The organism is Polaromonas sp., from assembly GCF_016185115.1.
Lineage (GTDB): Bacteria > Pseudomonadota > Gammaproteobacteria > Burkholderiales > Burkholderiaceae_C > Polaromonas.
In genome coordinates this window covers 1-57,671 of record NZ_JACPOF010000015.1, presented here as the reverse complement: position 1 = coordinate 57,671, position 57,671 = coordinate 1, and the positions used below count along the sequence as shown (strand labels likewise).

The 57,671-nt window shown below is 53.9% G+C and carries 52 protein-coding genes (1 of these 52 running past the window's edge); all 52 read right to left on the bottom strand.

Features of this window, described 5'->3' with window-relative positions; all coding sequences use genetic code 11:
• Window positions 1–76: the beginning of an acetylglutamate kinase gene (argB, locus tag HYX42_RS06750; RefSeq protein ID WP_293401180.1), read on the bottom strand. The gene continues 821 nt to the left of window position 1, outside the view; the window shows 76 of its 897 coding nt (coding positions 1–76); its start codon is at window positions 74–76; the stop codon falls past the left edge of the window.
• 53 nt (window positions 77–129) lie between these two features.
• On the bottom strand, window positions 130–1,089 hold the full coding sequence (locus tag HYX42_RS06745; protein WP_293401178.1) for an SDR family oxidoreductase: 960 nt from the start codon (window positions 1,087–1,089) through the stop codon (window positions 130–132).
• Window positions 1,086–2,240, bottom strand: coding sequence for a glycosyltransferase family 4 protein (locus HYX42_RS06740; protein WP_293401176.1), 1,155 nt, complete (start codon window positions 2,238–2,240; stop codon window positions 1,086–1,088). Before HYX42_RS06740 ends, HYX42_RS06745 begins: the two co-directional genes overlap by 4 nt.
• Window positions 2,241–2,286: 46 nt before the next feature.
• Complete coding sequence (gene tviB / locus HYX42_RS06735) at window positions 2,287–3,564, bottom strand: Vi polysaccharide biosynthesis UDP-N-acetylglucosamine C-6 dehydrogenase TviB (protein ID WP_293401174.1); 1,278 nt, start codon at window positions 3,562–3,564, stop codon at window positions 2,287–2,289.
• 13 nt (window positions 3,565–3,577) lie between these two features.
• Window positions 3,578–4,624, bottom strand: coding sequence for an NAD-dependent epimerase/dehydratase family protein (locus tag HYX42_RS06730; protein WP_293401172.1), 1,047 nt, complete (start codon window positions 4,622–4,624; stop codon window positions 3,578–3,580).
• A 10-nt stretch (window positions 4,625–4,634) separates the two neighbouring features.
• Window positions 4,635–6,602: an asparagine synthase (glutamine-hydrolyzing) gene (gene asnB / locus HYX42_RS06725; protein ID WP_293401170.1), complete on the bottom strand. Its 1,968-nt coding sequence runs from the start codon at window positions 6,600–6,602 to the stop codon at window positions 4,635–4,637.
• A 99-nt stretch (window positions 6,603–6,701) separates the two neighbouring features.
• Window positions 6,702–8,477 (bottom strand): hypothetical protein, encoded by a 1,776-nt coding sequence (locus tag HYX42_RS06720; protein WP_293401168.1) that lies wholly within the window; start codon window positions 8,475–8,477, stop codon window positions 6,702–6,704.
• Window positions 8,478–8,498: 21 nt separating this feature from the next.
• Window positions 8,499–9,419, bottom strand: coding sequence for an NAD(P)-dependent oxidoreductase (locus tag HYX42_RS06715; protein ID WP_293401166.1), 921 nt, complete (start codon window positions 9,417–9,419; stop codon window positions 8,499–8,501).
• A gap of 45 nt (window positions 9,420–9,464) precedes the next feature.
• A complete protein-coding gene (locus tag HYX42_RS06710) occupies window positions 9,465–10,550 on the bottom strand; it encodes a glycosyltransferase family 4 protein (RefSeq protein ID WP_293401164.1) in 1,086 nt (361 codons plus the stop codon).
• On the bottom strand, window positions 10,547–11,422 hold the full coding sequence (locus tag HYX42_RS06705) for an FkbM family methyltransferase (RefSeq protein WP_293401162.1): 876 nt from the start codon (window positions 11,420–11,422) through the stop codon (window positions 10,547–10,549). The genes HYX42_RS06710 and HYX42_RS06705 overlap by 4 nt, the downstream gene beginning before the upstream one ends.
• 26 nt (window positions 11,423–11,448) lie before the next feature.
• Entirely contained in the window at window positions 11,449–12,591 is a 1,143-nt protein-coding gene (locus HYX42_RS06700) for a glycosyltransferase family A protein (protein ID WP_293401160.1), read from the bottom strand.
• Between the two features lie 21 nt (window positions 12,592–12,612).
• On the bottom strand, window positions 12,613–13,236 hold the full coding sequence (locus HYX42_RS06695; protein ID WP_293401158.1) for an acyltransferase: 624 nt from the start codon (window positions 13,234–13,236) through the stop codon (window positions 12,613–12,615).
• Window positions 13,233–14,780, bottom strand: a complete 1,548-nt coding sequence (locus HYX42_RS06690) for an oligosaccharide flippase family protein (protein ID WP_293401156.1) — start codon at window positions 14,778–14,780, stop codon at window positions 13,233–13,235. Before HYX42_RS06690 ends, HYX42_RS06695 begins: the two co-directional genes overlap by 4 nt.
• The gene (locus HYX42_RS06685; RefSeq protein WP_293401154.1) at window positions 14,747–15,658 is read right to left on the bottom strand and encodes an NAD(P)-dependent oxidoreductase; all 912 of its coding nucleotides are present in this window, start codon (window positions 15,656–15,658) and stop codon (window positions 14,747–14,749) included. Before HYX42_RS06685 ends, HYX42_RS06690 begins: the two co-directional genes overlap by 34 nt.
• Window positions 15,658–16,881, bottom strand: coding sequence for a class I SAM-dependent methyltransferase (locus HYX42_RS06680; RefSeq protein WP_293401152.1), 1,224 nt, complete (start codon window positions 16,879–16,881; stop codon window positions 15,658–15,660). Before HYX42_RS06680 ends, HYX42_RS06685 begins: the two co-directional genes overlap by 1 nt.
• Entirely contained in the window at window positions 16,878–17,429 is a 552-nt protein-coding gene (gene rfbC / locus HYX42_RS06675) for a dTDP-4-dehydrorhamnose 3,5-epimerase (RefSeq protein WP_293401150.1), read from the bottom strand. Before rfbC ends, HYX42_RS06680 begins: the two co-directional genes overlap by 4 nt.
• A 1-nt stretch (window position 17,430) precedes the next feature.
• Window positions 17,431–18,507 (bottom strand): CDP-glucose 4,6-dehydratase, encoded by a 1,077-nt coding sequence (gene rfbG / locus HYX42_RS06670; protein WP_293401148.1) that lies wholly within the window; start codon window positions 18,505–18,507, stop codon window positions 17,431–17,433.
• 87 nt (window positions 18,508–18,594) lie between these two features.
• Window positions 18,595–19,731, bottom strand: a complete 1,137-nt coding sequence (locus HYX42_RS06665) for a glycosyltransferase (RefSeq protein WP_293401146.1) — start codon at window positions 19,729–19,731, stop codon at window positions 18,595–18,597.
• Window positions 19,732–19,819: 88 nt separating this feature from the next.
• Window positions 19,820–21,598 (bottom strand): ATP-binding cassette domain-containing protein, encoded by a 1,779-nt coding sequence (locus HYX42_RS06660; protein WP_293401144.1) that lies wholly within the window; start codon window positions 21,596–21,598, stop codon window positions 19,820–19,822.
• A gap of 240 nt (window positions 21,599–21,838) precedes the next feature.
• Window positions 21,839–23,218, bottom strand: a complete 1,380-nt coding sequence (locus HYX42_RS06655) for a hypothetical protein (RefSeq protein ID WP_293401142.1) — start codon at window positions 23,216–23,218, stop codon at window positions 21,839–21,841.
• 353 nt (window positions 23,219–23,571) lie between these two features.
• Window positions 23,572–24,426 (bottom strand): glycosyltransferase family A protein, encoded by an 855-nt coding sequence (locus HYX42_RS06650; RefSeq protein WP_293401140.1) that lies wholly within the window; start codon window positions 24,424–24,426, stop codon window positions 23,572–23,574.
• An 11-nt stretch (window positions 24,427–24,437) separates the two neighbouring features.
• Window positions 24,438–25,202 carry a CmcI family methyltransferase gene (locus HYX42_RS06645; RefSeq protein ID WP_293401138.1) on the bottom strand — a complete coding sequence of 255 codons (765 nt, stop codon included), beginning with the start codon at window positions 25,200–25,202 and terminating at the stop codon, window positions 24,438–24,440.
• Between the two features lie 160 nt (window positions 25,203–25,362).
• Entirely contained in the window at window positions 25,363–26,133 is a 771-nt protein-coding gene (gene rfbF, locus HYX42_RS06640) for a glucose-1-phosphate cytidylyltransferase (RefSeq protein ID WP_293401136.1), read from the bottom strand.
• Window positions 26,130–27,623 carry a hypothetical protein gene (locus HYX42_RS06635; protein ID WP_293401134.1) on the bottom strand — a complete coding sequence of 498 codons (1,494 nt, stop codon included), beginning with the start codon at window positions 27,621–27,623 and terminating at the stop codon, window positions 26,130–26,132. Before HYX42_RS06635 ends, rfbF begins: the two co-directional genes overlap by 4 nt.
• An 87-nt stretch (window positions 27,624–27,710) precedes the next feature.
• Complete coding sequence (locus tag HYX42_RS06630; RefSeq protein ID WP_293401132.1) at window positions 27,711–28,454, bottom strand: acylneuraminate cytidylyltransferase family protein; 744 nt, start codon at window positions 28,452–28,454, stop codon at window positions 27,711–27,713.
• Window positions 28,455–28,557: 103 nt separating this feature from the next.
• A complete protein-coding gene (locus HYX42_RS06625) occupies window positions 28,558–29,196 on the bottom strand; it encodes a class I SAM-dependent methyltransferase (protein ID WP_293401130.1) in 639 nt (212 codons plus the stop codon).
• A 98-nt stretch (window positions 29,197–29,294) separates the two neighbouring features.
• The gene (locus HYX42_RS06620) at window positions 29,295–30,281 is read right to left on the bottom strand and encodes an NAD(P)-dependent oxidoreductase (protein ID WP_293401128.1); all 987 of its coding nucleotides are present in this window, start codon (window positions 30,279–30,281) and stop codon (window positions 29,295–29,297) included.
• 8 nt (window positions 30,282–30,289) lie between these two features.
• On the bottom strand, window positions 30,290–31,450 hold the full coding sequence (gene neuC, locus HYX42_RS06615) for a UDP-N-acetylglucosamine 2-epimerase (protein WP_293401126.1): 1,161 nt from the start codon (window positions 31,448–31,450) through the stop codon (window positions 30,290–30,292).
• The gene (locus tag HYX42_RS06610; protein WP_293401124.1) at window positions 31,447–32,481 is read right to left on the bottom strand and encodes an N-acetylneuraminate synthase family protein; all 1,035 of its coding nucleotides are present in this window, start codon (window positions 32,479–32,481) and stop codon (window positions 31,447–31,449) included. Before HYX42_RS06610 ends, neuC begins: the two co-directional genes overlap by 4 nt.
• The gene (locus HYX42_RS06605) at window positions 32,481–33,632 is read right to left on the bottom strand and encodes an NAD-dependent epimerase/dehydratase family protein (RefSeq protein WP_293401122.1); all 1,152 of its coding nucleotides are present in this window, start codon (window positions 33,630–33,632) and stop codon (window positions 32,481–32,483) included. Before HYX42_RS06605 ends, HYX42_RS06610 begins: the two co-directional genes overlap by 1 nt.
• Complete coding sequence (locus HYX42_RS06600; protein WP_293401120.1) at window positions 33,620–34,747, bottom strand: SDR family NAD(P)-dependent oxidoreductase; 1,128 nt, start codon at window positions 34,745–34,747, stop codon at window positions 33,620–33,622. Before HYX42_RS06600 ends, HYX42_RS06605 begins: the two co-directional genes overlap by 13 nt.
• 15 nt (window positions 34,748–34,762) lie before the next feature.
• Window positions 34,763–35,719, bottom strand: coding sequence for a Gfo/Idh/MocA family oxidoreductase (locus HYX42_RS06595; RefSeq protein WP_293401118.1), 957 nt, complete (start codon window positions 35,717–35,719; stop codon window positions 34,763–34,765).
• An 8-nt stretch (window positions 35,720–35,727) separates the two neighbouring features.
• A complete protein-coding gene (locus HYX42_RS06590) occupies window positions 35,728–36,693 on the bottom strand; it encodes a hypothetical protein (RefSeq protein ID WP_293401117.1) in 966 nt (321 codons plus the stop codon).
• Window positions 36,694–36,827: 134 nt separating this feature from the next.
• Window positions 36,828–38,000, bottom strand: a complete 1,173-nt coding sequence (locus HYX42_RS06585) for a glycosyltransferase (protein WP_293401115.1) — start codon at window positions 37,998–38,000, stop codon at window positions 36,828–36,830.
• Window positions 38,001–38,040: 40 nt separating this feature from the next.
• Window positions 38,041–39,621 carry a biotin/lipoyl-containing protein gene (locus HYX42_RS06580; RefSeq protein ID WP_293401113.1) on the bottom strand — a complete coding sequence of 527 codons (1,581 nt, stop codon included), beginning with the start codon at window positions 39,619–39,621 and terminating at the stop codon, window positions 38,041–38,043.
• Complete coding sequence (locus HYX42_RS06575) at window positions 39,614–40,663, bottom strand: transketolase C-terminal domain-containing protein (protein WP_293401111.1); 1,050 nt, start codon at window positions 40,661–40,663, stop codon at window positions 39,614–39,616. Before HYX42_RS06575 ends, HYX42_RS06580 begins: the two co-directional genes overlap by 8 nt.
• Entirely contained in the window at window positions 40,660–41,601 is a 942-nt protein-coding gene (locus tag HYX42_RS06570; RefSeq protein ID WP_293401109.1) for a thiamine pyrophosphate-dependent dehydrogenase E1 component subunit alpha, read from the bottom strand. The genes HYX42_RS06575 and HYX42_RS06570 overlap by 4 nt, the downstream gene beginning before the upstream one ends.
• Window positions 41,598–42,386, bottom strand: a complete 789-nt coding sequence (locus HYX42_RS06565; RefSeq protein WP_293401107.1) for a TylF/MycF/NovP-related O-methyltransferase — start codon at window positions 42,384–42,386, stop codon at window positions 41,598–41,600. Before HYX42_RS06565 ends, HYX42_RS06570 begins: the two co-directional genes overlap by 4 nt.
• A gap of 250 nt (window positions 42,387–42,636) precedes the next feature.
• Complete coding sequence (locus HYX42_RS06560; protein WP_293401105.1) at window positions 42,637–43,920, bottom strand: hypothetical protein; 1,284 nt, start codon at window positions 43,918–43,920, stop codon at window positions 42,637–42,639.
• A gap of 97 nt (window positions 43,921–44,017) precedes the next feature.
• On the bottom strand, window positions 44,018–44,599 hold the full coding sequence (locus tag HYX42_RS06555; protein ID WP_293401103.1) for an acyltransferase: 582 nt from the start codon (window positions 44,597–44,599) through the stop codon (window positions 44,018–44,020).
• Window positions 44,590–45,666: a hypothetical protein gene (locus HYX42_RS06550; RefSeq protein WP_293401101.1), complete on the bottom strand. Its 1,077-nt coding sequence runs from the start codon at window positions 45,664–45,666 to the stop codon at window positions 44,590–44,592. The genes HYX42_RS06555 and HYX42_RS06550 overlap by 10 nt, the downstream gene beginning before the upstream one ends.
• A gap of 61 nt (window positions 45,667–45,727) precedes the next feature.
• Window positions 45,728–46,444, bottom strand: coding sequence for a hypothetical protein (locus HYX42_RS06545; RefSeq protein WP_293401099.1), 717 nt, complete (start codon window positions 46,442–46,444; stop codon window positions 45,728–45,730).
• Window positions 46,444–47,607 carry a methyltransferase domain-containing protein gene (locus HYX42_RS06540; protein WP_293401097.1) on the bottom strand — a complete coding sequence of 388 codons (1,164 nt, stop codon included), beginning with the start codon at window positions 47,605–47,607 and terminating at the stop codon, window positions 46,444–46,446. Before HYX42_RS06540 ends, HYX42_RS06545 begins: the two co-directional genes overlap by 1 nt.
• Before the next feature lies 1 nt (window position 47,608).
• Window positions 47,609–48,688, bottom strand: a complete 1,080-nt coding sequence (locus HYX42_RS06535) for an ATP-grasp domain-containing protein (RefSeq protein WP_293401095.1) — start codon at window positions 48,686–48,688, stop codon at window positions 47,609–47,611.
• A complete protein-coding gene (locus HYX42_RS06530) occupies window positions 48,678–49,379 on the bottom strand; it encodes a metallophosphoesterase family protein (protein ID WP_293401093.1) in 702 nt (233 codons plus the stop codon). The genes HYX42_RS06535 and HYX42_RS06530 overlap by 11 nt, the downstream gene beginning before the upstream one ends.
• Window positions 49,376–50,398, bottom strand: coding sequence for a bifunctional 2-polyprenyl-6-hydroxyphenol methylase/3-demethylubiquinol 3-O-methyltransferase UbiG (locus tag HYX42_RS06525; RefSeq protein ID WP_293401091.1), 1,023 nt, complete (start codon window positions 50,396–50,398; stop codon window positions 49,376–49,378). The genes HYX42_RS06530 and HYX42_RS06525 overlap by 4 nt, the downstream gene beginning before the upstream one ends.
• On the bottom strand, window positions 50,395–52,284 hold the full coding sequence (gene asnB / locus HYX42_RS06520; RefSeq protein ID WP_293401089.1) for an asparagine synthase (glutamine-hydrolyzing): 1,890 nt from the start codon (window positions 52,282–52,284) through the stop codon (window positions 50,395–50,397). Before asnB (HYX42_RS06520) ends, HYX42_RS06525 begins: the two co-directional genes overlap by 4 nt.
• The gene (locus tag HYX42_RS06515) at window positions 52,284–53,468 is read right to left on the bottom strand and encodes a DegT/DnrJ/EryC1/StrS aminotransferase family protein (RefSeq protein WP_293401087.1); all 1,185 of its coding nucleotides are present in this window, start codon (window positions 53,466–53,468) and stop codon (window positions 52,284–52,286) included. The genes asnB (HYX42_RS06520) and HYX42_RS06515 overlap by 1 nt, the downstream gene beginning before the upstream one ends.
• Entirely contained in the window at window positions 53,465–54,466 is a 1,002-nt protein-coding gene (locus HYX42_RS06510) for an NAD-dependent epimerase/dehydratase family protein (protein WP_293401085.1), read from the bottom strand. Before HYX42_RS06510 ends, HYX42_RS06515 begins: the two co-directional genes overlap by 4 nt.
• Before the next feature lie 97 nt (window positions 54,467–54,563).
• On the bottom strand, window positions 54,564–55,661 hold the full coding sequence (locus HYX42_RS06505; protein ID WP_293402408.1) for a DegT/DnrJ/EryC1/StrS aminotransferase family protein: 1,098 nt from the start codon (window positions 55,659–55,661) through the stop codon (window positions 54,564–54,566).
• Window positions 55,661–56,242 carry an acyltransferase gene (locus HYX42_RS06500; RefSeq protein ID WP_293401083.1) on the bottom strand — a complete coding sequence of 194 codons (582 nt, stop codon included), beginning with the start codon at window positions 56,240–56,242 and terminating at the stop codon, window positions 55,661–55,663. The genes HYX42_RS06505 and HYX42_RS06500 overlap by 1 nt, the downstream gene beginning before the upstream one ends.
• Window positions 56,243–56,248: 6 nt before the next feature.
• Window positions 56,249–57,307, bottom strand: a complete 1,059-nt coding sequence (locus HYX42_RS06495; RefSeq protein ID WP_293401081.1) for a Gfo/Idh/MocA family oxidoreductase — start codon at window positions 57,305–57,307, stop codon at window positions 56,249–56,251.
• Between the last annotated feature and the right edge of the window lie 364 nt (window positions 57,308–57,671).

Here is a 57,671-nt window from a genome sequence, read left to right as displayed (position 1 = left end):
GGATATAAGGCAGGGCCTGCGCCAGGATTTCCGCCTTGTCGCGCGGGCCTATGTGGGAGAGGTCGGGTTCGGTCATGGTGGTGAATTGAAAAGGTTGAATCAGGTTTCCTGAACATTGTGCCGGAAGGCTCAATCCCCGCGGTCAGGCAGGTGACGGGCAGCCATGACCAGGCCCGCATCCACAGAAACGGGAGGCGTCCAGCCAAGCAATACCCTGTTTTTGCTGATATCCGCCTGCAGCGAGCCACACAAACGCTGCGCGACATCTCCCTTGCCGATCAGCCCGGCCGCTACCTTGAGAAAAATCGCAGGAACGGGCACCAGAAAGGCCCGCGTGCCAAGAGCGCTTGCAGTTCGCCGGAGAAGGTCAGGCGTCGACAGGTCTTCTCCGTCGCTGGCCAGAAACACCTGCCCGGATGCCGCAGGATGGTCCATGCAGACGGCAATCAGATCAACAAGGTTATCCAGCGCAACCATGCTGCGCCTGTTACGGATGGCCCCAAGCGGCAGGGGTACACCTTTCTTAAGCCAGCGCATCATGGACAGAAAGTTGGCACCGACGCCAGGGCCATAGACCAGCACGGGACGGATGATGACCACCTCCATGCCCGTGGCTGCAGAAAGTGCCAGCAATCCGGTTTCAGCCTCGTATTTGGAAATCCCGTAGGCATCCTGCGGCGCGGGCGTGTCGTCTGCAGTAAACGGCTTCCCGGGGGATGTCGTTTCGCCGTTGACCTTGATGGAGCTCACGAAGACAAAACGCCGCACGCCCGCTGCGGCCGCCTGCCGGGCGAGTGCCAGGGTACCTTCGACATTGACGCGTCTGAACTCAGCCAGCGGATCCAGTACCTTGTCCTGCATGACGTGTACCCGCGCCGCGAGATGAACCACGGTATCGATGCCGTGCAGGGCTCCTGTCCAGTCGGTGTCCGGACCGAGACTCCCAACCTGAACAGAATCAACGCCCGGAGTCGCGGGTTGAACAGAGCGAAAAGCGGCACGTACGTCACGGCCGGCCGCACGCAGGGCAATCGTCAAATGACGGCCAACAAAACCCGAAGCGCCCGTGATCAGCACAGTACGATTCATGGTGCGCACATTTCCCGGTATACGGCGAGTGTTTGACCTGCCACATAAGCTTCGGAGAATTCCTCTTCAACCATCCGGCGGCCTTTTTTCCCCATGCTTGCCCTGAGTGCGGAATCGGCCAGCAAACGCTCGATAGCCAGCGCCAGCGCAGTCGCGTCGCGCAAAGGCACCAGCAAGCCGTTTTCCCCATGACGCACAATTTCACGGCAACCCGGCGCGTCGGTGGCGACCAGCGGCAGGCCGCAGGCTGCTGCTTCAAGCAGCACCTTGGGCAAGCCTTCCCTGTACGAAGGCAGGCAGACGATATGCGCCTGGGCAAAAGCACCCGGCATGTCCTCACACCGGCCCCAACACTCGGCCACACCACTGTCATGCCAAAGCTTGAGCTGCTCATCCGGGATGGACGCCGGATTGTCAGGATCGCCATCGCCCACCAGTACAAAACGTGCATGAACCCCGCGGTCGCGCAGCTGCCTGGCAGCCTCCACAAACTCCCCGACGCCCTTGTCCCACAGCATGCGCGAAGCCAGCATCACGACGGGAATGCCGTCCGGCTCGGGCGCAGGATGGAAACGCTGCGTATCCACACCAGAGCCCCGTATCAGCCGCACACGCGAAGCCTGCACCAGGCCCCCGGATACCATCAGGTTAACGTCGTCCGGATTTTGAAGAATCAGCACATTGCGCCCGGCGTTGAGCAACACGCGGAAAACACGCGACACGACAGCCCTGAGCCATCCGGCAGAACGGCTGCTGGAGGTAAAAAGAAAGCCCATGCCCGCCATCGCATTCACGACGGCCGGCCTGCGGAGCAACAGAGCTGCAACTGATCCGTAAAGCACTGGCTTGAGTGCCACGTGGTGAACTATGTCAGGACGCTCTTGCCAGTAGATCCGGACGATCTCCATCACTGCGGCCAGTTCCTGCAGGGGATTGCGGCTACGCCGGCTCAGGCTCAGGGGGACGACCCGGAAACCTTCGGCGGCTATCTGCTCGCCACGCCGATCAACGCGCGTGGCAACCACGACCTCATAACCTGCCGCCAGCGCAGCACGTGCGGGCGGCAAGCGGTGGGAACAGAAGTACCAGTCTTCCGTGACAAAAAACAGCAGCTTCCTGCGCCTGCCCGATTTTGTTTCAGGGCCGCTCATGACTCGGTAGTCCCGTATGCAGCGGGGGGAATGAAGCCTGACAACTTTACAGGCGCAGATCGACGGCGTCGGCTGCCAGCACGTATTTCAGGTCATACAGCACGTGCACAGACTTGCCCAAGGCGTGAATGCCTTCGGCACCCATGGCGCGGAACTCGTTGTGCGCAACAGCCAGAATGATGCCGTCATAGGTACCCGGTTGCGGCTTCTCGATGGGCGTGATGCCGTATTCATGCACAGACTCTTCTGCAGAAATCCATGGATCGTAGATATCCACCTGGCAGTTGTACTCCCCGAGTTCTGCAACGATATCGACCACACGGGTATTGCGCAGGTCCGGGCAGTTCTCCTTGAAGGCCAGGCCCATGACCAATATACGGGCACCATCAACCTGGATTCGTTTCCTGGTCATCGCCTTGACGAGCTGTGCCACGGCATAACCGCCCATGGCGTCGTTGAGCCGCCTGCCAGCCAGGATGATTTCCGGGTGATAGCCGAGCGCTTGTGCCTTGTGGGTCAGGTAGTAGGGATCGACGCCTATGCAATGGCCACCGACCAGACCCGGGCGGAATGGCAGGAAATTCCATTTGGTTCCGGCCGCCTTGAGCACGGCTTCGGTATCAATGCCCATCTTGTTGAAGATCATGGCCAGCTCATTGATGAGCGCTATGTTCAGGTCACGCTGGGTGTTTTCAATCACCTTGGCAGCCTCGGCGACCTTGATGCTGGGTGCCTTGTGGGTGCCTGCGACGATGATCTCGTTGTACAGCGCGTCGACCACCTCGGCAATCTCCGGCGTTGAACCAGAGGTGACCTTCCTGATGGTGGTCACGCGGTGTTCCTTGTCTCCGGGGTTGATGCGCTCGGGGCTGTAGCCCGCATAGAAATCGCGGTTGAACTTGAGGCCGGAGAATTTTTCGAGCACCGGCACACAGTCTTCTTCGGTAGCGCCGGGATAAACAGTCGATTCGTAAATCACGATATCTCCGGCCTTGAGCACCTTGCCTATCGTTTCGCTGGCCTTGATGAGGGGGGTCAGGTCGGGACGTTTATGCTCGTCGATGGGCGTGGGCACGGTCACGATGAAGACATTGCACTTGCGCAGTTGCTCGGGGTCCGTCGAAAACGACAGGTGGACGGCCGCACTCAGTTCCTCGGGTTCGGTTTCTAGCGTATGGTCCTCGCCCGACTGAAGCTCGGCGATACGCCTGGCATTGATGTCAAAACCGACGACAGGACGCTTTTTGCCAAATTCCACGGCCAGCGGCAACCCGACGTAGCCAAGACCAACGATGGCGAGTTTTAGTTTGGAGTTTTCGTTCATAAAGAGGACGGTATCAGGATGAAGGTGCAAGAGATGGCAGGTCACGGACATACCAGTCCATGGCGTCTTTCATGCCGAGAGAAATGGTGTGGCTGGGTTCATACCCCAGCAGTGACCTGGCCTTGTCGATCGCAGCAAGCGAATGGCGGACATCCCCCGCGCGAAAGTCCCGGTATTTTGGTTCATCCACTTGCAACCCGGGCAAATGCCGCTGGAGTTCGGACCTGATGAGCCGGTGCAAGTCATTGAGGGTGGTGCGATCACCCACCGCAACGTTGTAAACCTGGTTCAATGCATCGGCATTATCCGTTGTCGCAGCGAGCAGGTTGGCCTGGACAGCGTTGGCCACAAAGCAGAAGTCGCGGCTGGTTTCACCGTCCCCATTGATAAACACCGGTTCACCCTTGTGCATGGCCGCAATCCATTTGGGAATAACCGCAGCGTAAGCCCCATCAGGATTCTGATGTGGACCAAAAATATTGAAGTAGCGCAGGCCTATGGTGTTGAGGCCGTAACAGCGGGCAAACACCTCGGCATAGAGCTCATTGACCAGCTTGGTCACAGCGTAAGGCGAGAGCGGTTTTCCGATGCGGTCCTCTATTTTTGGCAAGGCCGGATGATCCCCATAGGTCGAACTGGATGCGGCGTAGACAAAACGCTGTATGCCGGCATCTCTCGTGGCGACCAGCATGTTGAGGAACCCGTCAATATTGGCGCGATTTGTCCGGATCGGATCCTCCAGAGATCTGGGCACGGACCCCAAAGCGGCCTGGTGCAATACGGCCTGTGCACCCTTGACGGCTTCGTGGCAGGTAGCCACGTCACATATATCGCCCTCCATGAACCGGAAGTTCTTCCAGCGTTCGGCTCCCACTGCAGCTTCAATCTGCTTGAGATTTTCACGCCGCCCGGTCGCAAAATTGTCCAGCCCAACCACCTCCTGGTCGAGCATTAGCAGGGCCTCGAGCAGGTTACAGCCAATGAAGCCGGCCACACCAGTGACAAGCCAGCGGCGCGGAACGGCTGCAAGGCTGAGTTTGAGGGATTCGTATGCAGTCATGTCGGGGTGGTCAAGACGAGGGGGTTGTGAGGTTCTGTGATTCGAGCCACATCTGGAACATCAGGACATTCCAGAGTTGATACTGCCAGTTACGCTGGCCGGAAAGGTGCTCCCGCCATTTTTGGCGAATAGGGGAAGGATGAAAGTATCCCTCCTTTTCAAGGCGTGCCTCATCGAGCAAAGCCTCCGCCCATTCACGTAAAGGCCCACGAAGCCAGGCATCAATAGGCACGCCAAACCCTTTTTTAGGCCGTTCTATCAGAGCTTTGGGTACATGACGGTACAAAACCTGGCGCAATGCCCACTTGGTCTGTCCGTCCTTCAGCTTCATGTCCTGAGGCAGGCGCCAGGCAAACTCAACCACCCGGTGGTCAAGAAACGGCACGCGCGTCTCCAGAGAAACACCCATCGCAGCCCTGTCCACCTTGGTGAGGATATCGTCCGGAAGATAGGTCAGCATGTCCAGGGCCATCATCCTCTGGACATCATCCAGCCCGGCCAGGTCAGGTGCATTGCCACGTAGCAGGGTTGGCGGCTCATCCCCATTGATCACCACAGAAGCCGGGTCCTGCCATTGCGAAACAAGCCCCAGGTACAGGTCGTCAACCGAGCGACTGGCTAGCACCCCTGCACCCTTATGCAGCTTGTCACCGGTTTGAGAAAGGCGCACCGATTTGGGGAGGATCGGCGACGCCACTTCCGCAATCCGGTTCCAGGCATCGGGCGAAACGCTGGTCAGGGTTTTGGCCATCAGGCTGCGCAATGGCAGCGGCACGAGGGACAGCCTGCGCCAGAGTTTACTGGTCAGCTGGTAGCGGTTATAGCCGCAAAACAGCTCATCACCCGCATCGCCAGACAGGGAGACTGTCACATGTTGCCGTGCAAGTCCGGCGACCAGATGTGTGGGTATCTGGGAAGAGTCTGCAAAGGGCTCGTCATAAAGCATGGGCAGACGGCCAATCACGTCCATTGCCTGTTGTGCACTCACGTACATCTCGGTGTGATCCGTTCCCAGATGTCTAGCCACCCGCATGGCGTCTTCCGCCTCGTTATAACCGGCCTCGTGAAAGCCGATGGTGAAGGTCTTGACAGGGCGACTCGACTGCGACTGCATCAAGGCCACCACGGTGGAAGAATCAATTCCGCCAGAAAGGAAGGCGCCGAGCGGCACATCAGCCACCATCTGGCGGCCCACCGCATCTGCCAGCAATCTCTCCAACCCAGCCACCATTTCGTCGGGCGAACCCGTCAGAGGTTCCTTCACACCGGTGCGCGCCAGTTCGGCCCCTGACCAGTAGGGCTGAACAGACGGAGTGCTGTGTTGGCGCGAGACCTCCAGGAGGCATCCGGGATTAAGTTTCATGACGCCCTGATAAATGGAATACGGGGCGGGGACATAGGCATAACGCATGAACAGGCTCAATGCCCCGCGATCAATCGTCGCGCGGAAAGCCGGGTGCGCACGAAGCGACTTGAGCTCCGAACCAAACAGGAAGGTGTCGCCCTGCCAGCCGTAATAAAGGGGTTTTTCACCCAGCCGGTCTCTTCCCAGGGTCAGCTTTTCGGACTGGCAGTCCCACACGGCAAAAGCGAACATGCCCACAGCCATTCGAACTGTTGCCTCAATGCCCAGCACGTCAAATCCAGCCAGCAAGGTTTCGGTGTCCGAATGACCGCGCCACTGCAGTTCGCGGGAGCAGGAATCTTCAAGGTGGCGCCGGATATCGAGGTGATTGTAAATTTCACCATTAAAGGCAATTACAAACCGCCCGCCTGGCGACCTCATGGGCTGACTGCCAGCTTCCGATAGATCAAGAATCGACAGGCGACGATGCCCGAGCCCTACACCGGCCGGAGTGTCATGCCAGTAACCACTGGCATCAGGCCCCCGATAGGCGATCGCGTCAGCCATGCTTTTAAGCTGGCTATCCGCGAACTCAGGTTGCGCTAGCGAAAGAAAGCCTGCCAATCCACACATTGAATTTCCAGCGGCCGAAAGGCCGTGTATGTTGCTGCGCCAGAAACAGCACCTGTTGCCTGCCGTGAAGGCATTTCAGGGGCTACCAACCGCCTAATCTCAATTTGCCGCCCTTGATGCCTCAGCCGCATTGTCGGCCGCGTCAGGCCCCTCGACCCAGAAAGGCCTCATTTTTGCAAGTTGAAGAATGCCAGCCATGCCGATACTCACGAAGATCATCGCAAATGGAAACCGCATGCGATACAGCGTCCCGACGTTGGCGACAGTCAGCCCCAACAACAGACAAAGGCCAAATGCGAATGTCATTGGCAACAAAAGGAACACATTCCAGCGACGATAATTAAAAGCCCAGTAGATCAGACCCAGGTAGGCTATGTAGCAATAGAACATTTCTACAGCAGAAATGTAGATTTCTATAGGGCTGGAATTGCGCTTTTCAACAGACAGCCACTTCGAAGGGAATGGCGCAAAAAACGCAATCTGCAAGGCGCGCGGAATATAACGGATCAAATCCTCGTTCTTGCAGAAATCGATACCTTTGTCGATGTTGCTGGCTGCAGTGGTTCCACCTGAACTTGTAAAGCCGGCCCGCGCCACAGCAATCTTCAGAAAACCGCGATCAACCAGATTCTGGAAGAATGCATCGTCTCGTATAAACATCATGGCACGGCATTGCTGCACAGCCTTGATACGCGCCGCCTCTGCCTCAGCTTCAAGAAATGCAGCATAGGCCGGCGATGCGACATAAGCCTTGTATTTCTTGACCTCAGGTGACTCCTCATATGCTTGGTACTTTTTGACCTCCTCGACGTATGCCTGATACTTTTTGTAGGCTACTTTATAAACCACATACTTGGCAGGATATTCAGGCTCTGTCGGTTTGGGCGGAATGGGTTCCACAACGGGTTCCGGCGCAGCAATTTCCACCGGCTTGGGCGGCGGGGCCACAAACACCCGCAGGGCATCCGCACTTCTCACATCCCTGTTGGAAGTCCACCTGAAATCCGGCAAGCCCATCCGTGCGTTCACATCGCTGGCCGGGAACGGCTGCATCCGTACATCCACGATGCTGATGGACATGAAGTAGGCGCAGGCATTGATCACGACAAGGATAAACACCGACCCAATGTTTTTTCGAAACCTTTCTTTGCGGCCCACGACATTACCCGGTGATTGCGGCCTGAAAAACTGCCACCCGGTCCGCATGGCGTACCACACAAGCAAAAGAACCCCTATACCCAGCAGGGGGTACATGAGATAGGGTCTGAAAACAGACAGGATGATCAACGCGAAAGCGGAAACAACTAATAGAGGCAGGACGTTTCGCCGTTGGCGTTTTTCACTCAGGAGGCTCGACCAGGCCCACAAAATTACCAGGACAGTGGCCGTACAAAACACATCCTTGTGTATCTGCCCGTACTGCAGCAGAGATGAAGGAAAGAGCAGATAAGGCAGGATGGCAATGATGGATTCGTTGTCTTCCAGGCCAAGGTTCCTGATCATGGAAAACAAGGCGGCGCCGCCAGCAGCAAACATGGCCGCACTCAGTGGCAGCAAGGCCCATGGATGAGGGCCAAACAGCACATAGAAAAACCCGGTCAAACCAATAATGGCATTGTCACCATCAGGGCGCAGACGGAATTCCGCCCAGCCGCCCTGCGTAATTCTTTGCGCCTCCGTGATGGCCTGCGCGTGAAAACCTACCCAGTCTCTTCCGGCCAACAGCCCGTTTCCCGCATGGAGTTGCGGAAAAATGTATGGAAGAATGACGAGTTGTATAGCCAGACCGGCCAATATGGCATACAGGAATATGCCACACCAGACCTTAAACCCCATGTTTGAGGCCGGCGCACCAGAATGGAAAAATGTTTTCACTGTTGATACCTGGCCTTGCCGTCAGCGGCGGGCGTAATCTGCCTTGAAAACCTCAGCGTATTCCTGCAGGCACACCTGCCAGTCACGCATCAAATTCAGGCCGCGCTGGTTGAGCTTGAGGTTGACGAGTTTTTCACTGGCCGGGCGCGGCGCAAAGTACTGTTCCTTGAAATAGTCTGAAGGGACAATGGTCACCTTGACTTTGTCTGCCAGCCCCATCAGCCGGACAAACTCCTCTGCGACAACATAACGGCTCGCTGCACCATTGCAGACCTGGTTGTAAAGACCGTACTGCCCGCTTTCGACAATGCCGCAAAGACCATTGGCGAAGTCAACCGTATAGGTCGGCGTGCCCAGTTTGTCGTCAACTACAAAAAGCTCCTTCGCACCGGCGCAAATCTGCTTGTATATCTTGTTGATGAATTTCTTGTCCTTGCCCGGGCCGCCGCCCATCATCCAGCCGGCACGCAACACGTAATGCTTCCTGACGCTGTTGCGGACATACTGCTCGCCGTAGTACTTTGACTGCGCGTATACGGACAGCGGGTTGGGTGCATGAAAGTCGTTATACAAATCACGCTCGCCACCGAAGATGCCGGCTGTCGAAATGTACACATAAGGCACATCCAGCTCATTGGCGACCAGGCCCAGGTTCTCCGCACCCAGTCCATTGGTCAGCCAGGAGTTCTCCTGCTCTTTTTCGCAGAACTCGAGATCAGTGAGCGCGGCCAGATTGATGATCAGGTCGGGGTTGAAATCAACAATGCTTTTGCGTATGGCGGTGAAGTCCCGTACATCGCCGTATTCAAGCCAGCTTTCAATGCAATTGATATCAGTTGCCTTGATGACTGCGCCTGTCGCTTTAAGACGGGCATACATGGCATCACCGAGCATGCCTCCACAGCCTGCAACATATACGCGGGTTCCGTTATCTATCTTCACTGGCCTCACCTCTTAAAAAATATTGTCTGCGCGGCAGACAGCTGTTTATTTGCCCAAAAGAGCCATGTACGTTGGAACCTGTGAGCGCACAGAGTAGCGCGAATCAATATATTCACGCGCCGCTTGCCCCATTGCTTCCAGTTGGGCTGGATTATCCAGCAAGGAAGCCAGCGCATTCACCCAGGCAGCACGGTCGTTGTCAACAACAAGCCCCGTTTTACCCTGAAGCACGACCTCGTGGCCTGATCCCGTCGAGGAAACCACAGGCGCAGCGGCCACACCGGAATACTGGATGGCCTTGAAACCGACCTTGCCCTGCTCCCACTCCCCCTGAGGCACAGGCATGAGTCCAATATCCATGGCGGCCAGATCCTCAATCTCCGAAGAGAGTGTCCACTTCACAAAGCGGTAGTTCTTCAGCTCGGGAAATTTGGGATCCACATCACAGATCACACGAAATTCGAAGTCATATCGCGCCTGGAGTTCGGTCAACGCTTCACGAACCAGTTCAAGATACACCATGGTGGACTGGGTACCCGTCCAGCCTATCACGGGGCGGCGTGTCGCAAGCGGCGCTTTGACGATTGGCTTGTGATACGAGAGATCGATGGTCGTGGGCAACAACACAGCGTTGGGGTTGTATTGCCTGACCCAGTTGACCAGATAGTTATTGCAAACCGCAACCTTCACGCTATGGCGGCAAATGAACCTGATTTTTGAAGACCACTTGGCAAATGCGACGATACGGTTGACTTTGGACGTCTTGCTGATAAAGATTGCATCGTCAAAATCAAAGATGACCGATCGTCCCAGCATGAAAAGTATGGCCTCTATAAAAGGCGGGCCGATGGGTGTCGCTTCACGATGTATGAAAATATGGTCGTAGCGAAAGACCTGCGGGAGTACTGCAAGACGACGCCCAAAACCCGCCAGCACGCCGAGAACCTTCTTTACCATGTAACCTGGCTTGTAAAGAATGCGCATGGTGTCCATGTCGAGGAAGGGACGGACATCTATCACCAGTCCATTCGCTCTCAATATGTCGAGATATTGCTCAAACCGGAATCTCTGGCCGGGACTGATGCCGAGCGGATAGGGGCACAAAACAAGAATCCGGGGATGCTGACTCATACATTCCCCACGACGGACCGGTCGTTTCTGATGGAGAACACGTTTTCACCAAGATAGACGAAATCCCGGTCCAGCTTTGCAACGGTCTTCAGGAAGTTTGATGATGTTCCCTGCCCGGGGAAAAGCCAGTCGTGCATTTCGATAATGAGCACCGGGAACGCATCAACCCAGTCGGTGTTTTCGGCGAACAGGTCAGACTCAAAGCCTTCAATATCGATTTTGACGATAAACGGGAAATAACCCTCCGACTCCGGGTGTCGAGCCAGTATTTCAGGCACTGTCACGCCTTGAACGCCACCCTCAGAGCCAGGTTGCATGGCCTTGGTGGTGAATGCATTTTTCTCTGCCGTTGGATCAGCCAGAGCCAGCCTCGATGACCTGCTGGAAACTCCGGCGAGCATGGCCTCCAGTTTCACATTGGCGCCGAAGTTTTCCTTCAGCACTGCGAAATTGTCTTCACTGGGTTCGACCGCCACAATTTTGGAAGCTGGCCATACATGGTGAAAATAAACACCGGAAAGCCCGATATTGGCCCCCAGATCAAGAATCAGCGGTGTTCCGGCAGCACTGAATTTTGCGTAAAGTGCTTCGAACTCGGGGTAGCGCTTCAGCGCCTTGAGGTTGTAATCCTCGTGGATGAATATCTGGTCAAAAGTAAACCAGTCTGACGTGGCCGAACGCAGTGCGATTTCAGATGACTGGGTGTTGAGGCGGTTAGATACCGTCAAACGATCCATGCCGCCTCGCGTACCATTTTTTCGGTAACGAAAGGTCTCCGGAAATGCCCGCACGATCTTTGCGTTAGCCACGGAAAGGAGAAAACCGTTCACCAGTTGAACCAATTTTCTTTTTGTCGGTATCCAGTTCTTCATTTTATTTTTCCGCCGTATCGCCAGGTTTACCCTTTTTGCTCAGGCGTGGCGTGATAGGTAATCCAGTCTGAAAACTGGGCAATGTTGACAATGCCGGGCAAGGGCTGGAGGCTGTTCCACTGGAGTTCGGCTGTACTTTTTCGTGACGACCTGATTATCTGTGTAAAGCGGTTCCAGCTCGCCCTGTCAAAGAAAGACAACAGCAAACCGCCCCAGTCCCGCAGGGATAAAAGCCTCATGTTGGCAAGAAAATCTGCACCGCTCAGGACGCCCAGTTTTTTCTGCATGTACCAGGCGAATACCTGGCGGCGCACATAGCCGCCCCTGTCAATCTCTGTCCCGCGCAGCTTGTCCCCGAGATTTTTCTTCAGCAGGTTGAGCCACATGTGCATGCCGTTGGTCAGATCACTTCCCGGCAACATTCCCGGAAACTCTGGATCGATGCCGAGATACGCCAATCCGCTTTTGTGCTTGCTGCTGTAAAAGTAGTGCCCAAACGACTTGGGCGAAACACCCACAACAAGCAATTTTTCCGGGCTGAATACCCATTTATCAGCGGTCAACAGCAAGGAATTGAGTGCGTAATGGTCAGGGAAAGGGGGATGAAACCTTGGGAGCTTGTCGCGTCGGACCAGCGTGGTTTGCATGTTCAGCGGTATGCGCACCTTGAATCGGAACATGTCATGAACGATGGAAAATCGCTGATCCATGGACATGACGCCCTCTTTCGTCAGGTCATCACCGAAATTGAAGTGGGCGCGACTGTAAAACCCGTGCTCATTCTGGCCGATTGAGTTGGGCGCAACGTAGGAATACCCATTGTGCAAAACGCAATCAGGCTGTCCGTACTGATCAACGATCTGGGCCATGCGCACAAAATACCCGGGCAGAAGCAGATCATCATCACCCATCATCATGATGTAGTCGCCAGACGCTGAAAACAGGGCGTTGTTCCAGTTGTCGGTCACCGAAATCATTTCTTCGAGCCGCAAGATCTTTACCCGGGGATCGGCCGCATACTGCGCGATGATCTCCGGCGTCTTGTCCGTGTTGGCGTTATCTGAAATGATCAATTCCAGGTCGTCATACCCCTGCCCAAGAATGGAGTTGATGCAGTTTTCAAGATAAGGGCCGCCATTGCGGGTAGGAAGCAACACCGAGAATTTCATTTTTAATTCAGCTTTTCAGACTTACTTGTTGGCATCAACATTTACCTTGACCCAGCACTGGGTGCCATGATCAAAGCGCTTTACCGGCCTGGCAGGAACTCCAGCAACGACCGTATAGGCAGGCACCGACCGCGTCACAACACTATTGGCTCCCACCACGGCATGCTCACCTACTGAAACATTGCCTGCGACAAAGGCGCCATAACCAATCCAGGCGCCCTGACCTATTACAACTTCCCCCGTCAAGAGGGGCTGGCTTAAAACCCCCAGGGCTGGATTGCTGTAGTCGTGGTGGGAATCAGCCAGGTACACATTGTCTCCGATTGTTACGTCGTGCCCAATCACCAGCCGATTGACACACGACAGGGTGCAGCCGAACCCGATGCTGACGTTATCGCCGATCACGATATCCGGTGAGAAGACCTGACTTCCATAACTTTTAAGCGCAAGCAGACGCGTGTTCCTGCTGATCCGGGACCGATTACCCAAGGTGACGCAGTCAAGACCGACAGCCTGGATAAAGGGACTTACAAAAGAGGCGGCACCGATGCGCCTGAATGCAGCCTTGTAAATCCATCCATAGGGGATAGCCAGCAGAGACTCCAGCCGAAGACGCTGAAAAAACATACGAATGATGGATGTCATGTTGAGAAAACCCGCTTGAACGCACCAATCAGATCGGACCGGAGGGGCATGGACAGCAGCAGCCACGCGGCGGCTGCATAAGCCATGACACCGACACTCAGGGCAATTACTGAAAACCAGCCCGGCTCGAATGCCAGCGACAGGATTTTCGCACCGCCGAACGCCCCCACCCCAGCCAGCAGGAAGGGAAGCAGGTTGGCACGCAGCCACAAACCGAATCCCTGCTGGAGAACCCGGGCCTGTACCAGCGGTACCAGCGTGAAAACATAGTATGCATTCAACCCCGCATAGGCTGCCGCAGCGCCGCTGATTCCGAAGAGATGAACCAGCCAGTAGAGACCAGGCAGGTAAACAGCCAGTGCAACAAGATTGACCTTGAGCGGCAAGCCCGGCTGGCCGCAGGCAACAGCCGCCATGTAGGCATTTGAAACAACAGCGTTGAAAAAGAAACCGATTGCAAGCCATGCCATCGTCAGCGCCGCAGCGTCAGCAACTTTTCCGTTGATCCATATGGTTAATACTTCATGTCCAAAAAAGACCAGTGCAAAACAGGGCAGCGCCACTACAAGCCCCATCAACTGACTGGCTTTGTTGTAGCGTGACAAAAGATCAGCGTGTTCGCCGCTGCTGAAGGAGTGCGAGAACGCCGGGAAAGAGGCGTTGTTGATCGCACTCTGCACCAGGGAAATGGCGATGGAAGCGTTGTAGGCGATGGAGTAGTAGCCCAGGTATTCCAGACTGAGAAACCGGGTCACGGCCAGTCGGTCAGCCTGGCTCAGGACGAGGGCCGTCAAGGCAATGAGGTTCATGGCGACCGAGTAGCGCCAGATGTCCTTGAAGGAAGCAAAGGAAAAATACGGCCAGAGACGCAAGGAGGGAAGCAGGCGATAAGTCACGATGGCGTAGGCGAGTATCTCCACCGCAGAACTGATTGCGAACCAGACAAGAAATGCCAGCAAATCCGGGAGAAAAAACAGGACGACAACACCACCGACGAGGCGAAAGGTATTAACAGATGCCTTGATGATATTGAGCGCATCCATGCGCTGCAGGCCACTGATGACACCCGAGTAAAACGCAACAGGCCATCGCAGTCCCAGGTAAATCGCGATGATCTGTATGCCTACAGTCACCGTAGCGGCATCGAGCCGGGTGTTGCGCAACCAGAAAGCCGCGACGCGGCCAGAATTGGCCCAGAGAAGCACCGCAATCAGGAGGGCAATAACCCAGTACACCGTCGAAGCTGTATTGAGCGCACCCGCACTTTCGCGTCGCCCACCACTATGGTCAGACGACACGACTTTGGTGACTGTGGCCGCGATCCCGAGGTCAAGCGATCCAAGCAGCACCTGGAGGATGGTGATAAGACCCACGAAGCCGAAGGCCTCGACACCCAAAAAATGTACCTGTACGGGCGTAACCGCAAGCGTGAGTATTCCCAGCCAGGCACTGCCCAAAAAATTGAAAATAATATTGGACTTGAGCCGGGCCAAAGTTTGTGTTTTTCCAGTCAGGCTCCGGACGAACCAGGTTGACGACGCCACCAGGCGATCGTGTCATCGAGTCCCGAGTCGAGGTCAAACTTCTGTTTCCAGCCAGTAGACAAAAGACGGGTGATATCGGGCAAAAGGAGGGCTGGCTCGCCACTGGGCGCAAGAGATGGCGGACGGAACCTGAGCAGACTGCGTCCATCGAGTTTTATGGCAATTCTTTCAACAAGATCGTGCAGGCTGACTGCCTCGCCAGAGCCAATATTGACTGGCCCGTTCAGATCGCTCTCAAGAATGGATACAAATGCCGACGCAACGTCCTCCGCATGCGAGTAATCGCGCACCAGACTGCCGTTACCGCACGTAGCAACCTCGGCCTTCAGCAGCGCACGTATGACGGAGGCTACCAGGCGATCCGGGTTCTCCGCAGGCCCATAAAGGGAGAACACACGCCCCCAGGCCCCCGGAAGATTCCTGTGGCTGCACCAGGCATGCTGCATCTGCTGAAGTGCATGCTTGTAACTCCCATAAAGCGTGGCCGGCACCAAAGGTGTCTGCCCTTCCACGCACATGCCGTGACTCCACTCGTATTCAGCACAGGTGCCTGCGGTAACCAGGCGTTGCCCGCCGGACTCAAAAAACTCCTGCATCAATGTCAGGCTGCCCTGAACCCAATTCAGATTTTCCGGGGCAGTCCAGTATTTTCCGTGCTTGGTGTACCAGGCCAGATGCAACAAATGCGAGGGCTTGACCAAGCGCACCAGGTCACGCGTCTGCGACAAATCCAGCAAACTGGCCTGATGCCACTGAACCGATGCCGTACTGGCGCGCGGCACCGACGATACCGCGTGGACTTCATAGCCCCTGGCATGGAGTTGGGCGAGGCAGTACTGACCTATAAAGCCGCTACCGCCAGTAACGAGGACCTTCATCAGAATATCCGCAAGGCCGGAACAGCCACCACAAACTGGCCACCCCATTCCCGCACAAAATGGTTGGCCTTGACGACCTCATCGGCAATGTTCCACGGCAGGATCACGACGTAGTCAGGCTTGCGCTCACGAAGTTGATCCGGCGGCAAAATGGGAACATGGCTGCCAGGCATGAATTTCCCCTGCTTTGAAGCAGCCGCATCGCAAACGAAACTCATCAGGTCAGTTTTCACGCCGGCATAGTTCATCAGCGTGTTGCCTTTGGCTGCTGCGCCATAGGCGGCCACTGTCTTGCCAGCCTTGTTCGCATCCACAAGGAAAGCCAGCAAATCATTCTTGACCTTGTTGGCCGCGAGCTGGAAGCGCTTGTAGGTCGCAAGGTCCTGCAGGCCGCGGCTGACTTCCTGGGCAAGGATGTCTGCCACCGCCGCACCATCTGTACGCGCATCTTCCGCATGGCAACCATACACACGCAGACTGCCGCCGTGGGTGCTGATCTGTTCAACATCGCACACGCGCAAGCCCGCCTTTGCAAAGATGGCTTTTACAGACTGGATGGAAAGGTACGAGTAGTGCTCGTGGTACACCGTATCAAACTGGTTGAGCCCCATCAGGCTCATCAGGTGCGGGAACTCCAGGGTGATCGTGCCGCCGGGCTTGAGTGCGGTTTTCAGACCCAACGTGAAGTCGTTGATATCGGGCACATGCGCATAAACGTTGTTGCCGATGATCAGGTCCGCCTGTTTACCGCCTGCAACCAGCTTGTCAGCAAACTGTTGCCCAAAGAATTCACGAGCAACCGGAACACCGATAGCCTCGGCCGCCGCAGCCGTACTGTCCGTGGGCTCTACGCCAAGACAGGGGACGCCATTGGCAACAAAATTTTTGAGGAGGTAGCCGTCGTTCGAAGCGACTTCAATCACAAAACTTTTCGAGTCCAGCCCAAGCCGCGCAGTGATGGCTTCCACATATGACTTCGCATGCGCAAGCCAGGTTGTTGAGACCGAGGAGAAGTAGGCGTAGTCCTTCGTGAAAAGCTCGTCAGAGCGGGAGTAGTCCTCCGTCTGCACAAGCCAGCACTTGTCACACACAAACAGCTTTAACGGAAAGTACTGCTCGGGCGCCTGCAGGTCAGCCTCGGTCAGATAAGCGTTGGACGGGGGTGCGAAGCCCAGATCAAGAAAAACGTGCTTTAGCGGCGTGCTGCAATGACGGCAGTTCATATATCGATACCCTGAAAATTTTTATTGAGGAGTGGATGTTTTTTGTCACGTTCGGACAGGTCTGTGACCGGCAGGGGCCACGGGATATTCAAGGCCGGATCGTCAAAGCGCACACCGCCTTCAGCAGACGGTGCATAACTGGCCGTATGCAGATACAACAGCTCGGAGTCCGGCTCGAGCACCTGAAAGCCGTGCGCACAGCCCTCGGGGATGACCAGCATCAATGCGTTGGCGGCAGACAGCTCCTGGGCGTGGTACTGCAGAAAAGTTGGCGAACCTGCACGCAAATCAACGGCCACATCCCAGACGCGGCCCTTGATACAACGCACCATCTTCATTTCAGCGTGTGGCGCCGTCTGATAGTGCATGCCCCGTACCGCTCCCCTGGCTGCGGTACGCGACTGGTTAATCTGACGGATTTTCCGGTCACCGACAGCGCCAGCCAGCTCGTTGTCGCAAAACAGCCTCGCAAACGCGCCCCGGTTGTCCTGGAAATAGTTTGTTTCCGCAACACAAACACCGGCAATGGCAGTTGAAACAAATTTCATTTCAGGTCGCCCATGCGAGGCGTTTTTCCGCGGCCGCTTCAACGTAATCGCTCAGTTGCTGCCAGGTGCATACATCACCTTTTTCAAGGTAAAACCGATACCATTCGGCGGTGCGTCTGATGCCTTCATCCAGGCCCCACACCGGCAGCCACTCCAGCAGCGTACGCGCCTTGGTGCTGTCAAGCTGCAAAAGCCCCGCTTCATGGGGCTGCGGCACACCCGTCACGTGCCAGCGCAAACCGCTCCAGCTTTGATTGAGGCGCGACAAAACTGCCGACACGGTCTGGTTGCCAGACTCATCGGGACCAAAATTCCAGGCCTCGGCGAAACCCTGCTGCTTCTGCAACAGGCGCTGGCCCAGCAACAGGTAGCCTGACAGGGACTCAAGCACATGCTGCCAAGGCCTGGTTGCATTGGGTGAGCGAATCTCGACAGATTCACCACGCACGCTGGCTCTCACCATGTCCGGAATCAGGCGATCTTCAGACCAGTCGCCGCCACCTATCACGTTGCCCGCACGGGCCGTTGCCAGCAAGGGGGAACCTTCCTTGCCGAAATAGGACTGTCGGTAACTGGCAGCCACAAGTTCTGCGCCGGCTTTGGATGCAGAGTAAGGGTCATGGCCGCCGAGACGATCATTTTCACGATAGCCCCAGAGCCACTCCTGGTTTTCGTAGCATTTGTCGGTCGTCACTGCGACGATGGCGCGTACGCTGGCTTCATGCCGGCATGCCTCCAGCACATGGGCAGTACCCTGCACATTGGTGGCCCAGGTGGTCAGGGGGTCGGCATAAGAGCGGCGTACGAGCGGCTGGGCCGCCAGGTGAAAAACGATTTCCGGCCGGACTTGCTGCACCACCTTGCGGACTTCAGCATAGTCACGGATGTCTACCAGATGCTCTTCCATGGCCAAACCCAGCAAAGCCCAGTGGCTGGGCTCGGTGTTGGGCGGCAAAGCCAGGCATGCGACCTCGGCGCCAAGCTGCTGCAACCACAAGGCCAGCCAGCTGCCCTTGAAACCGGTGTGCCCGGTCAGCAACACCCGGCAACCCTTGTAGACCCCACCAAATGCCTTCATGCGCCATCTCCATCACCAACCGGGGGCGAACAAAACCAGTCGGACAGGGCTCCCACCATCAAAATTGACAAGTTCATCTGATATTTTTCAGCCATGAGATAAAGACCGCCAAAGTTCAACATAGGCCTGCCTCATTTTCTCAAGGCTGAAGTTTTCAACAATACGTTTTCTAGCAGCCAGTTGGCGCTCAACAAAACCTTCAGTCTTGACGCTGTTTACAGCGTCTGAAATCGCAAGGCTCAAAGCCTGCGGGTCTCTGCGGGCAACAACCCAACCGGTGTCGCCCACAATCAACGCTGCGTCACCCACATCGGTCGAAATGCACGGGGTTCCACAGGCCATGGCCTCTGCCAGTACATTCGGGAAGGCCTCACTCACGCTGGGCAGAATATGAACATCCAGCGCATTCATGACTGCGGGCACATCCTTGCGGGAACCTGCCAACACAACGGACTGGACGAGATTGTACTTAGCCAGCAGATCCATCAGCGAGGTATTGCCCTGCGCCATACCGCCGCCAATCAGGACGCAGCGCACGGGTGTGCCTGCGTTGGCGGCGATTGAAAGCGCATGCAGCAGGTTGTCATGGTCCTTGTAAGGATCCCATCGAGCCACGCAGCCCAGCAGAACTTCATCGTCAGCGATCCCCCACTCTGTGCGCACTTGATGCCGCAAGGCAGGGCCGGGGGAAAACAGCCCGAGGTCGTAACCATTCGGAATGACATGAAATTTTTCCGCGCTATAACCCAGCGCCTTGTGCTCTTTGGCAGCCTGCTGCGAGCAGCACGCAATAGCCGCCGGCACCAGTCCTGACAGCCGGGCGCACACCCAGGCGACCACCAGGGTAAACCGGCTGATGAGTTCGGGACTCAGGTTGCATGACCGGATGCCCCACACCACGCGCCGGCAACCCGCCATCCGCGCGGCCAGACCACCAATAAGATCGGCGTGGTAAAGCCAGGTCTGCACCACATCAGGCGCCAGACGGGCAATCAGCCGGACCAGCCTCACGAACTCGAAAAAGCTGGACAGCTGGAAAAATCTGGCAAATTCAAAGTAATGCGGCGATATGCCGCTGGCTTCCAGCGTCGCGCCGTAAAACCCCTCCCCCTTGAGAGAAATGACAGAGTACTCGACGCCCTCTGTCTTTTGGGCGACGAGACGGCACAGGACAGCTTCGGCGCCACCCTGGTCCAGGGACGTAATGATGTGCAGGACTTTCACCCGGGCGCCCTCACACAGCCAGCCCAGCGCGGCAAAACGCACCGGCAGGCCCCGCTGGATAGAAATCGGCGAATACGCTCATGGCAAATCATAGGAGACGGCTGAACTGGCCAGCACTGCCCTCAAGTTCAGCCCAGGTACCAGACTCCACTATCTGGCCTTTGTCGAGCACGTAAATGTAATCAGCCATGCGCACGGAAGACAGGCGGTGTGAAATCACGATCATGGTGACCTTGCCCTTTAAAGATTCCAGCGCACGGGTGACCGCTGCGTCCGTTTCTGCATCCAGGGCGCTCGCGGCCTCGTCAAGTATCAACAGACCCGGTTCCCCCAGCAACGCCCTTGCAAGCCCGAGGCGTTGACGCTCCCCACCCGACAGGCGACCACCACGATCGCCCACAACGGTATCCAGTCCCTGCGGGGAGTTGGTAATAAAACTGTCTGCGGCAGCCTGCGAGGCGGCCATCATGACCGCATCATCCGAGTAGTGCGACTGGCTCCAGAGAATGTTGCCCCGGATTGTCGTGTTGTAAAGCATGGTTTCCTGGCCCATGTAACCTATGCGCCGGCGCAGCGCATGCAATGGCAACTCATCAAGCGCAATGCCGTTCACAGCAACCGAACCCGCAGTCACCGGCACCAGCCCCAGCATGGCATCTACCAGGGTCGACTTGCCGGCACCGGAACGCCCCACCAGGGCAATGCAGGCGCCGGCAGGCACGTCAATGGACAGGTCAGAAATAACCTCCGTCTGGTCATGGCTGACAGATATCCGGCTCACGCTGACCGCAAGAGGCCCGGCCGCGAGGTTTGACGGCAGCGGGGAGCTTCTGGAAACCTCCGCCTGCGACTCCACAACACGGGCCATCTCATTGAGATTGGCAACGGATGCCAGGCTTCCGGTCAGGGACTGCAGGCTTTGCTGCAAACCTGTGAGCTTGGGGATGAGCCGCACAAAAATCGCAAGAATCACCAGAATCACAGCTGCGTCAATGTTGAGCACACTGCGGCTGATCACCAGAATGCTGGCCACCATGGCAGCAGCACCAAAGTCAAAAATGCCTTTGACAATCTGGGCATCAAAGGCATTTGACAAGGTGTGCCGGCGAAGCCTCTGGACAATGCCGCCCATGACGTCAAGGGCCTGTTTTTCAGTCGCCGTGGCCTTGAGCAGCTTGGCACTGTTCACAAATTCCCCCAGCTTGACCTGAAGCTCGGCATTTTCATGGCTGATGCCCGCACCCACCCTGTAAGCCCGCTGAATAAGCGGCCGGGTGATCAGGAAAAGAAACGCCCCACCCGCAATCACGCCAAATGTCGTCAACCCCGACAAGATAGCCGCCAGGGCCATATACACAATACTGTGAATGAGGCCTGTCAGCAGCAAGCCAGTCTGGTAGAAAGCGCCGCCCACGCGCTGTGTTTCAGTGACCACCGAATTGATCAGGTCGCCATTGCGGGTCTTGAGGAAGAGCCCCCACCTCGCCCCGAAGATGCCCGACAGCAGCCGCTGTTGCCAGTTACTGACGTAGGCGGTTTGCAAGGACACACCCATGTAAGCCTGCGCCAGAAAGAATGACGTGCTCAGAAACAGCAGCACCAGGATAAGAAGGGCGATGGCCGGGACCGAAACGCCGATGCCCAGCCATTCCAGGACACCAAGCACGGTGCGGCTGATAACCCCCCCCGCACCCGACCCCCCGCCGGCGCCAATGCCAATGGCGCTGAGCAGCGGCACCACACCCGCAATGGTCATGCCCTCCAGCAGGCCTGTAATGGTCAACAGGCAAAGATAAATGGCGTAGCGGATGCCAAATACAGACCAGATATCTGCGAACAGGCGCCGAAAAGCCGGAAGATCGATCATCAGCGCGGCAACTTTCGCCAAACCGCCCGGACGGGTCCATCACAGAAGGGGGGCGTAGGAAAACCGGCCGGGCAAGCAGGCAGGTACGGGATTCCAGCGAAAAATAAAACGGGAAAAGTTCTCAAGACTTTTATAAAGGAAAAGGCCGGCTGGCCTGTGGGGATGCCGGCCCTCAGAAGGTGTCCCCGCCTCGAAGACCGGCTCACGATTGTATCCGCCATGCCTGCGGCTCCGGCGCCCTCAGACGGCACGCCCTGGCCGCGACCAGCGCCCCGCCAGGGCGCTCAAAGCCAGCCCGATGGTGGCGGTCAGGAAGCCGTAGCGCATGCGCTGCAGGGTCCCCATGTTGGGAACAAGATAGACGTGAATCACCGTCAGCAAGGTGCAAAACCCCAGCACAAACCAGAACTCGGACTTGCGGCGGTAATCCCACAGGGCCAGCGGTAAAAACAACAGCGCCGCATAGACAGCCAGCATTTCGACACTGATGACGCGCCGCATGACGGTATTGGCGGGAATGCTGCCCTCTGCCACCCAGGCATCAGGGAAAGGCGCCAGAAACCCAATCTGCAATGCCCGCGGCAAATACCCAACAAGGTTGCAGACGGTGCCCGGCACAAAATCCGGGTCCATGTTGCTCCTGGCGTTTTTGTAGCTGTTGCCGGAGAGGTAGAAATCGCGCATGGCCGCGATGGTGCTTGAAAGTTTGTCCGCACTCGCATTCGCGCCCCGCTCCAGCAGGCAGTACCCCGGCATGTAGGGCATGACGGTCTCACGCGCGACCACGTCACCCTTCCAGCTTTCAACCCTGTAGTCCGATGGTTTGGCGAGCACCACGAGCACAGGAATCATCACGAACACAAACGCCGCAAGAAAAGCGCGTTTGGCCTGCAGCGTACCCAGGCGCCACCAGAATGCCGCGAGCAGCAGCCCGGCCACGGTTGTGACGATGGCAACCGCCTGCATCAGGATCATGATGTGCGGCCGCACCAGCCACACCAGGAACAGCCCAAGTGCCAGCGGAAGAAACAGCGCGGCATAGGCTGGCATGGCAGACGACCAGAAAGCCGGGCGAAAGGCCTGCATCCAGCCGAGTGCGCACAGCAGCATGCCCAGGGCAAAAATGCCGTCCTTGTGGATTTGGGCGTACCAGATCGCAGCAGACGGAAACAGCAGGAAAGGCAAAGCGGCGACCACCGAGGCCATCCTGTTCTGCGAAACCAGGTAAGCGATCAGGTAAATCACCATGCCCCCAGCGGCATGCACAAGCGCATTCAGGGGTACGAGCATGTAGGGCTCAGGCGTCACGAACACGTACAAAGCCGCAGCGATGCCGGTTGGCGCGTTGCCTGCCGGGCGAAGCTCCCAGACAGACCAGCCCTCTTTCCGGATGCGTTCGGCCAACTCGACGGCCGTGAGGTTCATGCCTGCCGAATCGCCACCCACAAGCATGCCGTGCCCCGCATGAAGATGCGGAAAGAAATGCGGCAGGAGAACCAGTTGCACAGCCCAGGCGACAGCACAGGTCCCAAGAAAGGCTGCGACCAGCAAAAGCCACGGCGTCAGTTGCAGCCACGGCTTGCCTTCAATATTAAGCTGATCCTGGAATCTTGACGTCATGGGGTCCTAAGGTCTTGGGTTCTGCGGGGCTGGGACCGGGATGCGCCCGCCGACAAATGCCGCTGGCGGTGATTCTCCCGCGCTTTCTGAGGTGCCTGAATCTCCGTTTACCGCAGGGATGTCAAAGACACTCATGTAAGGTCAACTTTACATGCGGACCTTTTGAAAGCGTTTTACGCGTCGCAATGGGTGTCCGCAGATGAGTTTGGAGCCATTTTTAACCCCTAAAAACGGCTGCAAACCAATAGAAATGCACGCGAGCAGCTATTAAATATATAGCAATTATCGTACTGGACAACGGCTAGTTTTGGGGACCGCACGATACCGAACAAATCGGATAGTTGTGTCCGGCGTCAAGGCCACCTGAGTCTGCGCCCCAAAAACCCGGGCAAATTGCGTGCCTGTTTTGATATTACAAGCCAAGCGCCATATAGTCCGGCAAACAAGCCCCCCACACCTGCAGAAGAAATGTAACTCGCCCTGATCAAGCCCAAAACGCCAGCAACGATATTAAAGCGCGCCGCGTAGTCTTGGTATTGAACACGCTGCAGATTAGTTTTGGGAACCTCATGGTAAAAAAACCTCGGGCCGGGCACATATTTGAACGTCCCGATGAACGCAGCCCCAATCATTACTGGGAGGTCTGGCCACCAAGCATTCCCCGCAAAGGGAATACTTTTCAAACTTGACGTCCTCCATACACCATAGATATGGAAACATTGCGTGAACGCAGCCTTTTTCATACGTCTCCTCCACTGAAGCTCCTCAGTGGCAAAGTCATAGTCCCGCAACGTGCCCTGCTCGTTACCAGGAGATGTGATTAAGAGGTCACCAAATGTCAGCACTGCCTCAGAATCTGCCTCCAAAGCATGAACCAACCGTTCGATGTAGTCGGGGCTGTGAAAATCGTCATGCGCAGCCCAAAGAAAGTAAACGCCTTTGGCTTGATCGAGAACAAACCTGAAATTGTCGAAAGCCTTGATAGGTTCGCGCTGGCGAATGTAGACAATACGCCGATCCAGCTTGCAATACCTGGCCATCGTTTCGGCTGTTTGGTCGTCTGACCCGTTGTCAGATACCACTATCTCGAGGTTCCGGTACGACTGCCCCAAGATGGAGTCCAATGCGTGAGCGAGAAACTCCCCGCCGTTGCGAACTGGAATGCCTACGGTTACAAGGGCCAGCATTTTTCCCAATTGCTGCGACATTTCGAATGCTTTTAAAGGCGCCGCAGATATGCCGATGGCCAGTAGGTAATGTTCTCGCTCAGCGCGCTCTCGTTGAACGCCCAAGCGGGTTGTTCAATCAAGAATTCCGGATGATCTTTGACAAAGTCCTTAGCCGCGTTGGCAGGATGATCTTCGTCCCAAGTCGGCGTGCCCCTAGGTACGTCGAAAGTATCAGCCATGACACCGTCAGTTGCAACGATATAGGAACCAGGTGTAACGATATCGTGATACGCAATCAGCTCATTCAAGACGTGACGGCGAGAATGGTCGGAGTCCAGCAACACAAGGACTTTTTCTCCAGGCTTGATGTGAGCCTTGACCTGGGACACTATTACCGGATCAATAGAGCTACCCTCGACCAAAGTGATCAGAGAGGTGAGCGAATGCGCCTCGATTTCCTTTCGGTTGTGAGCTCGAATATCGATGTCAATTCCGATGACGCGGCCCTTACCCATCGCTTTAAAAATGCTCGCATAGAAGATCAAAGATCCACCATGAGCCACACCAGTTTCAACAATCACATCCGGCTGTACGCTGTAAATGACCTCCTGAATGCGGATCAGGTCCTCCGGCAACTGAATGACAGGCCGTCCAAACCAAGTGAATGTGTAGGAATACTTTTCGTTCCAACCTACCTTGACCCATTGCCTAGATAGCTGCTCAAAGGCCTCTTTGGAGTAGAGATCCAGTTCGTGCGTCCCGCTTTCATCCAGAATGGTTAATTTTTTATTGTCTGTGTCGATGGTCAGCTTCATGCACTAATCCGTTTAGATTAAAAATTCGCAAACTGCCTATAGGTTTCGCAAAGCAGTCGAGGGCAAAGAGAACGCTTCGCTAGCAAAGTCAGCGAAGCATTCTATCAACCGCTCCGGAACGCCATCGCTCAATAAAGCGTTACTCATTCACGCAACCTGATTATTTCCAAACCTTCCAAGGAGCGGATCCACTATTCCAGAGTTCCTCAAGGAGCGTCTTGTCACGCAGAGTGTCCATAGGCTGCCAAAAACCACTGTGCTTATACGCCGACAACTGACCCTCACGCGCAAGCCTCTCAAGTGGCTCGCGCTCCCAAGTTGTGGTGTTGTCCGTGATGTAATCGATGACTTTCGGTGAAAGCACAAAGTAGCCGCCATTGATGGACGCACCATCACCCTGGGGTTTCTCCTGAAAGCCCGTAATCTTGCCGTGGGCGATGTCCAGAGCACCGAATCGCCCAGGGGGTTGCACCGAGGTCACCGTTGCGAGCGTCCCCTGCTCTTTGTGGAATTTAATCAGCTTGCCCACGTCAACATCGGCCACACCATCCCCATAGGTAAAGCAGAAGTCTTCGTCGCCCAGATAGGCCGCCACCCGTTTCATGCGCCCCCCGGTCATGGTGTCTTGCCCGGTATCAACCAGGGTGACTTTCCAGGGCTCAGCGCTGGCCTGATGTACTTCCATCTTGTTGTTGGCCATGTCGAAAGTTACATCAGACATGTGCAGGAAGTAATTGGCGAAGTATTCCTTGATCAGGTAACCCTTGTAGCCGAGGCACACCACAAAATCATTGACGCCATGGCATGAATAGGTTTTCATGATGTGCCACAGGATAGGCATGCCACCGATTTCCACCATGGGCTTTGGTTTCAAAACGGTTTCTTCACTTAAACGGGTGCCCAGGCCACCGGCCAGAATGACTGCTTTCATCGTTTGTCCTTTTCACTTTTATTTTCAAGAGAAACTGGACTAATCCCTAGTTCGCTAGCTAACGCACGACCCCATTGCTCTGAATTTTGCGGTAGCGGGAAATAGGGGATCAGTCCATCAAGATATGAGATAAGGAAGCGGTGCAACCGCTCCTCCCTGTTAGTTTGATTTTTGTAGTCGCTGTCAACGAGAATCTTCGCCAAAACTTCGGGCAGGTCCTGCACATTGCGCACTAGATAGAGCAAATCCGAGAAGTCAAAAAAAGTTCGCCCCAGTACAACGGCTGGCTTGTCGAATATCAAAGCCTCCATCGCCACAGTGCCGGTCACCGCGATAACAGCGTCCACTCGCTGGATGATTTGCTTCGCGGGCGCATCGCAAAACATCACGTTGTACAAACCCGCCATGTGTTTGTATTGCCAAGCGGGGCGGTTGCCACGCCCCCATGGGTGCTCCTTTACGACAAGCGTGAATCCGAGTGGCATTGATTTTGACAAATTCTCAACCAAAGCCACCTGATTGGCATACCAGATGCCTTGCGCCAAAGTCGTCTGTTCAGGCTGAAAGTGAAGGGCATAAAAAACACTGTTACGAGGGATTTCGTCAACTGAAATTGGGCCATAGACTCCCCGCGTCATTCGTTTTCTCACCGCACGCAGGATGTTCGCAGAGACTTTCCTCAGCGGGTCAAACTTTGTGTAATGAATATTTTTATCGAGCATCGCATTTTCGCGAAGATAGGGCAAGATGCGCTTCAAATTGGGCGTAATCGCCTTGCGGCCACTCGACTTCCCTTTAGATGTATTGGCATGAAAGGACGTTAATCCAACAACACCGCGAATCACTTTTATCAGAGAAGCAACACGGGTCAATTCAAAGGGAGACAGCGTCAAGCCCTCTCGTGCCGAGAAGGCTTTCATCATGCGACGACACTCCAGAAACTCGGAGTTACCAAAAAACCCGCCCTCGGTGCCTGGTTCAAGCAGTGTTGCGGGCCTAATAGCAAACACCGGGACCGCGTGGTGTTGGGCAACCTTGACAGCAATCAGCGAGAGTAGCGTATCGGCAGTTTGACATATCACAGCGTCGGAATCGACAACTATCCCTTCAAAATATCGAACAAGAGCTACGACAAGCTGTTGAACATAGATATTCGACTCTCGGCGATCCCCTGCAGCGCCAAGCAACATTGAATAGTCGGTAAAGGCACGCTCCACAGCCACTACTTCAGACCAATTCACTTCACGGTATTCACGCAGCAAACGATCTACATCGGCAGAACCCGCAACAGGTGTACTTTTGACATAACTTTCAAAACTAGAAATCTGGCTATTGCACATCCCAAGCTCGGACGGAATGTCGCGCTCGCCATCAATCCAGACCGAGAAGTGCGACCTGACACCGAATTCGTTGTTGAGAGCCCGTGCCATCCCAGCATAAAAAGACAGTACTTGACGCCCACCTTGATTGCCTATGAAAGCTACTTTCATGGTTTTTAGCCTAAGATTGTCACGACCGCCGGCCGATTTGAGTACGGGCGCTCAGTGTTCATATGTTGTGAAATATTCCAGACCCCATCAGTCATTCAGCGTAAACGACCCTCGCCTAACAAGATAGTCCGCATAATCCAGGTCGTCCGCAGTATCCACATCCAGCGCGTAGATTCTCGGTATTACCACAGGAAAAGAAACATCCCCAAAGCAATCCTGACCCGCAAGCAATGAGCGACTACGCGTTACAACGATGTTGCCAAAAACATAGTGCTTCGGTTTTCGCTGCTTGTTGTAGGCGCTGCGCCGTTCCTCCAAAAAACGAAAATGAACACCCTCATCATCGATAACCCGCTGGTTAAAAGCATGGTTGTTGTGTAGCACTGGACACACGGTCTGAACGGAATCGGCAGAAGGCTGACTAATTAAAAGTTGAACGCAACGATCAATATGCTCCGCGAGCACAAATGGAGACGTCGGTTGAAGTAAGGCAACCATTCCAGGGATGCGTCCAAATCTACGCCCCAGCGTTTCAAGCACATTGACAACGACATCCGCGACAGGCGTATCGTCTTCACCCAGACTGGTTGGCCGGTCCAAAACTTCAACGCCCCCGGCAATACACACGTCGGCAATAGCCTGATGGTCTGTAGAACAATAAATCCCATCCAAGGAATCGGATTTCAATCCAGCGGAGATAACATAACCTATCAGGGGCCTATCGCCCACCAAGGCAATATTCTTCATGGGGATACTTTTTGAGCCTCCTCTTGCGGGAATAAGCCCTATTGCGCTTCCCTCATCGATTTGAACGCCGGATAACCAATTCATTAACTTGACTTTTTTAATGTGGGGTTCAATAGCAAAGATTCACGACCGATTAAATCAATCTTCTCATCTAGCAACGCGAAATGCGAACGTATCGGCCCAAAAGCTATCGAACAAACTCATGCGACAGCGTGAACGGGTGACGCCTCAACCGAAAACCTGCCCGCTCAAGATATGGACGAGAGAATCTCGCTGTAGATTCTCGCCCATCAAACACGACAAGGCAGGACGGGGCCAAATGCGGAAGCAAGTCCACAATGTCACAAGAAATTTTTGATCCCACCTTGTCATGATCAGGTCCATCGATATGGACAAGCTCGTAAGGCAATGTTGGAAGCCCCACATATCGTGCGGCTCTTACGCCGTATTGTTCAGTCGCTTCGGTATTCACCTGAACTAGGTCCATGTCCGACATCAGAGTGGGTGGTATTGTTTCGCGGTGATGCGCAAGCCACTCTGCACTTTCTTCGACGGCCAGAAATCTGCGTGCACCTCCATATTTTTTAGCTCCAAGCGCGATGACAGCGCTGCTTTGCCCCGCACCGAGTTCAAGAATAAACTTTGGTTTTCTAGCTATCACATGTGAGTAAAGCGCAATAAAGTCGGCAGAGCTGACGCCGGTAGAACGCGCGGAACGGAAGCTGGCGATTAAATCGGCAAGATCGCGATACACCAGCAACTTGATGCTGTATATCAGCCCGAGCAGTTCAAGGCCTCCAGAAATCGCCTTTAGCCTTATTCCCATTTTTATTCCCTATTTCTATTAACTGAACCTGAGCTGTGCAATGCAAATTACATCTTAGAGTGCCCTAACAATAGGTCCATTCAATTTTCTAATTATCCCTAGGTGCAGTTGTCGGGGACTATGCCCTTGAGATGATTCAACGCCATATCGATGGCGTGAGCCTCTGTAAGGCGCCACGCATCAACAGTGGAACCGCCAATGTGAGGCGTCAAAATGAGGTTGTCGTGATGACGGGCATATGTCAAAACTGGATGCGTAGCAAATTGATCCGCGAAACCGGGTGAAAACTCATCTTCAAAAACATCGAGGGCTGCTCCCGCCAAGCGACCGCTTCTCAATGCACCCAGCAAAGCATCCCAATCGAGCAATTCACCGCGGGCTGTATTGACCAAATAAGCGCCAAATTTGAAATTGGCAAGCACCTCCTCATTAAACATTCCCTCCGTCTCTTTTTCATGAGGTACATGAATAGTCACCACATCGCTGACGGCAACGAGCGCTTCAAGGGTATCAATACGCTGTGCACCTTCCGACGAGAACGATACGAACGGATCGTAATATCGAACCGTCATCCCAAAAGTCCTCCCATAGCGAGCAACCAGCGTGCCAAGGCGACCATGACCGACCACTCCTAGACTCATTCGCGATAGCATGGCTGACGCACCGAACGGACGACGATCCCACTTGCCGGATAGCACCGATGCGTGTGCCGGGAGAATATTACGCGTGAGAGCGATGATCAGACCCCACGTTAATTCAGCGGTGGGAGTGACCGCTTGTAGAAACTCTTGTGCAAACTTTAAACAAGCAACACCAATGCCCCTCGAGTTTGCGTAGTCCACATCAATGTGCGGATGACCTGTCGTATTGGAAACAATAACCTTGAGTCGGGGACAGCAGTCCATTTTTTTTCTGTCAACCATATAGCCGAGTGGTGCAAACAGCACCTCAACTATACCCAACAACGATGCGGTGTCGTCGGCCGGCGAATCCAGAATCCTCAAATCGAACTCTGACGCCAAACGAAGTAGATTTGTCGACTGATATTGGAGAATTCGGTAATATATTGCGACGGGCTTAGTCACGACGGATATCAATAGGTTACTGTTTTTTGAATTTGGAACTCAACAGACTTCAAGACATCCACGATCCTGTCTGCAGCGTAGCCGTCCCCATAAATGTCGTCTGACGCATACCGGCCATGTGCCAGTTGGTCTCGGACGGCCTTCACAATCTCATGCCGGTCATAACTAACATCGGTAACATTCTCACCGCGCTGGCGACCAAATTGTCTCGATCCGATATTCACGCTTGGTGTTCCCAAAAATGCGGATTCACGAATACCGCTGGAGGAGTTACCCAGCAAGCAAGCAGCGTTTTTCATCAGAGGCGCAAAAAGTTCGATCGGTAAACTCTTGAAGAAATGAATATTGTCCGGCTTGTCGCTCTCACGAAACATCCTTATTCCTTTATTGATCCCGTCTGAGCCAGCATCCATATTGGGCATCACCCAGACTGTGGGCATGTTCAATTCCTGCAGTGCAGCAATCGTTTCACGGATATGTTCGAGGTTTGCGTCATATTCCGTTGTTACTGGATGCTGAGTCAAAAGCAAATATTTACCCGGGTCCAGATTGATCAGGGAACCCATTCCATAGTCGTGCATATAGCGTCGAACAGGATCGAGATCAGCAAGATCCAATTGGCGGATGACATCCATACTGGTGCCACCAACAGGGAAAATGACCGCAGGATTCTCTCCCATACGTGCAATGCGCGCAGCCGCCTCTTTTGAGGACGGGAAATGCAGATGCGCCAATTTGGTGATTGAGTGTCGAATACTTTCGTCAATGGATCCGGAAACCTCACCACCTTCGACGTGCGCCACCACAATGTTCATGTACGCGGCTGCCATTGCTATCGGAAGGCATTCAAATCGATCAGCGATAACTAACACCACGTCTGGCTTCAAGTCCTCAAAGGCAGTAGCAAATTCGGCGACAGCCAAGCCAGCAGATTTAGCCATCGTGACAAGGTTTTCGCCTTCAACAACGAAATGAATAGTTCGCGAAACAGGCAAATTCTGGTCCGCGATGGTATTCAGAATGCGCCCATATTTCTCAAGAACTACCATCCCACCCAATATCAATTGCAGTTCCAAATCGGGAGACGCCTGGATTGCAGAAATCACAGATTTCATCTTGGCATAGTTGCCGCGCGTTGTGATGACAACGCATATTTTTCTCTTGGTCACGCAAATTGTTCCCACTTGATAGCTTGATCTTTCGCTATGTCTTCAACGGCTACGCGTCCGACAACCTTGTTGACGTCTGAAGGAGAGATACCGTTACCAGGTCGCTTTGCCACCAGATCACTTTCTCGAATCGCTTCGCCTTTACGGATATCCCTGGTCGGTACCAAACTCTTGCTTGCCCATATCAGACTTTCGCGCTCCGCATCGGTAGGTCCGCTGGTCCTTACTCCCAACGCTGCCTCGATCTCACGAAGCTGTTGTACGAATTGGGCGAGGTCATGTGGACCACATGAGACTTTCCAGTCCTGTGCATCAGGCACATTGAAGTCCAGACTAATATGCTTTTCGATAATCCGTGAGCCCAAAGCGACTGCTGCAAGCGGCAGGTGAAACCCTTGAGTGTGGTCAGAGTAGCCCGTCACTAATCCAAACCTCGCACGAATTAGCGTTATGTTCCCCAAGGCCGCCTCAAGTGGGGGGGTGGGATACCGCGTGACGCAATGCAAAACTGCGACATCACGATTGTCGGTCTGCCTAACAACTTCAATTGCCTGCTCTATTTGGTCCAGCGTGTACATACCCACTGAAAAAATAAGCGGCTTGCCCAGAGAAGCAATGGCTCGCAGATAGGGCAAATTACCGACCTCTCCTGACCCAACCTTATATAGTGGAACGTTTAGGGAAGTCAAAAAATCCAACGATGGATAGTCATGCGCAGTCGCAAAAAAGGTGATCGCCTTTTCTTTGCAATATTGCTGAATACGTTCAAACGCCTCATAGGGAAGTTGTCGTGAACGTAAACGCCGACGCCATTCGGGAAGTGTTTTGGCAATCAACTCATCTACATCGAAAATCTGAAACTTTACGGCATCTGCACCCGCATCTACCGCCATATCGACCAAGCGATAGGCCTTCTCTTCGCTACCGAAATGCGCAACCCCTGCTTCCGCGATAACGTATGCTGGGTGACCATCGCCTACTGGCTTTCCGTCGAGAAGAAAGCTCTGGGAGAAGGGCATTTTTTGTTGCACTATCGACTCCACTGTACCCGCGGCAAGACTTTGCGCGGATGTATGCCATCGCGATATCTCAACACGACACGCAGCAACTCCTCCATTCTTTCGTCCGTCAGGAAATGAGGCTTTAAACCTAGATCCATCAGGCCACTATGAGTGGGGTTGTAATAGTGATCTTCGGCCTCTTTACGCGGATTGACGAGGTTTTGAACTTTGACATTCAACCCCATGCCGTTGCCTACACGTTGCACTATTTCAGCGAGTTGGTTTACTGAGAACTGCTCAGTAAACTGGTTTAACACGCGCAACTTTCCTGCCCCAGGTGGATTGAGCATGGCAAGTTCTATGCATTGAAGTGTGTCCAGCAAATTGAGATACCCGCGCGTCTGCCCGCCCTTGCCGTACACCGTCAGGGGTATGCCCGCCACAGCCTGAGTTATGAAGCGATTGACGACAGTACCGAAAATATCATCGTAATGAAAATTAGGGAACAGGCGGTCATCTAGCGTCGATTCAGGTGTGTGGAGTCCATACACCGGCCCCTGCATTAGATCCGTTACTTGCAAACCAAAAGTCCGCACGTAAAACCATAACAAATCCGTATCTAGCACTTTAGTAGTGTGATATAGACTGCCAGCTTGCCGAGGAAACAAGAACTTGTCCTTGCGACCTTTGTGCTCAATCTCGAGCCATCCTTCTTCGATATCTATATTAGGGGTGCCGTACTCTCCCATAGTCCCCAATTTGACAATGTGGCAATCGGGAGCCACCTCCATTACGGCCCAAATTACATTGAAAGTCACAGAAAGGTTATTTTGCAAAGTGAGTCTTGCAGCGCCAAAATTCATCATCGAATATGGCGCAGAAGGCTGTTCCGCATAATGAATGAGTACGTCGGGTTTGACTTGTTTGACTACAGATAAAAGGACGTAATAGTCGGCGCAATCACCTATGACCATTTGGATGTCGCGACCGGAGATCTCTTTAAACGCTCTAACTCGCTCTTGGAGATTGGGGGTGGCCATCAGAGCCTCAGAGTCAGTTTCTATTGCAATTCGCCGCCTTAAATAATTATCAACCACGGTAACCTCGTGGCCTTTGGCGGCAAAAGACATGGCGGTCGGCCATCCGAGATAGCCGTCACCGCCGAGGATTAAAACTCGCATGCTGACTCCTCCAGAACACCATGAGTCATCAAATATTCCGCCAACTCCTGACGACCTAGCGCTGGCTCGATAGACGAGTTGTATGGATTGGTGACCTTATCGGAAACCACATCTCCATATTCGTAACTGATGCTGCGATATGCTCCTTTGAATGCAGGGAGAACGGCAAAATACCTGTCTAGCTCCACGGTGCGACGCACCTCTTCTTCATTCATTAATTCTTCATACATTTTTTCACCCGCCTTGACTCCTACAACGCGGAGCTCAATATCCTCGGCGCGGCGTCCATAAACCGGCGCAAGCTTTTCGATTAGCACCGAAGCCAAATCGGCGATGCGGGCAACTGGCATTTTGGTGACAAAAACCTCCCCCCCCCTAGCCATAAACGTCGACTCAATCACCAAGGAAACGGCTTCTTTCAAAGTCATGACAAATCGGGTCATCTCAGGGTCGGTCAATGTTACTGGCAGTCCCTGCTGAATCTGCCGCCGAAAAAGCGGTACAACAGAGCCGCGCGAACCTAAAATATTTCCAAAGCGCGTGGAGGCAAAGATGGTTCCCTTCCCGTCTCTTCCATGAGCATGTGCGGCAGTGACCAAACGCTCGCCCATTAACTTTGTGGTGCCCATCACGTTTGTAGGATTTACCGCCTTATCCGACGAAGTGAATAGCAGGCGTTTGACTTGATTCGCCTCGGCAGCGTCAATTACATTCATGATTCCTACAACGTTGGTGGCGACAGCATCGCGCGGTGAACGTTCACACAAAATCACGTGCTTCAGGGCTGCGGCGTGAAGCACTATGTCCACGCCACGAAACAAGCGCTTCAAATTATCCCCATCTCGCATGTCACAAAGCAGCACCTCCACATGCGGCTGCGCCGCAAATGTCTGGCTAAGGAAAAAGAGTTCGGTTTCGTTATTGTCAATGCCGACAATACGCTCACAACCCATGACGCTCAGCTGTTTAAGTAATTCATGTCCCACCGTGCCGCAGACTCCTGTTATCAGTACGGTCTGACCACTCCATTGCCCACTACTACTCATAAATTGCCTGTTCGTTTGAAGCGCTAAATGCTTTGAGCCTGCATCTGTCAAAAGGACAGCGTTTATCATTTTAAGGGACTTGTCCTACATCTCATAGCCAGCCATCCTGTGAGCAAGCGCGATGAGCTCAACCGCAGCGTCCAGCGTCACCAGGCCAGCCGATAAATCGCCCCTCAGGAAGGCACGGTTCTGGCCGTACACGCCTGGCTTGAATTGCAGGTCCATTTCGTCACCTATATCGACCGGCTCCATCGTAAATTGCCCCCTCCGCATGACGAACAGCTTTTCCATTGGCCGAAAAACATAACGGGTGGACGGCGTCATCCACTCAAAACCCCACCGGCCGGGAGATTGCCAATTGGCGTGATATGCGAATGGCACGCCGTTCAGGGTTTCACCCGATCCAACAAAAACGCCGCCCGCAGCGTGCCACGACAAAGGCGCGGAGCGGTGATAGTGGCTTTTCGCCGTGTCCGGCAGGCCCACAGCATGAAATGCAGTGTCAATGACGTGCATGCTGTTAGCAAGCAGCCATCGCTCCCTGACTTCTTGTGCGTGCCCTTTGGGTCCGGCCGGATCGGCTACGACCTCGTTGAATTCAAACACCACGCTTTCAATGCGCTCAGACGAAGCCTCTATAAGCGAAAGAGCAGTGAGCACTGAGGCATAAAACCGGCGGTTGTACCCGACAAAGATCCGAGCACCTGCCTTGTCAGCGGCTTGCAGAAGTTGATGGCCTTCCACCAGTGTGAGTGCAGCAGGCTTTTCAAGCAGGATATGCCGCACACCCGACGCCAATACCCGCAGCGCAATCGACACAAGCGTGTGCACGGGTGACGCAATAAAGACATGAGTTGCGCCGAAGTCCGCAAGCGCTTCATCGAGGCTGCCCCCCAACATTTGGGCACCAGCCTCTTCGACAGCCGCACGCCGGCGATCACTGGGAGCCCAGGCAGCCAAAGCGTCGGGGGCGAGCGCAACCAGCACCTGCAAATGGGCAATGCCCATTTTTCCCGCGCCAATAACAAGACAGCGTTTCATGGCGGTGATCAGGTAAAACGGTACGGCGGCTTAGCGCCACCGGCGCGAAGAATTCTGTCGAGCAGGCGGTGAGTTTCCAGCGCGTTAGCGAGTTTAGACAGCTGTAGTCGATCAGTCGCCCACAACCCGGTGACATGATCCATGGTTGGCAACTCCAGCTTGCCCTCCTCAATCACTTCGTAGTCCGCACCGTAGCGAAAATTGGGAAGCGTGCTGTCAGGCTTTCGCCGAGACAGCTTCCATACCTTGCCTCCATATTCAACTTGAGCCATGAAATGGGCTCCACGAACCGTCATTATCACGTTGGCGCTGCTACCCGCCTCCAGACTGGCCAGGAGTTTTCCGCGCGCACCTTGAAGCACAAAATCGCCCCCAAAATCCTCAAACTGCGGACCACGGCCGCTGGCTACAGACTCACTTGAAAGCCTTGCCCATGCCACTTCAGGCATTTCATCTGTCGACAGTGCCAGAAAGGTATCCAGATAATGAATACCCATACATCCGAGTCCGATAGCCCCCCCATTTAAGGTCACGGAAAAATTGACTTCCTCTGCGCACAGCGCGGCAAGACTTTTAATGTGAGGCCATGTCCTGCGGATGAAGTTGACTTGTGTACGGCTTTCAATCTTGTGCGAAACTGCGACAGTCATAAAACCCTCGAATTCACCTGGGTCCGCCGCGACCGGCTTTTCGAGGAGAAATTTTCCGGCGCTTGCCAGCGACAGGAAGCTGCGGAAATTGTTAAGGCGGTCAGTTACGGTTTCAGAAAAGATGGCAACGTCGTAATATCCGGTTGGCCCTTGAACCGCCGTCAAGGCATGCACCGGCAACCCGCCCTTCAGCAACTCAGCACACGAAGTTTCGAACGCGGCAGGATTTGGGTCTGCGGCAGAGACGGCAAATCCCGCACGAACCAAGCCGACAAGATGGCGGCGTCCCATAGTCCCCAAAGCAGAAAGGTAAGCAGTTCGCACTAAAAATTATTTCTTGAATTGACAGTAAGTAACTATTGTCAAGATATAACAAACACCGCTAACGAATATTTCGTAAGTAGTGAACAAATAGAAAGCCGCAGGCTTCAAGAACATTCATTCCACTTGCAGAATATCTATTCCAGAAAAATAAACTCACCATCGCGCCAAGCCGACCCGGCAAAGCGCCCTTCGAGAATACGATTGAATGACCTTTCCATTTGATGCGCGCGTGCCTGAATTGAATGGTTTCTCCAGACTACCTCCTGCCCTTTAGCAGCAATGGCCTGCAGTCGTGCAGGATCAGCAATCAATCTCAGTACCTGTCCAGCCGGGTCATTCTCATCAAGCAATACGGCGGACTCACCATCCCTAAATCCAAGAGACTCAAATCCAACGCAAGGCCTAGCTAGCAATAGCGCTCCAGACGCAGGGATCTCCATAAACTTGCGGATTGCAGCATCGTATGCGGCACCATCAGTCATTGAAACTTTGCTTTGACACAAGACCCGTTTAAAAAGCGCTCGATAAATCGTATGGGGAATAAAACGGGAGTAAGGAGACCAGCCGATTTTTGTAAGCAGGCTGAATATAAAGCGGTAGCCGGTAGAACCAACGCGCAATTTTTTATTCTTTTTGAGTAGGTCTAAGGTGCGCTCCCGAGAATAGTACAACTGACCGGCAACAGACACGTCATATGAACGCAGCGCTGTAGATGTGAAGTCGAATTCGTGAACCCCTACGAAGTGCGCAATATTTATGAACTTGTGACTGTTACTTTCACAGAAGTCATACCATAGTCCAAGCGGCACTATCTTGGCCTTACCTTTATAGGCACTTTCCAGCTCCATATATGGCAGCTCGGAGTTGGGTCGAGTGAATCCCTTGCCCCAAGTCACTATATAGTCAGAAAATTGATTAAGTTGACTCAACAACGCTGCGCTGATTCCAAACGTATCCAGATCCATCACAAAAGCCACTTTTGGTAGCGGGCTACTTCGCATGTAATGTTTGACATCTGTCATGAAAGGACTTATTGAGGCCTTGCTCCACTGCAGCAAACTGTACCGACGATAAAAATGCTCCGTTGTGTCAGGATTGGAATCGACCACCAACTGTGTTGTGGTGGCAATAAAATCAAAGGGGCCATGGGCTTCCGCGAACGCAGATAAGCCACGGTTTAGTTCATCATCGCTCACAAAGCCCGGGCCAAATAGAACAACATCGGCAAAAAGCTTCAGCATCCGGGGGATCAGCTGATTGGTAGGGTTGATGTATTTTGCGTTAAAGCCAACAAAGAGAATTTTCATATTCTGGCTTCAATTGATATCAAGAGATTTTTTAGCGCACTCAAATCAGCCCACCTTGATAGCGCCATGGTGTTGGCTGAATTTTGAGTCCGCGCTTGCGCAAATACTCGCAAAGTGTGCCTACCCAAACAGGGTTGCCGGCACCACTGATGAGTGGCGTTAGCAAGTCCATAATGACCACTCCCTCCTGAGGCACTTCTAGGGAGGGAGCAAGTGTCCATACCACCCAGCTTATGTTCTCACCCAAGGTACCTGCTAGAGGATCGGTCTGCAAAACAAGCCCGAACTCGCTCTCAGCATTTTTGACGGTGAACGCCTGATTGCCCTCTAGAACCAAGCGTGCTGTCTCATAGCCCTTTGCAGAAAGAAGCCGAAAAAGGTCATCAAATATTTCTCTGGCTCTTGCGGCTTGTCTTTGTGGAGATAAGGTTTGCTGCGCCTCACCAACCACACGGGCCGGTACCCCAAAGGCGAGTTTTCCCGCTGGAATGGAGTCAACCACATAACCATTCGAACCAATGACCGCACCACGGCCGACACGAGCTCCGGCATACACCACCGTGTTAATACCGACTTGGCTCGCGTCTTCAAGGACAACTGCAGAAAACCGGTTCTCGTGCCCGTGAAGATATGAGTGCCCAATGTTATGCGTCAGCAGAGTAGCTCGATTGGTTACGAATACGTTCTGGCCGATCAATACAGGACGGCAGGTATTCAGAAACACTTCACCGCCAATGTAAGAATTGTCCCCAATGGTTATGACCGCCCAAGGGTCGCGATGCCCGCCGCCACCAATTGTGATGTCATTTTCTGCCCACACGGCGCCCCCGATAACAGCTTGCTGGCATCTAAGGCTCAAACGGGGACCAAAACGGGCCAGCGGACCCATGATGAAGCGCTCGGCACACCAGACTTCGCCCCCGGCCTCGATAGATGCGCCAGTTGCCAGGACGATCTGCGGCGCACAGATAAACACGCCAGCCCCGAGGCGCACACCATCGCCAATGGATGCGCCATGTTGTCGGAGTAAGTCCAGCCGCTCATTTTCAGATAGCGCACGAAAAGCATCTGGATCAGCCCGCAAACGGAGCAAGAACTCAGGCGTCAACCGGCCATCCGATAGCTCACTGCTACCTTCCGGAAAAGTTAACCCAGAAAGGTTAATGCCATCCAAAAGCGGAAAGATGCCCCCACCAGAAAGATGACGCTCTATTTCAAGCTGTGCAAATCGCTTTTCTACATCGGAGGCGCTGATAAAACCTTCCGCCGGAAAGTCTGCAATGTCTAGGTGGTATTTACCCATCAAGTCCTGAGCTCTCCGAGAAACGCGAGCGTTCACGGCCATGGGGTTGGGCGACGCGCTCCCTGAACCCAGGCTAGGCGTCTCACTCAATTCGGAAATAGAGGCAAGTACAGCGCCAACCTCGACTTTTTCACCTACCTTAACTCTATGAATAAGTACGCCGTTGGATGGCGCCACAATTTCCGTGACCGTCTTGCTCGTCTCGACGTGGCATATCGTTTCGCCTGAAACAACCGCACTTCCATCGGGAATGACCCATTCGACCAGGACCACAAAATCAGCGTTGGCGTCAAGGGGTTTGAGCAGTATGTCAATCATTAAAAGCACTCCACCTGCCAGGTTTGCTCAATACAGCATCCATGACATCGCCCCAGTTGGGCAAGACATGTTGCTCAAGACTTGGTGCAGCAGGTAAGGACACAGGGAGAGCTCCAATCCGCCGTGGTGCTTCGCGCAACTTACCCCATACAGATGGCATCAACTTCGACACTAGCTCTGCGCCAAACCCGGCAATCGGCACACCTTCTTCTAGCGTTATGAGGGCGCCGGTGCGATGAACCGACTCCTTAACCGACGTACTATCAAGCGGCTGAAGAGAACCCACAATGACCACTTCGCAAGGTATTTCGTGTTCGAGCATCAAGGAACGCGCAGCGCGGATCGCGAGAGGAGCTGACCCACCATAGGTTGCAATCGTCCACATGGCTGGTTCAAAGCGTACAGGCGACAAAGTGATAGAGGGAAACGGCCCTTGCCCTTCCCTACACTGGAACATGTTCAACCAACCCTTCACATGTCGCTCGTTGAACTGCGCGTACATCTGCTTGTTTTCGATAAAAAACACGGGCGTATCCGAAGCGACTGCAGCTTTGAGCATCGCAGAAAGGTCATGGTATTGACTGGCTACCGCAACCAATATATTTGGCACTCCCAACAAAAGCGTTTCCAATGATTTGCTGTGAGTAGGTCCGTATCCCCTACCCCCTCCCATCGGGATGCGCACCACCAATGGCATCTGCGTCCGACCCTTGCAGGTGTCTTGGAAAGGGCTGATATGGTTAATGATCTGATCCAGCCCCAAAGTTAGGAAGTCACCAAACATGACCTCAACCATGGGACGGAAACCCCGTAACGAAAGTCCGCACGCTATACCAAAAATTGCAGACTCACTGATAGGGGTGCATAACACCTGGTCGGGAAAAGAAGTTGAGAGCCCCTTTGATACTTTGAAAGCTCCGCCATACGGATCGTCAAGGTCTTCGCCAATCAAGATAACCTCAGGCCGCGCCTCTAGAATCTCATGCAGCGCGACATTCAAAACCTGGACGCAGCGCAAGGAATTGTTGGCGACGGTCGTCATATCCAGAGTTCTCCCGAGCGAACCAGCCACTCTACTGGAGCCGAAGGCCCGGAGGCATGTTGTGCAGCTGCCAGCGATGCCGCAATGCGGGCCTTTGCCTTGCGCATTGCAGCATCGCATGATTTAGCATCAAGGCTGGCCTTGGCAATACTCAAAGGATCGTATGCCCGATATCGCTCGATCTCGCTTCTGGGCCGAAAATCATCGCCTTTACTGTGCGCAGCGAATCTGTAAGTATTGATAACAAGCCAGAACGGCTTGCCCGCTTCCCGTACATGCTTCAACGCTCTGCCTGCTGCCCGATAAATAACATCAACATCGGTAGAGTCAACCTGTTCGCTAGCAACGGCAAAAGCCTCAGCCCGCGCAGTGAGGGATCCGGCCAAAGCACGCTCGATAGGAGTTGTTTGCGCATAGCGATTGTTTTCTACGACCACGAGAAGCGGGAGAGACCAGAGAGATGCCATATTGAGGGTTTCATATACGACGCCCTCGCCTAGCGTACCGTCTCCTATAAAAACGACGGTCGCAGCGCCTGTCCCAGCCCTCTTTTCAGCCATTGCCATACCTGCGGCGACTGGAACAATCCCTCCCTGCACGCCGTTAGACAGGAAACGGCCGCTATGAAGGTGCTGACTCCCCCCCCGGCCCTCGCAAACTCCACCCTCACGCGCCAGAATTTCCCGAAGCAATCCGTCTACGTCGTCGCTGTAAGCAAGATAGTGCCCATGATTACGATGGTTACTGATCACGTTATCGACCATGGGATTGAGATGACGTATCACGCCTACAGCATTAGCCTCTTGGCCGATATAAGTATGCGTGGTGCCGGGCACACCGCCCGCAGCATAAAGCTCGAGCACGACCTCTTCAAAACAGCGTATGAGCACCATTTGCTCATACGCTGCAACGGCATCGAAGCCTCCAACTGCAGTCACTTCTTCACCAGCCAGATGGTTGGCTGCAAGGCTATTGGTGAGACTTTCATCTCAAAGCGGGCATGCGCTTGGTCTTCCAGAAATTCGAGCAGGGCGATGCCTTCGCCCGGGAAAAAATCGGTCAACGCCTCATCAAATGCAATGATTCCACCGGTAGCCATACGCGGGCCAAGGAACTTCAGTGCAGCCTGGCACGGCTCATAAAGATCGAAGTCTACGTATGCGAGGCTCACCATGACGTGAGGAAACGCATCCGCAAAAGCTGGAATAGTGACTCGGGCATCACCCTTGACCAAATGCACCCACTCTTCGTAGCCGAACAGTTGAATACTCTTGCGAAGAACATCCTCATTTCCGGTGTAATGACCTTCCATGGCCCGGCTTTTTTCTCCATCCAGCGCACCAAAAGTACGGAGGCCCTCGAATGAATCGAATCCGAACACCTTCTTAATGCTGTTGGAACTGTACAACTGGAGAAGCTTTGCCATGAACATCAATTTGGCGCCGTGATGAGACCCAAACTCCATGACATGGCCGGGTACATCCATAGTGTCCCGGACCAGATCATGAACAGCCATGTAGGTGGCTATCGTTTGGGTACCAGCGTACAAACCAAAGTGATCAACAAAATGCCATAGATCAGGACTGCCAATTTCTTCAGCAAAAGCTTTTCGGCGAGCCAAATAATCTTTGGCATCTCGACCATGACGCCTCAAACTTTTTAACTCTTCGAAACTAGAGAGAAGTTGGGGATCTACCGCTACGTTGGTATTGCTTTGACTCATCTATTTACTCTCGCTATAAACAACCAAAATTACCTGAACTGAGCGTAACATGAAGAACAATATCGCTTCTGTCGGATGCCAACGTCGCGCCGCTTCAAGGGCAGTCTATTGTCTGCCAAGTGGTCACGCGTATTTGGTCGTATGTAATGCTCGTGCTGGCACGTTCGGCAAACTGCTGTTTTATTGGTCAAATCACGTTGCAAGCCATCAAGGCCACAAAAATTCGTGGCGCCAACAAGCTATGCGGAAGCTAGCCAATCTGAAAACTACTCTTGAATACGGCCCAATCGCTTGAGGAAATAACCCCAGTGATTAGGCCAGCACCAGGCTCTGAAAGGCGATCCGTCGCGTCAGCAATCCCATCATGCTGAATTTTTGGATGAGCGGCTCCCCAATGAGCTGTGGCATTGATCATGCTGCATAGATAGGCGCATCCATTCTGCAACTCAGCCTCCTCCAAACCCGAGATACGACGGGAAATTAGGCCCTGTACCTTCTCCCAGTTCTGGACCAAGTCCTCCGAGCTGGCGATGGCATCCATCCAAGACATGCCAAATGTACGGAAAAATAAAAGTTGCATATCATCTATAAGAGCACTCTGAACTAAAAACTGATTAACTTCCGCCGCAGGCACGCCCCAGCTACGTTCAATGAAAATCTTGCACAGGCGAAGTAACTGCCCGCCATGCATGCGCGAAAGCTCCAGGAACAGCGTTTGAAACGCCTGTTTATTCCACAAATAGTCCAGCATATTGAACTGCTTTGGATCAAGCGTCTTTAGAAATTCAAGGCTGCCCGCAGGACCGCCAAGATTCTCACGCCCATGTGCCTGAAGAGTGTCGTCATAGAGTTTCATGGCCGCATCTGCGCGACCGTAGACGGATCGAAATATTCGCTGGCGCGGGTACAAAGGTTCATCCTGCCACCAGCCCGGGTGGGTCAGTACCTGAAGGCGTGGCTCTTCTGCCCTATTCAGCACGTTGTGAAGCCGACGGTATCGCCAGTAACCGTTGGAGTCGGAGCAGTAAGGAATGCTATCCTTGAATTTTCGCGAGTAGCAGTTAATGAGGCCACCATAAGAGTCTCGCTCACAGGTCAACAAAAAAGCATCGGGATTATGAAAGCTGAATGCGGTTGGCTCGACGCCAAACCAGTCTTCCAGCCAGCCAGACTCTTTTGCAACAAGTTCATCAAGCTCATCCTCTGAGTTGATCTGGTAAAAAGCGGCATCAAAATGCAATCCTATGTCATGCCCACAAGCCAGTATGACTTCAATAATTGCAGCCTGCTCCCGTTCAAGCAAGTTGTAGAACTCGCAATGGGGATTCAGGAAATAAGTCGAACGGACATCGTGAGCCTGCTCAATACGTGCAAGACGCATTGCACGATTCAAAGAAAAATCGCAGTCATGACGCCACAGCACAAAGCGCTGATCAAGGGCTATCTCCCGATACCGAATAAATCTGTACTGCGCTTTCGCAAGCTCAAGTAGCGTTGCGTAATGTTCAACCGTAAAGTCTGTGGTATCCGTCATCAGTATTCTTTAGATTCTGCTGCTGTGAAACAGCCATTCCTGGTGTCAGCGCCAACCAGGTGAGTGACCCATGAAATGCCGCAATCAGGAGTCGAGCTCAGCCAACACCAAAATATTCAAGGGTCACCGTTTGATCGTCATGCACATTGACCCTGCCTATCACGCGACCCGGAACTCCGCCCACGATTGCGTAATCAGGGATGTCAGAGGTGACGACGGCACCCGCACCCACCACGCAGTGGCTACCAATAGTTACGCCCCTCGTGACTACTGCCTGAGACCCAATGAAGCAGCAGTTCCCAATTTTAATCGGCGCATATTCATAGGGCTCGCGCCCTCCAGATACGGCCCACTTGACGGTGTCATGGGTGACAATCTGGCAACCAGCCGATACTGAGCAGTTTTCACCTATTGACAATCCGCCGCTACCGTCGAGCGAACAAAAGGGGCCAACCCATGTGTTTTGTCCGATCTCAACATCACCCACCACGGTTGTGGAATTGTAGATAGTGACATTCTTGCCACGGCCAACCCAAAACTCACCACGCTCTTTCCAGTCAAAGATGTCCTCGTATGAAGGATTGATGCGCTTGAACTTCGCATGTACGTCGCGCCGCAATTCCAGGTGCAAGGCCCTTAAATCCCGAAGCAAGGCGGAGAGCCGCTCATTTAGAGCCATGCCATATCTCCGACGAAATCCATAGCGGGGCTGCTGGCGAGCGCCTCTCTTGCTGCGTCCTTGGGATTGAGGCCTCGAAGCCGGGCTCTTGCCATTGCCTCGCCGACCTTCAATCCTGCGGTATACAGCGTGAGCACGGGCCGTGGACCCATGTGGTAAGGCTGATAGCTCAAAAATCCAGCCGGTAAAATGTCTTCTGGAAAATATCGCAACCGGGATGCTTTTAACGAAGTTATATCTATGTTGCCGGAAATTATGCCCAGCTTCAAATCGGGATTAACGTCCAGTATTTCGCTGTAGTCGAGAAATCCATCTTCACCCAGCAATTGATGGTGATGCCGGTGCTCCGCCACCACCATGATGTCGTACTCTTGCCCGTGATTTGAAAAGTGCTCGCGCAACTGCTCGTAACGAAGATCACCCTCTGGTTCGGCTGACACCCAAGTCAGATCTATGCCGGTACGGCGCATCTGGTCGGCAATCGCGCCTGCAGGCAACGGCGCATTGCCCAGCAGCAGGACTTTCCCGCCATCAAACCCCAGCTCGAACAACAACTTCAAGGCAAACAGGCCGGTAAAAAACCGAAGATCGCAGGGAGGTTCCTGCTCCTTGGTGCCGAGAACGAGTGTACCCCTCGCCTTGCAGGCACTCAAATCGAGATCTGCAGCACGGAACTCCCATGTTTCCCACATCAGCGGAATCACGGCGGTAGGCTTTAGCCTGGCAACAAGAGCGCTGTCAAGAGGCCGTACGAAACCACTGTTGGTAACGATGTCGCTTTGGGCCAACCCTTCGTCAAAGCGCCCTATTCGAACTTCAATGTTGTCTGCCACACCAAAGGCTGACGCGGCTCGCATGGTCTCACGGCACACCACTTCGGCGGTGGCAAAGCGGGAATCGCGTGTTTGGGCAAATACCTTTCTTGCACCTGCAAGTGCCGCCACGATGGGGGTCAGGAGATAAGTGCCCGAGGCCGCCTCTGTGTAGACGGTCAGACCAGACAGATCAACGCCGAAGTGGCTGATCAGCTGGGCGGGTAGAGCACGGTTCAGACCAATGTTGAACATGGAGATAGTGGCGCATTGACAATGCGTATATGAGAGGAGCAATTCGCGGTTATGGTCACATTCACCCCAACTCCATCAACCTCAGTAGTGAATTCCGCGCGCCCTCACCTTCATAACGATTTTTTAAAAGTACATCGGGCTTGCGTACAAAATCGCGCAAGCCTTCGTATCTCTCTTGGCGTTCGCTGTTGAGATAAATATGCATCGGATGAAAGTCAAAAATCTTTAGCCCCTCGCGAAAAGCCAAATCCCTGATCGGCGTGTTCTCGTGGAAATAAAAACAGGCACTGTCCTGATAGAAATATGGCGCATGAACAAGCCCATACCAATCTGCGTACGGCTTCAGAACAATGCCGCTCTGTTCGGGAATAAGGTGGTTGGAAACATTGGTGATTCCCACAGACCGAATTGCTTGGGAAATAACATCACCCCAACTCAGGGAATGGCTCCGAAATGACTTTGCACCAGGAACAATGGAGGCAAGCCTATTTACGACCTGCGCCGCAGACAGCCCCCCCACTTGGGGCGTACCACGAAGAAGCTCATTGAAGTTTGGATGAAGCCCGAGTTCAAATAGCGGATTTTCGGCGATTCTCGACAAGAGAGGCGTAGCGTGAGTAGCAAAAAAAGTAGCTCGAACGCCCGCTTTTTCAATGAGTTCGATCGAGTCAAGCAGGACCTCGTCACAGGCCCAATCAATGTCCAGCGTCAAAAACACCGCATCACACCAGGACGTTTCGTCCTGCAATTCGATTTCATTGAGTTTTTTGAATTGCATCAGTTCACCACTTCTGCTGATTCAACCCGGTAAAAGCCGCGATCACTCACAGCAAAGATGTTTTTCTGTACGCCGAGCCGTTTAAGTTTTTCGATGACAGGCGGAAAGTAAATAGGATTGAGTGACAGCAGTACAACCGACTCGGATTCGAGGCCAGCCTTGTCAACCGGGACGATCTTCATATCAGTAAGCGGCATGTATTTTCCATGCAGCAAAGGATTGTCATCAATAACGGTAACCTCTGAGAACGCCGAGGGGTCGACGGCCTTTGAATACAGAAGGCCTGTCAATGACATGCTCACCCCATATATGAAAACCTTCTGGCCTTCGTGTCGTCGCATAAACGGAGCAAATTCCAGCATGGTGCTGACTCCATTTTTCAAGGACCTGGGCTCATAGGCATTGGTACTCCATCCAAATGCACAAATCAAGCTAGCCTCATCGTCCCGGGACAAATACAAAATCTCGTAACCCCGTCGCCTGAGCAGCGCCTGAAGCGATTGCCTGCAAAAATAATGCGGATGTTCATGAGCAAGAATATTGAGCATTCCAGCCTTCGCCACTGACTGGATGTTGGGCACCTGAATGATGGCCAATCCCTCTTGGCGCAAATTTTTATCCAAGGCTTCAAAAAAAGTATCCAGATGCACGATGTGCTCCAGATTAAACCGTGAGACAACATAGTCAAACGAGTCCGGCACTGTGGTCGAGCCGTAGAAACCATCGATGAAGTGCACCTGCTCGCTGCTCTTAGCCCCCGGATTGATAGCGGAACATAACAAGCCGCGGTCAAGAAACGGCTTCATTTGCGCCACGTCATCGCAACCAATTTCCAGCAAGGTCCCCTTATTTTTTTTCAAAAACAAGTTGGCAACGCCATCAAAAGCTTCTCGATATGGCGCCTGTAGGGATTCAAGATTTTTGAAGGGATACAAATAGTAGTAGTCCTCATACAGTTTCCTTGCAAAGCCTTCGTCAATATCGTTCAGAAAGACATGGTGGCAGGCACTGCACATCCATGCAGTGATGCGCGCCGCACTGACAGTGTGGCGTTTTTCTGCTTCGATAGGCCACAGAATGGCTGGAAATGTGTCATACGCTTCCAGCTTCTCAATGTCAACAGACATGCAGGCCGGACAACATTGATAACTAACTACGCTCATCTCAACTCCTTCTTGTCGCTCCGACCCGCATTTCGGTCAGGTTTCGCAGAATGACTGCTTCTTCGTATTCAAAGTCGACCAGGATGTCGTTCCCAAAGATGTGCTTCCTTATAAGTACGTCAGGTTCGTTATAGCCAACCATCGCGCGAATGGATGTCGTGCCCGAGAAACGGGGGTTGATCTCAAAAACCTTGACGCGACCATCCACAAACCGGCATTGAATATTGGTTGCACCACGGCAACCGAACGCACGCGCAATCTCCTTGCACTGACGAGTCACCTCTGCGTGTCGACCAACATGGCCATGGCTCACCCCGGAGCTGATCACGAGGGTAGCGCCCAGCTCGCTGCGTCCGGTACGGTTTGGTACGGACATCCTTATATTCAGTTGTCCCGAAAGCATTCGTCTGACCGCTATCGAATTGATGTAGTTACCATCCATGTCATGAAGCACGCCTACGGTGTATTCGGAATCCGGTGTGCCCACATACTCCTGAATAAGAAAATTGCTGCCTGCCGCCGCAAGACCCAGATAGTCGGCCAAGCCTGACAGCTCAGTCATATTCTGGGCAATATACACATTGGCAGATCCACCGCCACCGACCGATGGTTTCACCACAACAGGAAACCAATCTATCTTTCTCAGGTCATCCCGACTGGACGCACGCATATATCGTGGTGCATCAAAACCCAAGGCAGAAAGACGCCTATTGGTGTCTTCCTTGTTCATGCAGGTCTCTATCACTGCCGCAGGGTTTATAGGCAGGAATATCCCTCTCCCCTCAATCAGGTGCCGGTTAGCCGAGAATTTTTTCAGTTCGGGTTCACAGCCGTGGAACAGCGCCTTGACACCGAATCGATCACACGCATCAAGCAATACGCTGACGTAATCCGGGTCAGATGCAAGAGGAAGCTGCGCGCGTTCGTCCACCCAGTCAAATTGGGGGCAGTCGGGATTGGCATCCGCACCAATGATACGGTAGCGGTGTCCTTTTGCGAGCTTCAAAGCCTTGAGTATCTGCTCACCATGACCGCCACCCCCTATGGCCGTCACCATTATCGGAAGCTGATCAATGGACAAAAAGTTCTCCCTCGTAGTGCTCGGGCTGCCTGGAAAATAATGCCAGAACATCTTCATGAATTCCGGTAACCTGAGTCAGACAAGCAGCTGTCGCTTGACGGATATCAAAACGAATAATTTTGCTCTCACCCGAACCTTCATCAAAAAGGGCAACAGATCCAAAGGCGCCATGATCCCGGGGCAAGCCGCAGCTTCCGGCATTCACGAACAATGTTCCAGCTTCGGTGCGGACAAATGGCCTGTGCGTATTTCCCATAAAGACATACTGTGCGGAAACATCGAACTGTCGAAGGTCTGTGTCCGGATAAACATAGCCATAAGTGTGATCCACCGGACTGCCATGAATAAACAATGCGCGCCCCACAGGAAAATCAAGTTCCAACATGGGGGGCCATGCGCTGATGGCTGCGAGTTGCCGGCCGCTAAGCATGGTCCGTGAGCGCTCGTGCTGATAGACCGCCTCCTGCACAGGATTCAGCCCCCCCTTGAGAATCAAGTCTTCATGGTTGCCGCGAATACAAACAATCTGCGCTCCCAACGCATCTATTGAATCCAAGACGTCCGGCATAGGCAGGTAACCCAAGGCATCTCCCAGAAACACGAATCGTGTGGCGCCCATTTGCTTGAGTACAGATATGCCTTGGTCAAAAGCTTGCCAGTTGCCATGCGCATCGGACAGAACACCCATCATGGCGTGCCCGCTTCCACGCGCACAACGTTGACCTCTTTTATATCGTCGTCACGCGCCCAACGGCCAGTGAAACAAGCTTCTTCTTCGTGGAAGAAAATTTCCCGCAAGCGGTTAGCTGTAGCCAAGTTGGTAACCTCTACCCTGTCGAATCGCCTCGCATTAGATGGGCTATACCAGTCAAAATTACATGCTATTGAGTTTTCCAGACCAAGGTCAGCGTTCCAGAAGCATTTCAAAAAGTTCCAGTAGATAAAGCGCTGTACATCATAGGTACCCGCTTTGATGCCAAGCGCCGGAATGGCCGGTGACTCAAAGCTGATGTTGATATCCGTCAACCGTTTACCCAATTCCGCCAGTTGCTCGGACATGGCCCAAAGCTCTTCGGAGCTCATGTCAGCGCACTTTGTACGGAAGTAATCATCGAGTAACTCGCGCGGCAATGCTTTCTTGGCATAAAAGTAGCACGCAAGCTGCCCCTGCACTGGTCTCGTAATGGTAGCCAGCTGCGAGAATGTCCGGTCCGGGTTCTGCGTGTGCATGATCACCTGATCGCAACTAACGTAGTCAATACTTCCAGGTTTGAAGACCGGGGCGGCGATGTCACCCTGAAGAAAAACAAGATTGGGAACAGCCTCATAGGTTTTGGCAGCGATAGCTGCCGCTTCTGAATAGTCCATGCCGATGACCAAAGAATCTGGCGCAAGTTCAGCAAACCATGCTGCCTTGTATCCCAAACCACAACCAGCGTCATAAATGACCGCTTTGCTGCGCAAGAAAGTTGCCAGCTCAGATTCGTTTTCAAACCCGTAAAGCACCAAGTACCAGTTCTTTTGCAGCGTCCACGCTTTATCCTGCTCGTCATTTCGAGCTTGTCTGCTCCACTTCTCGGAGAACGCTGCGTTCGTCTGCAACTGTTCAGCCCGCGAGTCCAGCGCTTGGAGACTCAGAAAATTCCCGCGTATGACGCGCTCTTCCCTCAGGACTTCAGACAGTAATTTCAAGGCGCTTGCCGCTTTCATAATTTTTCCTCGAAAACTTGCTCCATATAGGCATCGAGGTTAAGCAAGGACCATATCAAGAGGCGTCGGTTCTGCTTGCCATCGAGATGCTCATTGACCAATTCAAGAATGGCCTGTCGATCTACCCATTTGTAAATGTGCGCATTGCCATTGAGAAGCTTGTGCTTGACAAACTCAATGCTTTCACCCTTGAACCAGCTGCTATCAGGAGCGGAAAAGCCCTGTTTCTCAGCATTGGCAATGTCTTCCGGAATGTACCGACGCATGACGTCGCGCAGGATTTGCTTTCCGTCCTTGGTTTTTTGGAAAAACCTTGCAGGCTTGTTGCCCTGCGTGTTTTCGTTCATGGCGACAGTGCTTGTGAGGTTGTTGAGTTTCAAATGCACGGGGCACTGCATGGCAAACTCGACAAGGTCATTGTCCATAAACGGCACTCGTGTTTCAAGGCCATGCGCCATGCTCAGCTTGTCTTCGACGACAAAAAGTCCGTGTAAAAAAGTCTTCGCCTCGAAATACAGGGAGTGATTGATGTAATCCTCCGGGCGATTCAGATCGTTGTTGTGCGTGCGAAACACGTCGCGGAAAATATCACGCGTATTGACGTCTTTGACATCTCCCCACACTGGCGCAAAAACACGGGCCAGCATCTTGTTTGGGACCATACGTTGCCAAAAATCGTAATACTGATCAATGTAGTGCTCGAAATCCTGGTTGACAGTGGCCCTGTAGTAACGCCACGGATAGCCACCAAAGAGTTCATCGCCGCCCGCACCGGAAAGTACAACCTTCACGAATGCCCTGGCAAGTTGGGCGGCATAGTAGTTGGGGTAACTCTGACCGACCCTCGGCTCTTCAAGATGCCGTGCAAGTTTTGGCATGCACCGCTCCATGTCACCGGCCTTGAGCACCATTTCGTAGTGCTCCGTTTTGAAACGCGCTGACATCGCTTCTGCCTTGGTGCGCTCATCAAAACCCAACTCGATCCCGGAGGCGGAACTCAAGTCAAAGCCGCAAGTGAAGGTTTTAAGATAAGGGAATGATCTCGCGGCGATCGCCGTGATTGAACCGGAATCAATGCCCCCGCTGAGATAGCTCCCCAACTCGACATCCGTGACCAATTGCCTGTTAACGGCCTGCCTGAATAACCGATCCAGCTCTTCACGATATTCGTCATCGCTTGCGCGTTGATCGGGCTCGCGGAAACGATAGTCCCAATAGCATGTGCGCTTGAGCGATGGCTTGGCCTGCTTCATGTCCAGCACCGCATGATGCCCGGCAGGAAGCAACTGGATATCCTCCAGCAAAGTGCGATCGGTGAAAATGTTTTGGAACGTAAAGTATTCAAGCAGCGCTGGTTTATCGAGGCGACGATCGAAACCGGTTTGGGCGAGGATCGCTTTCTGCTCGGAACCAAATGAAAACGTATTTCCTTGATGACTCACATAGAGCGGCTTGATGCCGTAGCGGTCACGCGCCAGCAAAAGGGTTCGCTCCTTGCGGTCCCAAAGAGACAATGCGAACATTCCATTAAAACGCTGTAGCGCGTCGGTACCCCAATGGACCAACGCATAGAGCACCACCTCGCTGTCCGTCCTGGATCGAAACCAGTAGCCTGCAGCCTCCAGTTCACTGCGCAGTTCCCGGAAGTTGTATACCTCCCCGTTGTAGCTAAAGACATAACGGTGGTCCATGGAAACCATGGGCTGATGCCCGGCGGGAGAAAGATCAAGGATCGCCAGCCTGCGATGACCCAAACCTACATTTCCCTCGATCCAGTGGCCCTCCCCATCAGGCCCCCGGTGGGCGATCGCATCCGTCATTTTTTGCAAAACGGGAGGCGCTACCGATGCGCCGTTCAGGTGAACGATTCCGGCAATGCCGCACATTACTGAAAACCTTCGGCTACCACATCAATGACGTACGCCTGCTCCGCCTCGGTCATGCCATGAAATAAAGGTAAAGAAATGCTGCAGTGGTTTGCGACATACGCGCAGGGAAAGTCTTCGGGGCTCAGCCCGTATTTTTCGCGGTAGTAGGACAGCATGTGGACGGCGTGCGTTGCAGGCCTCGTCGATATTCCACGCTGCTGCAGTTTGTCCATCCATTCATTGCGCATCGCGTTAACGCGCAAGACGGATGACATATTGACCGGTTCTGGCTGAAAAAGGCATGGATAGGATTGGTAGCCATGTTCGTAACCTTCAAGCTTTGCCGCCGTTCTAAGCCAGCCCAAGTCTTCAAACGCGCCGTCATAAACAGCCGCCAATCGCTGACGCTCAGAAATGATCTGTTGTGCGCGGTCCATCTGCGCGCTGCCGAGCGCTGCCTGTAAATCGGTCATGCGCTGGTTGTATCCCGCGTCAGGATGGTCGGCAAGCAGGTAGGGGCGAGCTCCCAGATGACGCTGTAAATCCGACATGGCTGCACCATGGTCACGCAGACGACGAAGCTTTTCAGCCAAGGCCGCGTCGTTGGTGGTAATCATGCCACCCTCTCCAGTCGTTATGGCCTTGCGCGGATGGAAGCTGAAACACCCGGTATCACCAAGAGTGCCTACGTGGCGCCCCTTGTATCTGGCGCCGAATCCGCAGGCGGCATCTTCCACCACAGCCAGTTTGTGCTTCGCTGCAAAAGCCAGGATGGCCGACATGTCTGCAGAAAGGCCAAACAAATGCACGGGAAGGATCGCCCTGGTTCGCGGCGTTACCAGCCTCTCAAGCTGGGAGACGTCGAGATTGAAAGTAGCAAGGTCGATGTCGCAAAACACCACCGTCCCACCCAAATGTTCAACCACATTTGCGGTGGCAATCCAGGTAAATGCAGGAACAATGGCCTCATCTCCTGGTCCAAAACCCAAAGCGGCCAATGAAAGATGGAGCGCCGTGGTGCATGAAGTCACCGCAATCGAATGCTCCGCGCCGGTAAACGCGGACCACTTTTCCTCAAATTCACGAACTTTAGGCCCCTGCACAAGCCACCCGGTCCGAAGCGGCTCAAGCACGCTCTGGATTTCAGTCTCAAGCAGACTGGTGCGAGCGATAGGGACGTTCATCTTTGAGAACTCATTCACGCTGGCAGCCCCACCGAACGCCGGCGGGCCTGGACTTCCGCCTTGTGCTCTGCCCGCCACTCAATCAGGCGTTTGAGGCCGTCCATCAAATCGATGCCTGCATTGAAAGCAATTTCCTCGCTGGCACGTTTGGCAGAGCCGATGCGGTTTCTCACCAGCGTGGCCTGGCTGCGTGGGGCATAGTTGATTGGCTTTTTGCAGTCCGTCAGCACCAACAGCATTTCTGCGAGCTGCTTGAGAGAGGTGCGCTTGCCCGTGCCCACGTTGTAAAACCGGTCCCGGGTCTCGGCCTTCATGGCGCAAACATTTGCGAGGCCACAATCTTCCACCGCCACAAAGTCAAAGGCTTCGGAACCATCGCCCATGATGGTCGGGCTTTCACCGCGGTCAATGGCGTCGAGCATTTTCATGATCACGGCGATGTAAGCACCGTGGTAATCCTGCCGCGGGCCATAGACATTCATGTAGCGCAGGCCGACATAGTTAAGGCCGTAGCGGAAGTGAAACGGCCGCAGCATGGCTTCTCCGCATATCTTCGTCGCGCCGTAAAAATTCTGGTTGTTAAAGGGGTGGTCTTCCGTCATGGGTTCTTCGACTGCATCACCGTAAACGGATGCCGAAGACGAATACACCAGGCGCTTCACGCCCTTTTTCACACAGGCTTCCATCACATTGAAGGTGCCCCTCACATTCACATCGAAAGCGCTTCGGGGAAATTCGTGGCACTGCAGGAGCCAGAGCGCAGCGAGATGAAAAACGCCATCAGCTCCTTCAAGCGCCGCTTCCAGAATGTCGGTCTGCAACACGTCGCCACCTGCTTCATAGACCTTGACGCGCGGGTCTTTCAAGGCGTTGTGCAGATTTTCCATGCGGCCGCGGACGAAGTTGTCATAGATGACAATTTCCTTGACGTCTTCCTTGACCAGGTGATCTACAGTGTGCGATCCGATCAGGCCGGCACCACCTATCAGTACCAGTTTTTTGCCTTTGAGTTCCATTCATCCACCTCGTTTGAAAAAACACTTTCCCGATGTATGCGGGGTCTTGTCCTGAACGCCATGCCCAACCACCCGTCACGGCGTAAGGGCATAAAAATCAATGTCCTGTCGCCGCAGCCAGTTCCGATGCAATGCGAGCCACACCCTCGGCGGACAGGTCCGGATGCATTGGCAGGCTCATAACCCTCCCAGCAGCATTGCCAGCCATGGGCGTGCAATCCGGGCAACAGAGGTGCGCATATGCGGGCTGCAAATTAAGCGGCAGAGGATAGTGAACGGCCGTCGGTATGCCTGCGCTTTTTAACTTGCCTTGCACGGCGTCGCGGTTATCAACGAACACTGTGTACTGTGCAAATACGCTGTTGCGGTCCGGGCGTTGCGCGACACGCGAAATCCCCAGTCCGTCGAGTGTAGCGTTGTAAAGTTGCCCGATCTCCAGGCGCCTCTCTATCTCCCAGTCAAACCGCTCCAGTTTGGCCAGTACCACCGCACATTGCAGCGTATCCATGCGGCCGCCCAGCCCGACTCTTGTATGCACATACCTGCGGCTCTGCCCGTGAACCCTGATCTCGCGACATGCCTGTGCAAGCGCATCGTCATTCGTAAACAGTGCGCCGCCGTCACCATAACAACCAAGAGGCTTGCTCGGGAAAAAGCTCGTGCATCCGAACGTGCTCAGATTGCAGCTCTGTCGCCCTTTGTAAGTGGCGCCGAAGCTCTGGGCCGCATCCTCGATCACAGGAATGCCACCATGGCGCGCGGCAACGGCGTTGATGGCATCCATATCCGCAGACTGGCCATAAAGGCTTACGGGCATGATCGCTTTGGTACGTGGGGTGATTCTGGCTTCGATGAGGGCTGCGTCGATGTTGCAGGTGTCGGCCTCAATGTCCACAAATACGGGTGTCGCGCCAAGCAGGACGATCATCTCTGCCGTGGCCGCAAAGGTAAACGGCGTGGTGATGACTTCGTCACCCGGCCCGATGCGCAGTGCCATCAGGCTGATAAGCAAGGCTTCGGTGCCGCTTGCGCAAGTGATGCAATGCCTGGCACCCGTCAACACTTCAAGCCGCTCTTCAAGCTCCCGGACCTCGGGCCCCATGATGTATTGACCATGGTCCAACACCGCATTGATACGCTGCTGGATCCGGGGCTTGAGGGCCTGGTATTGCGCCTTCAGGTCGATAAAGGGTATCAGTGCGTTCGACATAAGCATTCGCCATCGACCAGTTCGTAGATATCAGAGGTATGGGGGCACGTAGCGGTGGCGTTGCCTGCCAAGGGAAGATCGAGGCGCTCGCCAAAACGGCTCATCCAGCCGATCTGGCGTGCGGGTACACCTGCCATAAGGGCATGGGGCTTGACGTCGCGGTTGATGACTGCCCCCGCAGCGACAAATGCGTATTCGCCGATGACCGTGCCGCACACAATCGTGCAGTTGGCGCCCAGGGTAGCGCCCTTGCGGACAACAGTTGGCCGGTACTCGTCCTTACGGCCTACGGCCGAACGCGGGTTGTAAACGTTGGTGAACACCATACTGGGCCCACAAAACACGTCATCTCCAATTTCAACACCGTCATAAATTGACACGTTGTTCTGTATCTTGACGTTGTCCCCGATGACGACCTGGTTGGCTACAAAGACATTTTGTCCCAGCGAACACCCTCGGCCAATGCGGGCGCCCGCACAAACATGTACCCAGTGCCAGATTCGGGTTTCTTCCCCAATTTGCGCGCCGGCGTCCACGATGGCGCTCGGATGTATGTATGCAGACATGCGTGGTCAGTATTCGAGCGGCAGGGGCACGCGCTTGCCGTCGCGGGCCGACAGGTAAACGGCAATCAACACCTCCAGAGCCTTGAGACCCTCACGTCCGTCTGCCTCTGGTTCGGCTTCGCCACGCAAGGTGTTGATCACATTGTTGTAGTACAACGGATGGCCGAATCCGTAAACGGACGTGGTCTCATAGCTGGCCGTCTTGACCTTCTCGTCATCCTCGTGCGGTTCCGCAAACTGCCATTGCTGAATTTCATTGACTGCCACGCCACCGACGCGAACTGTGCCCTTCTCGCCAAGAATGGTGATGCTGCCTTCGAGGTTTTTAGGGTAGGTGAGCATGGTCACATTCATGGAACCCAGCGCACCGGAGCGCCACCTGACGTTGAGCACGCCGGAATCCTCGACCTGGATGTTGCGCTCCAGCGTGCCTGTATAGGCCTGTACGCTCTCTATGGGCCCGATCAGCCAGTCAAGGAGATCGACATAGTGGCTGGCCTGGTTCATGAAAGCGCCGCCATCGTACTCCCAGGTACCGCGCCATGCGGCGCTGTCGTAATACTCCTGTGGCCGGGTCCAGAAAACGTTGATGTTGACCATATAGATACGGCCAAAACGCTTCTGGTCCACTGCGCGTTTGAGAAGCTGCAAGGTCGCGTTCAGGCGATTCTGCTTGACCACGAAGAGCCTGCGATTGGCCTCGTCAAACGCCTTGACCATGCGCTGACCATCATGCCAGCGCGTAGCCATCGGTTTTTCTGTCATGACATGCAGTCCGGCGCGTGCACACTCAATGGCCTGCTCCGGATGAAGCCCACTCGGAGTAGACAGCACAACGATGTCGGCCGTCGTTACTGCCAGCATTGAGGTAACGCTTCTGTGCCCCCTGGCCCCGGTTCTGGCTGTAGCTTTTTCAAGCGCATCGGCATTGGTATCACATACGTCGACGAGTTCCATCCGTTCCGAGTGCAACCTGATCGCGTCGAAATGATTGCTGGAAATACGTCCACAGCCCACAAGGGCAACGCGAATCTTCCGGTCAGCAATTACAGGGTAGTCATGCATGGTGTGCGCAAATATTGAGTTTGATAATAGTTTAGAAATTCAGCACAACACAGTGGGGCCCGGGCTTCATGGATGTATTGTTGCAACGGCCACCCGGAGAAATGCACCTGCAAATCACTTTGATCCTGCCGCGTAAGGTTAAAATTGTAAATTGTCCCTGAATGTGTCTCCCGGCGTCACATTCACTAATATTTGATGGCTGCGGGGCGATGTGCGTGCAACCTGGACTTGACCCGTTTCAATAGACACCTGATAAGGTCGAAATTGAAAAGGAGAAAAAGTCATGAAGAGAGTCAGCTACACAGCCGAATTCAAGGCTGAGGCAGTCAAACAAGTCATTGAACGGGGTCACGGCGTGGTGGAA

Bases quoted from the DNA above. Each gene is read 5' to 3' on its own strand.
- HYX42_RS06605 (WP_293401122.1), bottom strand. From the start codon at position 33,632: ATGCGAGTTTTAATCCTCGGCGGTGACGGCTATCTCGGATGGCCGACC.
- HYX42_RS06500 (WP_293401083.1), bottom strand. From the start codon at position 56,242: ATGTCTGCATACATACATCCGAGCGCCATCGTGGACGCCGGCGCGCAA.
- HYX42_RS06530 (WP_293401093.1), bottom strand. From the start codon at position 49,379: ATGATGGGTGTTCTGTCCGATGCGCATGGCAACTGGCAAGCTTTTGAC.
- HYX42_RS06545 (WP_293401099.1), bottom strand. From the start codon at position 46,444: ATGCAATTCAAAAAACTCAATGAAATCGAATTGCAGGACGAAACGTCC.
- rfbG (WP_293401148.1), bottom strand. From the start codon at position 18,507: ATGAAGGCATTTGGTGGGGTCTACAAGGGTTGCCGGGTGTTGCTGACC.
- HYX42_RS06660 (WP_293401144.1), bottom strand. From the start codon at position 21,598: ATGATCGATCTTCCGGCTTTTCGGCGCCTGTTCGCAGATATCTGGTCT.
- HYX42_RS06550 (WP_293401101.1), bottom strand. From the start codon at position 45,666: ATGTTCAACATTGGTCTGAACCGTGCTCTACCCGCCCAGCTGATCAGC.
- HYX42_RS06635 (WP_293401134.1), bottom strand. From the start codon at position 27,623: ATGAAAGTAGCTTTCATAGGCAATCAAGGTGGGCGTCAAGTACTGTCT.
- HYX42_RS06565 (WP_293401107.1), bottom strand. From the start codon at position 42,386: ATGAGTCAAAGCAATACCAACGTAGCGGTAGATCCCCAACTTCTCTCT.
- HYX42_RS06555 (WP_293401103.1), bottom strand. From the start codon at position 44,599: ATGGCTCTAAATGAGCGGCTCTCCGCCTTGCTTCGGGATTTAAGGGCC.
- rfbC (WP_293401150.1), bottom strand. From the start codon at position 17,429: ATGAAATTTGTTTCAACTGCCATTGCCGGTGTTTGTGTTGCGGAAACA.
- HYX42_RS06740 (WP_293401176.1), bottom strand. From the start codon at position 2,240: ATGAGCGGCCCTGAAACAAAATCGGGCAGGCGCAGGAAGCTGCTGTTT.
- HYX42_RS06650 (WP_293401140.1), bottom strand. From the start codon at position 24,426: ATGTCGCAGCAATTGGGAAAAATGCTGGCCCTTGTAACCGTAGGCATT.
- HYX42_RS06625 (WP_293401130.1), bottom strand. From the start codon at position 29,196: ATGGGAATAAGGCTAAAGGCGATTTCTGGAGGCCTTGAACTGCTCGGG.
- HYX42_RS06655 (WP_293401142.1), bottom strand. From the start codon at position 23,218: ATGACGTCAAGATTCCAGGATCAGCTTAATATTGAAGGCAAGCCGTGG.
- HYX42_RS06600 (WP_293401120.1), bottom strand. From the start codon at position 34,747: ATGATAAACGCTGTCCTTTTGACAGATGCAGGCTCAAAGCATTTAGCG.
- HYX42_RS06745 (WP_293401178.1), bottom strand. From the start codon at position 1,089: ATGAATCGTACTGTGCTGATCACGGGCGCTTCGGGTTTTGTTGGCCGT.
- tviB (WP_293401174.1), bottom strand. From the start codon at position 3,564: ATGAACGAAAACTCCAAACTAAAACTCGCCATCGTTGGTCTTGGCTAC.
- HYX42_RS06540 (WP_293401097.1), bottom strand. From the start codon at position 47,607: ATGAGCGTAGTTAGTTATCAATGTTGTCCGGCCTGCATGTCTGTTGAC.
- HYX42_RS06645 (WP_293401138.1), bottom strand. From the start codon at position 25,202: ATGAAGCTGACCATCGACACAGACAATAAAAAATTAACCATTCTGGAT.
- asnB (WP_293401089.1), bottom strand. From the start codon at position 52,284: ATGTGCGGCATTGCCGGAATCGTTCACCTGAACGGCGCATCGGTAGCG.
- rfbF (WP_293401136.1), bottom strand. From the start codon at position 26,133: ATGAAAGCAGTCATTCTGGCCGGTGGCCTGGGCACCCGTTTAAGTGAA.
- HYX42_RS06585 (WP_293401115.1), bottom strand. From the start codon at position 38,000: ATGAAAATTCTCTTTGTTGGCTTTAACGCAAAATACATCAACCCTACC.
- HYX42_RS06580 (WP_293401113.1), bottom strand. From the start codon at position 39,621: ATGATTGACATACTGCTCAAACCCCTTGACGCCAACGCTGATTTTGTG.
- HYX42_RS06595 (WP_293401118.1), bottom strand. From the start codon at position 35,719: ATGAAACGCTGTCTTGTTATTGGCGCGGGAAAAATGGGCATTGCCCAT.
- HYX42_RS06630 (WP_293401132.1), bottom strand. From the start codon at position 28,454: ATGAATTGGTTATCCGGCGTTCAAATCGATGAGGGAAGCGCAATAGGG.
- HYX42_RS06695 (WP_293401158.1), bottom strand. From the start codon at position 13,236: ATGACATCCATCATTCGTATGTTTTTTCAGCGTCTTCGGCTGGAGTCT.
- HYX42_RS06700 (WP_293401160.1), bottom strand. From the start codon at position 12,591: ATGAAATTCTCGGTGTTGCTTCCTACCCGCAATGGCGGCCCTTATCTT.
- HYX42_RS06560 (WP_293401105.1), bottom strand. From the start codon at position 43,920: ATGACGGATACCACAGACTTTACGGTTGAACATTACGCAACGCTACTT.
- HYX42_RS06680 (WP_293401152.1), bottom strand. From the start codon at position 16,881: ATGAACTGCCGTCATTGCAGCACGCCGCTAAAGCACGTTTTTCTTGAT.
- HYX42_RS06705 (WP_293401162.1), bottom strand. From the start codon at position 11,422: ATGAAGAACTGGATACCGACAAAAAGAAAATTGGTTCAACTGGTGAAC.
- HYX42_RS06495 (WP_293401081.1), bottom strand. From the start codon at position 57,307: ATGCATGACTACCCTGTAATTGCTGACCGGAAGATTCGCGTTGCCCTT.
- HYX42_RS06575 (WP_293401111.1), bottom strand. From the start codon at position 40,663: ATGACGACCGTCGCCAACAATTCCTTGCGCTGCGTCCAGGTTTTGAAT.
- HYX42_RS06685 (WP_293401154.1), bottom strand. From the start codon at position 15,658: ATGAAGGTCCTCGTTACTGGCGGTAGCGGCTTTATAGGTCAGTACTGC.
- HYX42_RS06730 (WP_293401172.1), bottom strand. From the start codon at position 4,624: ATGACTGCATACGAATCCCTCAAACTCAGCCTTGCAGCCGTTCCGCGC.
- HYX42_RS06710 (WP_293401164.1), bottom strand. From the start codon at position 10,550: ATGAGTCAGCATCCCCGGATTCTTGTTTTGTGCCCCTATCCGCTCGGC.
- HYX42_RS06525 (WP_293401091.1), bottom strand. From the start codon at position 50,398: ATGAAAGCGGCAAGCGCCTTGAAATTACTGTCTGAAGTCCTGAGGGAA.
- HYX42_RS06510 (WP_293401085.1), bottom strand. From the start codon at position 54,466: ATGGAACTCAAAGGCAAAAAACTGGTACTGATAGGTGGTGCCGGCCTG.
- asnB (WP_293401170.1), bottom strand. From the start codon at position 6,602: ATGTGTGGATTGGCAGGCTTTCTTTCGCTAGCGCAACCTGAGTTCGCG.